The organism is Mycobacterium gordonae, assembly GCF_017086405.1.
GTDB classification, from domain to species: Bacteria; Actinomycetota; Actinomycetes; order Mycobacteriales; family Mycobacteriaceae; genus Mycobacterium; species Mycobacterium gordonae_D.
In genome coordinates this window covers 4,376,635-4,432,898 of record NZ_CP070973.1, presented here as the reverse complement: position 1 = coordinate 4,432,898, position 56,264 = coordinate 4,376,635, and the positions used below count along the sequence as shown (strand labels likewise).

The 56,264-nt window shown below is 66.4% G+C and carries 56 protein-coding genes, 1 tRNA gene and 2 pseudogenes (2 of these 59 only partly in view); 29 read left to right on the top strand and 30 right to left on the bottom strand.

Going from position 1 to position 56,264, the window contains the following annotated elements:
* Positions 1–470, top strand: partial view of a hypothetical protein gene (locus JX552_RS18990; RefSeq protein ID WP_205873502.1) — the 3' portion only. It extends 91 nt beyond the left edge of the window; 470 of the gene's 561 nt are visible here — the last part of the coding sequence; its start codon lies beyond the left edge, outside the window; its stop codon occupies positions 468–470.
* A gap of 56 nt (positions 471–526) precedes the next feature.
* Here JX552_RS18990 and JX552_RS18985 read toward each other — a convergent pair whose 3' ends face one another.
* Entirely contained in the window at positions 527–2,497 is a 1,971-nt protein-coding gene (locus tag JX552_RS18985; RefSeq protein WP_205873501.1) for a serine/threonine-protein kinase PknD, read from the bottom strand.
* Between the two features lie 210 nt (positions 2,498–2,707).
* On the opposite strand from JX552_RS18985, the gene JX552_RS18980 reads away from it, so the two are divergent.
* The gene (locus tag JX552_RS18980) at positions 2,708–3,478 is read left to right on the top strand and encodes a hypothetical protein (protein ID WP_205873500.1); all 771 of its coding nucleotides are present in this window, start codon (positions 2,708–2,710) and stop codon (positions 3,476–3,478) included.
* A gap of 181 nt (positions 3,479–3,659) precedes the next feature.
* Here the strand turns inward: JX552_RS18980 and JX552_RS18975 are convergent, their stop codons facing one another.
* Complete coding sequence (locus JX552_RS18975; protein WP_205873499.1) at positions 3,660–4,073, bottom strand: DUF6636 domain-containing protein; 414 nt, start codon at positions 4,071–4,073, stop codon at positions 3,660–3,662.
* Between the two features lie 254 nt (positions 4,074–4,327).
* On the opposite strand from JX552_RS18975, the gene JX552_RS18970 reads away from it, so the two are divergent.
* From JX552_RS18970 to JX552_RS18960, 3 genes are all read left to right on the top strand, one after another.
* A complete protein-coding gene (locus JX552_RS18970; protein ID WP_205878545.1) occupies positions 4,328–5,011 on the top strand; it encodes an Rv3717 family N-acetylmuramoyl-L-alanine amidase in 684 nt (227 codons plus the stop codon).
* Between the two features lie 109 nt (positions 5,012–5,120).
* Entirely contained in the window at positions 5,121–5,867 is a 747-nt protein-coding gene (locus JX552_RS18965) for a serine hydrolase (RefSeq protein WP_241010620.1), read from the top strand.
* Positions 5,868–5,916: 49 nt separating this feature from the next.
* Positions 5,917–7,476: a serine/threonine-protein kinase gene (locus tag JX552_RS18960; protein ID WP_205873498.1), complete on the top strand. Its 1,560-nt coding sequence runs from the start codon at positions 5,917–5,919 to the stop codon at positions 7,474–7,476.
* A 9-nt stretch (positions 7,477–7,485) separates the two neighbouring features.
* Here JX552_RS18960 and JX552_RS18955 read toward each other — a convergent pair whose 3' ends face one another.
* Positions 7,486–7,806, bottom strand: coding sequence for a DUF202 domain-containing protein (locus tag JX552_RS18955; protein ID WP_205873497.1), 321 nt, complete (start codon positions 7,804–7,806; stop codon positions 7,486–7,488).
* Positions 7,803–8,186 carry a YidH family protein gene (locus JX552_RS18950; RefSeq protein WP_205873496.1) on the bottom strand — a complete coding sequence of 128 codons (384 nt, stop codon included), beginning with the start codon at positions 8,184–8,186 and terminating at the stop codon, positions 7,803–7,805. The genes JX552_RS18955 and JX552_RS18950 overlap by 4 nt, the downstream gene beginning before the upstream one ends.
* A gap of 15 nt (positions 8,187–8,201) precedes the next feature.
* Here JX552_RS18950 and JX552_RS18945 point away from each other — a divergent pair, with 15 nt between their 5' ends.
* Both JX552_RS18945 and JX552_RS18940 read left to right on the top strand, forming a co-directional pair.
* Positions 8,202–8,900: a haloacid dehalogenase type II gene (locus JX552_RS18945; protein WP_241010619.1), complete on the top strand. Its 699-nt coding sequence runs from the start codon at positions 8,202–8,204 to the stop codon at positions 8,898–8,900.
* A 5-nt stretch (positions 8,901–8,905) separates the two neighbouring features.
* Complete coding sequence (locus tag JX552_RS18940) at positions 8,906–9,637, top strand: potassium channel family protein (protein WP_205873495.1); 732 nt, start codon at positions 8,906–8,908, stop codon at positions 9,635–9,637.
* On the opposite strand, the gene JX552_RS18935 is transcribed toward JX552_RS18940, so the two are convergent.
* The 3 genes from JX552_RS18935 to JX552_RS18925 form a co-directional block, all read right to left on the bottom strand.
* Positions 9,634–10,917, bottom strand: coding sequence for an MFS transporter (locus JX552_RS18935; protein ID WP_205878542.1), 1,284 nt, complete (start codon positions 10,915–10,917; stop codon positions 9,634–9,636). The genes JX552_RS18940 and JX552_RS18935 overlap by 4 nt on opposite strands.
* A gap of 358 nt (positions 10,918–11,275) precedes the next feature.
* Positions 11,276–12,625 carry a flavin monoamine oxidase family protein gene (locus JX552_RS18930; protein ID WP_205873494.1) on the bottom strand — a complete coding sequence of 450 codons (1,350 nt, stop codon included), beginning with the start codon at positions 12,623–12,625 and terminating at the stop codon, positions 11,276–11,278.
* A 46-nt stretch (positions 12,626–12,671) separates the two neighbouring features.
* A complete protein-coding gene (locus tag JX552_RS18925) occupies positions 12,672–13,235 on the bottom strand; it encodes a TetR/AcrR family transcriptional regulator (RefSeq protein ID WP_241010618.1) in 564 nt (187 codons plus the stop codon).
* A 138-nt stretch (positions 13,236–13,373) separates the two neighbouring features.
* Between JX552_RS18925 and JX552_RS18920 the strand changes: the two genes are divergently transcribed.
* Entirely contained in the window at positions 13,374–14,003 is a 630-nt protein-coding gene (locus tag JX552_RS18920) for a class I SAM-dependent methyltransferase (RefSeq protein ID WP_205873492.1), read from the top strand.
* Here the strand turns inward: JX552_RS18920 and JX552_RS18915 are convergent.
* From JX552_RS18915 to JX552_RS18905, 3 genes and pseudogenes are all read right to left on the bottom strand, one after another.
* Positions 13,970–14,224 carry a hypothetical protein gene (locus JX552_RS18915; protein WP_205878774.1) on the bottom strand — a complete coding sequence of 85 codons (255 nt, stop codon included), beginning with the start codon at positions 14,222–14,224 and terminating at the stop codon, positions 13,970–13,972. The genes JX552_RS18920 and JX552_RS18915 overlap by 34 nt on opposite strands.
* A pseudogene (locus JX552_RS18910) lies at positions 14,166–14,432 on the bottom strand (cytochrome P450); the annotation flags it as partial. The pseudogene JX552_RS18910 and the gene JX552_RS18915, both read right to left, overlap by 59 nt.
* Positions 14,433–14,479: 47 nt before the next feature.
* Positions 14,480–14,836 carry an MmpS family transport accessory protein gene (locus JX552_RS18905; RefSeq protein ID WP_205873491.1) on the bottom strand — a complete coding sequence of 119 codons (357 nt, stop codon included), beginning with the start codon at positions 14,834–14,836 and terminating at the stop codon, positions 14,480–14,482.
* A 529-nt stretch (positions 14,837–15,365) separates the two neighbouring features.
* On the opposite strand from JX552_RS18905, the gene JX552_RS18900 reads away from it, so the two are divergent.
* Both JX552_RS18900 and JX552_RS18895 read left to right on the top strand, forming a co-directional pair.
* Positions 15,366–16,451 (top strand): NAD(P)H-dependent amine dehydrogenase family protein, encoded by a 1,086-nt coding sequence (locus JX552_RS18900; protein ID WP_205873490.1) that lies wholly within the window; start codon positions 15,366–15,368, stop codon positions 16,449–16,451.
* A gap of 95 nt (positions 16,452–16,546) precedes the next feature.
* Positions 16,547–18,400 (top strand): Hsp70 family protein, encoded by a 1,854-nt coding sequence (locus JX552_RS18895; protein WP_205873489.1) that lies wholly within the window; start codon positions 16,547–16,549, stop codon positions 18,398–18,400.
* A 7-nt stretch (positions 18,401–18,407) separates the two neighbouring features.
* On the opposite strand, the gene JX552_RS32490 is transcribed toward JX552_RS18895, so the two are convergent.
* From JX552_RS32490 to JX552_RS18880, 3 genes are all read right to left on the bottom strand, one after another.
* Positions 18,408–19,010: a hypothetical protein gene (locus tag JX552_RS32490; protein WP_241010617.1), complete on the bottom strand. Its 603-nt coding sequence runs from the start codon at positions 19,008–19,010 to the stop codon at positions 18,408–18,410.
* A gap of 82 nt (positions 19,011–19,092) precedes the next feature.
* The gene (locus JX552_RS18885; protein ID WP_241010616.1) at positions 19,093–20,151 is read right to left on the bottom strand and encodes a class I SAM-dependent methyltransferase; all 1,059 of its coding nucleotides are present in this window, start codon (positions 20,149–20,151) and stop codon (positions 19,093–19,095) included.
* Between the two features lie 55 nt (positions 20,152–20,206).
* Positions 20,207–21,160, bottom strand: a complete 954-nt coding sequence (locus JX552_RS18880; protein WP_205873487.1) for an SDR family oxidoreductase — start codon at positions 21,158–21,160, stop codon at positions 20,207–20,209.
* A gap of 81 nt (positions 21,161–21,241) precedes the next feature.
* Here JX552_RS18880 and JX552_RS18875 point away from each other — a divergent pair, with 81 nt between their 5' ends.
* On the top strand, positions 21,242–21,961 hold the full coding sequence (locus tag JX552_RS18875) for an SHOCT domain-containing protein (RefSeq protein WP_205873486.1): 720 nt from the start codon (positions 21,242–21,244) through the stop codon (positions 21,959–21,961).
* Between the two features lie 121 nt (positions 21,962–22,082).
* Here the strand turns inward: JX552_RS18875 and JX552_RS18870 are convergent, their stop codons facing one another.
* Complete coding sequence (locus tag JX552_RS18870; protein ID WP_205873485.1) at positions 22,083–22,706, bottom strand: MBL fold metallo-hydrolase; 624 nt, start codon at positions 22,704–22,706, stop codon at positions 22,083–22,085.
* On the bottom strand, positions 22,706–23,791 hold the full coding sequence (locus JX552_RS18865) for an S-(hydroxymethyl)mycothiol dehydrogenase (protein WP_205873484.1): 1,086 nt from the start codon (positions 23,789–23,791) through the stop codon (positions 22,706–22,708). Before JX552_RS18865 ends, JX552_RS18870 begins: the two co-directional genes overlap by 1 nt.
* A 32-nt stretch (positions 23,792–23,823) precedes the next feature.
* Between JX552_RS18865 and JX552_RS18860 the strand changes: the two genes are divergently transcribed.
* The 3 genes from JX552_RS18860 (at position 23,824) to JX552_RS18850 (ending at position 26,385) form a co-directional block, all read left to right on the top strand.
* A complete protein-coding gene (locus JX552_RS18860; RefSeq protein WP_205873483.1) occupies positions 23,824–24,906 on the top strand; it encodes a class I SAM-dependent methyltransferase in 1,083 nt (360 codons plus the stop codon).
* Positions 24,907–25,743 carry a serine hydrolase domain-containing protein gene (locus tag JX552_RS18855; RefSeq protein ID WP_205873482.1) on the top strand — a complete coding sequence of 279 codons (837 nt, stop codon included), beginning with the start codon at positions 24,907–24,909 and terminating at the stop codon, positions 25,741–25,743.
* Positions 25,744–25,872: 129 nt separating this feature from the next.
* Positions 25,873–26,385 (top strand): DUF3145 domain-containing protein, encoded by a 513-nt coding sequence (locus JX552_RS18850; RefSeq protein WP_205873481.1) that lies wholly within the window; start codon positions 25,873–25,875, stop codon positions 26,383–26,385.
* A 70-nt stretch (positions 26,386–26,455) separates the two neighbouring features.
* On the opposite strand, the gene JX552_RS18845 is transcribed toward JX552_RS18850, so the two are convergent.
* Genes JX552_RS18845 through JX552_RS18835 form a run of 3 tightly spaced genes read right to left on the bottom strand, consistent with a single transcriptional unit; the run spans position 26,456 to position 29,524 of the window.
* Positions 26,456–26,968, bottom strand: coding sequence for an Rv2253 family sensor-like surface protein (locus JX552_RS18845; protein WP_205878541.1), 513 nt, complete (start codon positions 26,966–26,968; stop codon positions 26,456–26,458).
* Positions 26,969–26,999: 31 nt separating this feature from the next.
* The gene (locus JX552_RS18840; protein WP_205878540.1) at positions 27,000–27,926 is read right to left on the bottom strand and encodes a diacylglycerol kinase; all 927 of its coding nucleotides are present in this window, start codon (positions 27,924–27,926) and stop codon (positions 27,000–27,002) included.
* A gap of 17 nt (positions 27,927–27,943) precedes the next feature.
* Entirely contained in the window at positions 27,944–29,524 is a 1,581-nt protein-coding gene (locus JX552_RS18835) for an FAD-binding oxidoreductase (RefSeq protein ID WP_205878539.1), read from the bottom strand.
* A 47-nt stretch (positions 29,525–29,571) separates the two neighbouring features.
* On the opposite strand from JX552_RS18835, the gene JX552_RS18830 reads away from it, so the two are divergent.
* Positions 29,572–30,144: a TetR/AcrR family transcriptional regulator gene (locus JX552_RS18830; RefSeq protein WP_205873480.1), complete on the top strand. Its 573-nt coding sequence runs from the start codon at positions 29,572–29,574 to the stop codon at positions 30,142–30,144.
* On the top strand, positions 30,144–31,679 hold the full coding sequence (locus JX552_RS18825) for a glycerol-3-phosphate dehydrogenase/oxidase (protein ID WP_205873479.1): 1,536 nt from the start codon (positions 30,144–30,146) through the stop codon (positions 31,677–31,679). Before JX552_RS18830 ends, JX552_RS18825 begins: the two co-directional genes overlap by 1 nt.
* Before the next feature lie 80 nt (positions 31,680–31,759).
* Here the strand turns inward: JX552_RS18825 and JX552_RS18820 are convergent, their stop codons facing one another.
* The 7 genes from JX552_RS18820 to aceE all read right to left on the bottom strand — a co-directional run bounded on the left by JX552_RS18820 (position 31,760) and on the right by aceE (position 41,414).
* The gene (locus JX552_RS18820; protein ID WP_205873478.1) at positions 31,760–33,181 is read right to left on the bottom strand and encodes an acyl-CoA carboxylase subunit beta; all 1,422 of its coding nucleotides are present in this window, start codon (positions 33,179–33,181) and stop codon (positions 31,760–31,762) included.
* Between the two features lie 58 nt (positions 33,182–33,239).
* A complete protein-coding gene (kasB, locus tag JX552_RS18815) occupies positions 33,240–34,493 on the bottom strand; it encodes a 3-oxoacyl-ACP synthase KasB (protein WP_205873477.1) in 1,254 nt (417 codons plus the stop codon).
* Positions 34,494–34,530: 37 nt separating this feature from the next.
* Positions 34,531–35,781 carry a 3-oxoacyl-ACP synthase KasA gene (gene kasA / locus JX552_RS18810; protein WP_205873476.1) on the bottom strand — a complete coding sequence of 417 codons (1,251 nt, stop codon included), beginning with the start codon at positions 35,779–35,781 and terminating at the stop codon, positions 34,531–34,533.
* The gene (gene acpM / locus JX552_RS18805; protein ID WP_065136001.1) at positions 35,778–36,125 is read right to left on the bottom strand and encodes a meromycolate extension acyl carrier protein AcpM; all 348 of its coding nucleotides are present in this window, start codon (positions 36,123–36,125) and stop codon (positions 35,778–35,780) included. Before acpM ends, kasA begins: the two co-directional genes overlap by 4 nt.
* A gap of 75 nt (positions 36,126–36,200) precedes the next feature.
* On the bottom strand, positions 36,201–37,109 hold the full coding sequence (locus JX552_RS18800; protein WP_205873475.1) for an ACP S-malonyltransferase: 909 nt from the start codon (positions 37,107–37,109) through the stop codon (positions 36,201–36,203).
* Between the two features lie 140 nt (positions 37,110–37,249).
* Complete coding sequence (locus tag JX552_RS18795; RefSeq protein ID WP_205873474.1) at positions 37,250–38,566, bottom strand: PucR family transcriptional regulator; 1,317 nt, start codon at positions 38,564–38,566, stop codon at positions 37,250–37,252.
* A 58-nt stretch (positions 38,567–38,624) separates the two neighbouring features.
* Complete coding sequence (aceE, locus tag JX552_RS18790; protein WP_205873473.1) at positions 38,625–41,414, bottom strand: pyruvate dehydrogenase (acetyl-transferring), homodimeric type; 2,790 nt, start codon at positions 41,412–41,414, stop codon at positions 38,625–38,627.
* Positions 41,415–41,574: 160 nt separating this feature from the next.
* On the opposite strand from aceE, the gene JX552_RS18785 reads away from it, so the two are divergent.
* From JX552_RS18785 to JX552_RS18770, 4 genes are all read left to right on the top strand, one after another.
* Positions 41,575–42,159, top strand: coding sequence for a hypothetical protein (locus tag JX552_RS18785; protein ID WP_205873472.1), 585 nt, complete (start codon positions 41,575–41,577; stop codon positions 42,157–42,159).
* An 84-nt stretch (positions 42,160–42,243) separates the two neighbouring features.
* Positions 42,244–42,654, top strand: a complete 411-nt coding sequence (locus tag JX552_RS18780) for a DUF3052 domain-containing protein (RefSeq protein ID WP_205873471.1) — start codon at positions 42,244–42,246, stop codon at positions 42,652–42,654.
* Entirely contained in the window at positions 42,654–43,115 is a 462-nt protein-coding gene (locus JX552_RS18775; protein WP_205873470.1) for a peroxiredoxin, read from the top strand. The genes JX552_RS18780 and JX552_RS18775 overlap by 1 nt, the downstream gene beginning before the upstream one ends.
* 46 nt (positions 43,116–43,161) lie before the next feature.
* Positions 43,162–43,236 (top strand) — tRNA-Val (locus tag JX552_RS18770).
* A 3-nt stretch (positions 43,237–43,239) separates the two neighbouring features.
* Here JX552_RS18770 and JX552_RS18765 read toward each other — a convergent pair.
* Both JX552_RS18765 and JX552_RS18760 read right to left on the bottom strand, forming a co-directional pair.
* Entirely contained in the window at positions 43,240–44,376 is a 1,137-nt protein-coding gene (locus JX552_RS18765) for a site-specific integrase (protein ID WP_205873469.1), read from the bottom strand.
* Positions 44,377–44,383: 7 nt separating this feature from the next.
* Complete coding sequence (locus tag JX552_RS18760; RefSeq protein WP_205873468.1) at positions 44,384–44,929, bottom strand: helix-turn-helix domain-containing protein; 546 nt, start codon at positions 44,927–44,929, stop codon at positions 44,384–44,386.
* A 139-nt stretch (positions 44,930–45,068) separates the two neighbouring features.
* Between JX552_RS18760 and JX552_RS18755 the strand changes: the two genes are divergently transcribed.
* The 9 genes from JX552_RS18755 to JX552_RS18715 all read left to right on the top strand — a co-directional run bounded on the left by JX552_RS18755 (position 45,069) and on the right by JX552_RS18715 (position 52,381).
* A complete protein-coding gene (locus JX552_RS18755) occupies positions 45,069–45,317 on the top strand; it encodes a DNA-binding protein (RefSeq protein ID WP_205873467.1) in 249 nt (82 codons plus the stop codon).
* On the top strand, positions 45,314–45,736 hold the full coding sequence (locus JX552_RS18750; protein ID WP_205878773.1) for a hypothetical protein: 423 nt from the start codon (positions 45,314–45,316) through the stop codon (positions 45,734–45,736). Before JX552_RS18755 ends, JX552_RS18750 begins: the two co-directional genes overlap by 4 nt.
* 185 nt (positions 45,737–45,921) lie before the next feature.
* A complete protein-coding gene (locus JX552_RS18745; RefSeq protein WP_205873466.1) occupies positions 45,922–47,013 on the top strand; it encodes an AAA family ATPase in 1,092 nt (363 codons plus the stop codon).
* A 216-nt stretch (positions 47,014–47,229) separates the two neighbouring features.
* A complete protein-coding gene (locus JX552_RS18740; RefSeq protein WP_205873465.1) occupies positions 47,230–47,517 on the top strand; it encodes a hypothetical protein in 288 nt (95 codons plus the stop codon).
* 405 nt (positions 47,518–47,922) lie between these two features.
* A complete protein-coding gene (locus JX552_RS18735; RefSeq protein WP_205873464.1) occupies positions 47,923–48,189 on the top strand; it encodes a hypothetical protein in 267 nt (88 codons plus the stop codon).
* A complete protein-coding gene (locus tag JX552_RS18730) occupies positions 48,176–48,334 on the top strand; it encodes a hypothetical protein (protein ID WP_205873463.1) in 159 nt (52 codons plus the stop codon). Before JX552_RS18735 ends, JX552_RS18730 begins: the two co-directional genes overlap by 14 nt.
* A 147-nt stretch (positions 48,335–48,481) precedes the next feature.
* Positions 48,482–50,251 carry an HK97 family phage prohead protease gene (locus JX552_RS18725; protein WP_205873462.1) on the top strand — a complete coding sequence of 590 codons (1,770 nt, stop codon included), beginning with the start codon at positions 48,482–48,484 and terminating at the stop codon, positions 50,249–50,251.
* 91 nt (positions 50,252–50,342) lie between these two features.
* Positions 50,343–50,747, top strand: a complete 405-nt coding sequence (locus JX552_RS18720) for a hypothetical protein (protein WP_205873461.1) — start codon at positions 50,343–50,345, stop codon at positions 50,745–50,747.
* A 293-nt stretch (positions 50,748–51,040) separates the two neighbouring features.
* Positions 51,041–52,381, top strand: a complete 1,341-nt coding sequence (locus tag JX552_RS18715) for a hypothetical protein (RefSeq protein ID WP_205873460.1) — start codon at positions 51,041–51,043, stop codon at positions 52,379–52,381.
* 33 nt (positions 52,382–52,414) lie between these two features.
* Here JX552_RS18715 and JX552_RS18710 read toward each other — a convergent pair whose 3' ends face one another.
* The 3 genes and pseudogenes from JX552_RS18710 to JX552_RS18700 all read right to left on the bottom strand — a co-directional run.
* Positions 52,415–52,618, bottom strand: a complete 204-nt coding sequence (locus JX552_RS18710; protein ID WP_205873459.1) for a hypothetical protein — start codon at positions 52,616–52,618, stop codon at positions 52,415–52,417.
* A 285-nt stretch (positions 52,619–52,903) separates the two neighbouring features.
* Positions 52,904–55,691: pseudogene (locus JX552_RS18705) on the bottom strand (helix-turn-helix transcriptional regulator).
* Positions 55,692–55,823: 132 nt separating this feature from the next.
* Positions 55,824–56,264 carry the 3' portion of a nitroreductase gene (locus tag JX552_RS18700; protein WP_205878538.1) on the bottom strand. 225 nt of this gene lie beyond the right edge of the window, so only the last 441 of its 666 coding nucleotides appear in the window; its start codon lies off the right edge, out of view; it ends in the stop codon at positions 55,824–55,826.

The window sequence follows — 56,264 nt, the reverse complement described above, 5'->3', positions numbered from 1 at the left end:
ACGGGGCGAGTGCCGCTGTTCGCGACCCGCAGGACCGTGCCCGCGTATCGGCCACGGGATGGGCGAAGTGGGCCCCGGTCAATGCCGCGGCCATCGGCGCGCACCTGCTCGGTGGCGGCGCCATCCTCTACAACAACCGCAAGCGAGCCAAGTACCAGAGTGGGGTCACCTCCAACACCGCGGCCAAGCTCGCCCTCACCGGTGCCGCGCTGGGAGCTACCGCCTACAGCGGTGCGCTCGGCGCGAAGGCCGCTGAGGGACAGGGCCATCCCGTTGCCGGGGCCACCGAGCCAACCTCGTCGACCCCGGATGACGTCGCCTCAGCGCAGAAGCAGTTGCGGTACATGCAGTGGGTGCTTCCCGTCCTCACTGGGACGATCATTCTCTTAAGCGCCCAGCAGGGTGAGCAGCAGCGTCCCAGCCAGATCGTGTCCGGACTCGGCAACAAGCTCGCCCGCAAAGCCAGCTGAGTTCGGCGGCTGTTCCTCGAACCGTATCGGCGGCCAGGTTCGGCGGCTGAGCCAATCTACTTGTGCCGCAGCGCGACGATCTTGTCGTTACGCCCGCCGACGTAGACGGTGCCGCTGTTGTCGACGGCCAACCCCCAGGGGTAGTCGAGGCCGGTGAAGGGCAACTCTTCCTGTGTCGAGGAGCCCGCCGCGAGCTTCAGCGTCCGATTGTGGCCGGTGTCGTTGAGGTAGACGTTGCCCTGGGAGTCGAGGGTGAGACCGCCGGGTTGCTTGAGGCCCGTAAACGGCAGTGTTGCTTGCTTTTTGGTGTCCACCGGCAGGACCAGGACGCGGTTGTTGCCGCCGTCGGCCACATAGACGGTTCCGTTGCCCGTCACCACCAGACCCGTCGGATTGTTCAGACCGTTGAACGGCACTTCGGTGATCGTGTTGGAATTGGCGGCGAGAGCCACCACGTGGTTCTTGCCGGTGTCGGCAACGTAGACGGTCCGGCTGCTGTCGACGGTCAGCCCCGTCGGATTCTCCAGATCGGTGAACGGCAGCACCTCTTGGGTCTGGGCCCCCGGACGCAAGACCAGGACCCGCTTGTTGCCGGCGTCGTTGACATACACGGTGCCGGTGTTGTCCGCGGTCACACCGGTCGGCAGGTTCAGGCCGTCGAACGGCAGCGTGTGGGGTTCGGTGGTGCCGGCGAACAGCGCCAAGATCCGATTGTGTTCGGTATCAGCGATGTACACGGTTCCACCGATATCCACCGACAGGCCCTGCGGGTCACGCAGTCCGGTGAACGGCAGCGTCACCTGTTCGTACTCGCTCTTCGACCCCGAGGTGCCGAGCAAGACGACTGCTACCACGGTGACGATCACGGCGACGACAGCGCCCGCGGCGACGGCCTTGCTGCGCCACCACGGACGGCGAGGTGGCGGTGGCGGCGTCGGGGCCGGCCGCGGGGAGTCGGGCTTGGGAATCGAGATCGCAGCCGGCACCGGTCGCGCCATCGTCGGGTGGATGTTCTGCGGGGGCGGCGGAGGTGACGGCGACCGCGGCGGAGGTGACGGCGACCGCGGCGGAGGTGACGGCGACCGGGGCACAGGCGGCGGATTGCGCGGCGGAGGAGGCGGTTGCGGGGGTTGTCGCCAGCTGGTGTCGGGGCGGGTCAGCGGATTGGTGTACGCGGCCGTAGCCGGCTGCATCCTGATGGTCGGCGTCACTGTGGTCGCGGTGAGCGCGTTGTGGGCGTCGCGCGCGAGCTCCAGGGCGGTGTCGTACCGGTCGCCGGGGTTCTTGGCCATACCGCGTGCGATGACCATGTCGAGGCTGGCAGGAATGTCGGGATTGGTGTTCGACGGTCGTGGCGGGGGCGCACTGCGGTGGCCGGTGATCTGCTCCTGCAACGTGTCGCCCGGAAACGGCGACTGTGCCGTCAGGCACTCATAGAGCACACAGGCCAGGGAGTAGATGTCCGAGCGGGAGTCCACGGTCGCCGTGGTGAACCGTTCGGGGGCCATGTAGTGGTAGGTCCCGATGAAGTTGCCGGTCGCCGTCAGGGACAGGTCGTCTGCGGCACGCGCGATGCCGAAGTCGATCAGGTAGGCGAAGTCGTCGTGGTCCAGCAAGACGTTGGAGGGCTTGACGTCGCGATGCAGCAGCCGCTCCCGGTGCGCGGCGTGCAGGCCTTTGGCGACCTGGTCGATGATGCTCACCGCCCGGGCCGGCGGCAGCGGTCCCTGGTTCAGGACCGCCTGCAAGTCGTGACCCTCGATCAACCGCATGTCCACATACAGTCGCCCGTTGATCTCGCCGTAGGTGTGGATGGGGATCAGGTGTGGGCTGTTGAGTCGCGCGGTGGCGTGCGCTTCGCGCCGGAAGCGCTGCTGGAACACCTCGTCGGTGGAAACGGCGGACGGCAAGATTTTGAGGGCGACGACTCGATCGGTGTCGGCGTCATAGGCGCGCCATACTTCGCCCATCCCGCCCCGGCCCATCAACTCGATGAGCCGGTACTTGCCGAACGAGGTCTCCTGCAACAACGCCTCCCACGATTGTCACCGCTGGCCCGACTGTAACGCGGGCGACGGTGACCAGTCACAGCATTTCACCGGACCCGGTGTCGCGCCAGGTTAGCTGCACGTTTGCCGTCCGTTAACCATCTTGGCAGCCCGGCGGGAAACACGCTCGGGTGATCTTGGGTTCGGTAGCGGTCCCGATCGCGTTGACTGATCGGCGTGAAGCCGTGGATGCCCGTGGTCATTGCCGTGGCGGTGCTAGCGGCGGGGTGTTCGGCGCACCGGTCCGCCCCGCACCCGATGATGCCGGCCTCACCCGGCCCGACGACAGTGCAGCAGCTGTGCGACTCTCAGACCTGGCCACGCCCGCTGCCGAATGTGGTCGGACGGCTGCTCTACCAGGCCAAGGACGGCGCGTTGGGGTGTTGGGACAACGTCCGGGGCGTCGCGCCGGACGGGCACGACCCGCTGCACAGCCCCGCCCAGCCCGCGGAGAAGACCTACCGAGTCGTCGCCGTGTCGCCGGCCGCCGCCACACCGACCGGGCGCCACGACCCGGTGACCGTGGACCTCGCCGACCTCGACCCGAGGGAGCCCGCCGCTTTCCATCCCTGCGAGTGGGTGAGTGAGACGGAGGCCCGCGGAATGATGGGTGGGCAAGTGACCCTAGAGCCCTACGGAGACCAGGCGGGATCGGTCGACGTGGCGTGCATCTACGACAGGCCCGGCGATATGGGCGACGGTGTGGAAGTGGACCTGCAGTCAACCGGCGCCTTCCTGGTCGATGCGGCGTCGCAGTTCGCGCTGGACTCCCGGCACGGGACGGTGGTCGACGGTGTCGCCAGCAAGGCCGCCTGTGTCGACGACCCCACGACCTCGCCGCCGTCCACCACGTTGGTGGTGTTGCTGGGCGGCGACCGGCTGCTGCGGGTGATTCAGGGCAACGGGTCGTGCGACACGTTGAAGCGTTTCGCGCAGTTGGCGATTGGGCGAATCGGATAAGGACGTGCCGCGGCGTTCCTACTCGGGTGCTACTCGAGAGCGATTCGCATGCCGGGTCACCAATCTCTTGAAGAGGATTACGCCAAAGCCTGTGCGGAGTGGTCGGCGGGCGGGGACGAAATCTGGGATAAAGCCTCTGCGGACGGGCTTGGCAATGCCTGCATCTCGACGTATGACGCCGCTATCCGAGCTTGAATGAGTCCCGCGAAACCTCGAAGAAATGCCCGCTGCTGCTGTCGGTGCACTTCACTCCGGACTGCTCGCTCGTGCAGCTGAGGGTGCCGGCCGAGGCGGTCTGGCCGTAGTCCAGTGTCGGCTCGCCCGGCACACCCAGGGTGTCCCCGTGACAGTGAATTTCGGCCGGTTTGCCGGGTGCCAGAACGAAGCGGTTGCCCCAGGCGATGTGCTGGCCGCACTCCGGCGGCGGTGGCGGCGTGTAGGTGTACTCGTTGATATCGCACGCGGCGCCGGTGTTGCTGATCGTGCAGACGATGTTTCCCGACGGGGTGCGAAAGTTCCGCGGGTCGGCGTGCGCGGTGGCTGCAAGCGCGACGGCGGCTACGGCCGCGATCGGTGCGAGCGTGACGATTCGCATTGTCTGGTCATAGCACGATCGGTGAGGCAATTGCTCGGCTTGGTGAACGCAGCTGATCGCCCCCCCACGATCGAGATTGCCGTGGCGGTCGTGATCGAGCTCCCCGCGCAACCCTGGTGGCAACCTCGGCGCGCCAAGGGCGCGCAGGTGAAGGGCGCTGAGCCCACCACGGTTGTTACCATCGCGCGGTGAGCCGATTTTCCAGGCGCGACGTGCTGAAATGCGCCGCCGCAGCACCCGTCCTGTTGGCCGCGATGGTCGCCGTGCCGCCCGCGTCAGCCGCCGGCATCGCCGGCATGAGCGTCTTCCTCGACCCGGGTCACAACGCCGTTGCCGACCCGTCGATCAACCAGCAGGTGCCCAACGGCCGGGGCGGCACGAAGCCGTGCAACACCTCGGGCACCGCGGCCGGCGACGGCTATCCCGAGCACGCGTTCACCTGGGACGTCACCAATATGGTCGCGGCCAACCTGAACAACCTCGGCGTCACCACCCAGTTGTCCAGGCCAGACGACGGCTCCGTGGGCCCCTGCATCGACGACCGCGCGGCCCGCGCCAACGCCATGCATCCGGACGCGATCGTCAGCATCCATGCCGACGGCGGACCCCCCTCCGGGCGCGGGTTCCACGTCAACTACTCCAGCCCGCCGCTCAACGACGCCCAATCCAACGGCGCGATGCAGCTGGCCAACGCGATGCGCTCGGCCCTCATCTCCGCCGGCTTCCAGCCGTCGAACTATGTCGGCTCCGACGGTCTCTATGGTCGTGCCGACCTCGCCGGCCTCAACCTGGCCCAGTACCCCGCCGTGCTTGTCGAGCTGGGCAACATGAAAAACGCCGAGGATTCCGCCCAGATCGAAAGTGCCGATGGCCGAGCGAAATACGCCTCCGCCGTAACTCAGGGGATCGTCGCTTATCTGCAAGCCAAGGCGGGCTAGGCTCCGCTCCACGATCGCGGTCCTCGCAACACTGGTTGTGGCGGCCGCGATCGTGACATCAACCGCCGTCTACACCTACCGGCACGCCCCCGCTTCACAAAGGCAACCGATGACATCCCCCAGCAGTGCCCCGGCCGCGCAGCACCCCGACCTGGCCGCCGAATTCGCTCAACTCGCCAGCCGCCTCAACGCCAGGATGGGATTGGCTGTCACCGCCGTCGGCAGCGACGAACCGCCGGCGATGTATGGCGACTGGCAGCAGGGTCCGGCTTGGTCGACCATCAAGGTGCCGCTGGCGATCGCCGCCTACCGACAACAGCACAACGTCACCGCCCAGCTGAAAGCCACCATCACCGAGTCCGATAACGCAGCGGCTGAAGCGCTTTGGCAGCAGCTCGGCGACCCGGTCACTGCCGCGGGCAAGGTGCAAGACATCCTGCGGGAGACCGGGGACCCGACGATCGTCGAATCGCGAAAGCTACGACCGGAATTCACCGCGTTCGGCCAGACCATCTGGTCACTCGCCGATCAGGTGCGCTTCATCGCCCAAGCATTCTGCGACAAGCGGTACGACCCGATCTTCGTCCTGATGGGTCAGATTGTGCCGCAACAGAGTTGGGGAATGGGAGCGCTGCCCGCCGCGCAATTCAAAGGTGGCTGGGGGCCGTCGCCCGCGGACAAGTATCTGGTGCGCCAGTTCGGCGTGGTCAACTCGGGCCGGCTCGCCGTCGCCATCGCGGCCGAGCCCACGTCCGGATCCTTCGACGACGGCACCCGTGCCCTCGACGAAGCCGCCACCTGGCTGCGCGCCCACCTCGCTCGGCTGCCCACCGGTGGTTGCCCGGGCAACCCTTAAGACATCCTGGCAACGTGCCGCATAATCCCTACGGAGGAGGGCGTTAGCGGTGGATCAGCGTGTCGGCACGACATTCGGCAAGTACACGATCACCGGTGTGGTGGGCAAAGGCGGCATGGGCGAGGTCTACGAGGCCTACGACAACCAGATCGGCCGAACCGTCGCCCTCAAGATCATCAAGACCCAATTCGCCAATGACCGTAAGTTCCGTACCCGCTTCGAGCGCGAATCGCATGCCGCGGCCACGCTGCAGGAACCGCACGTTATCCCGATTCACGGTTTCGGCGAGATCGACGGCTCACTGTTCATCGACATGCGGCTGGTCCGCGGTAAGGACCTGGAAAGCCTGCTGGCCAACGGACCGCTGGAACCGGCGCGGGCCGTCGCCATCGTCGCCCAGATCGCCGCCGCGCTGGATGCCGCGCACGCCGAGGGACTCGTGCACCGCGACATCAAGCCGCAGAACATCCTGGTCACCCCGGCTGACTTCGCCTATCTGGTCGACTTCGGAATCGCCGAAACCATGGGCGAGCACACCCGCCTCACGGCGGCCAACATGCGAGTCGGCTCGTGGGCCTACATGGCGCCGGAACGATTCTCCGACCGGGACATCACCCCGTCCGCCGACATCTACTCCCTGGCGTGCGTGTTGTACGAAGCGCTGACCGGCCAGCTTCCGTTCCCGGCGCAAACCCAGGGCGGCTTCGTCGCGGCCCACCTGTCCTCACCGCCACCGCGACCCAGCCTGACCAACCCGCGGGTTCCGGCAGCCCTGGACGACGTCATCGCGCGAGGCATGGCCAAGGAGCCGGACGACCGGTACGGCAGCGCCGGAGCGTTCGGGCGGGCGGCCGAACGGGCGCTGCGCAGTGGTGTCCGCACCGCCGTCGATCCGACCGATGAGTCGCCGACCCGTGCGGCGTCCTGGACGCCACCGCCCCCGCCGCGGCCGCCGACGCAGCCGGCGCCGCAGCCGCCGACGGTCCAGCAGGTCTACCCGCAGACCTTTCCGTCCGGGCCGCAGCCCGTGGTCCCCAGCGAGGCCCCGGCCAAACTCCGAGGGCGCCGGCTGGCCCCGGTCGTGATCGGTGTCAGTGCTGTGCTCGTGCTGGGCGGAATCGGCGTGGCCGTCGGACTGCTGGCGAAGAGGGAGGACACGCCGGCCGGTGCGACGGCAACTGTGCCGCCGACCATCCCGCCGTACTCGGGCGAGACGTCGCCGAACTCGCCGGAGCCGATTCCGTCGCGCCCGACCAACGCGGCACCACCGCTGGTCACCGGCCCCGACCAGAGCGCCAGCCACCAGAGCTGCGACCAGGGCTTCCAGATGAACGTGACCGGGTACGGCTCGCACGGCGGGCGCGGCTCCCCGCAGACCTCCTGCTACTTCGCCAACGCCGTGCTGCATTCGTACTGGAACACCTACAACAACGCCACCAACGGCGCGCGCACGGTGTCGTCGCCGGGAGCCGTCGACTGCTTCACGGTGGCGGGCGCGGAGTGCGATCCGAAGATCCCCGCCAACTTCTTGATGCAGTGCGCCGGCGACGGCGCCAACCCGTGGATCAGATGTACCGGCGGCAAAGACGCCGTCGTGTATCTCTGGTAGCGAAAAGCGTTATAGCAGTTGGGCGATCGCGGTCGTTGCGATGAGCGCGAACGTCGCGAGACCGACCACGTACACCTGGCGGCGGGCGGTGATTTGGGGCGGCAGTGGACGCATGGCCAACGTGTGCTGTCGCCGCAGCGCGATCACGTAGGTAGCCAGTGCCGCTGCGCACGCCACGCCGGCAGGCAGCAGCGCACCCACACGTTGACCGGCACCGTGCACGTCTTTCAACGCCAACAGCACCCCGTTGGCCACGAACGCAATCGATGTCCTCGTCCAGGCCAGCGTCGTTCGTTCGGCGGCGCCGCCGATGGGCTCGGGCCCGCTCACCCCGTGATCGCCTTGAAGATCACCAATCCGAGCGCGATCACACCGAGCACGATCAGTCCTACGGCCAGAAAACCGGGCGAGGGATGGCGGGGCAGCGGCTGCCCGCGCCGCATGGCGCGATCGGCGTGGACCCAGCGGCGCAGCCCGACGCCGCTGGTGCCGATTGCCAGCGCTGCGAGGCCGATCCCGAGCAGTCGTCGTGCGCCGGGCACTGCTAACTCGGGAACAAGCTGTACCAGGGCGACCGCAGCAGCTAGCAAACCCAACGCGGTGCGCTGCCAGGCCAGGAACGTCCGCTCGTTCGCAAGGGTGAAACGGTAGTCGGGCTCTTGCTCTTCGATGACGTCTTCGGGGGGAGCATCGGTAGCCACGGTGCACATCGTAGATTCGGTCGCGTGCTCAAGGCGCTGTTATTCGATGTCCAGGGAACCGCGACCGACTTTCACTCCACGGTGTGTGACGAGGCGCGCCGGATCAGCGTCGGCCGCGACGCCCGGGTGGATTGGTCGGAGGTCGTCCGACGTTGGCGGGCAGGCTACTTCGCGGCCCTGGAAGCCCGGCCAAGCCAGGGGTCATGGCTTTCGGTGCACTCCGTCTACCGGGACGTGCTCGACGCCGTTCTGACCGAAGCCGGCTTCACCGACCTGACGGCTGCGGAGCGCGACGACCTCGCGCTGGCCTGGCAGCGGCTGCGTCCGTGGCCGGATGTGGTGCCGGGGCTGACCCGGCTGCGCCGCACATATGTCCTGGCGACCCTGTCGAACGCCGACGTCAGCACCGTGATCACCATGTCCAAGCGCGCCCACCTGCCCTGGGACGCCATCTTCACCGCGGAGATGGCCGGGGTCTTCAAGCCCCACCAGGCCGCCTACCGGATGGCCGCCACCTACCTCGGCCTACCTGCCGGCGAGATCATGATGGTGGCCAGCCACAAGTACGACCTGCGCGCCGCCGCCCAACTTGGTTTCCAGACCGCCTTCGTCGCCCGGCCGCTCGAATTCGGCGCCGATGGCGTGGCCGATGTCGCTTATTCCGACGAGTTCGATGTCAACGCTTGCGATTTCGTCGATCTGGCCGACCAGCTCGTAGGGTGATGCACATGCAGTCGATCTCCAAGGAACAGTTGTGGAGGCAGCGCACCGAGTGGCCGCTCGCCCTGGTCGCCGTCGCCTTCCTGATCATGTATTCGGTGCAGATCCTGGCCCGGCCGCACGGGACGGAAGCGCGCATCCTCTGGTTGCTCTGCTGGATCGCCTGGGCCCTTTTCGTCGGGGACTACTTCGCTCGGTTGGCCCTGGCGGACAACCGCCGGGAATGGTTCTTGCTGCACATCCTCGACCTGGTGATCGTGATGCTGCCGTTCCTGCGACCGCTGCGGATGGTGCGGCTGATCGTGCTGCTCGGTGTGCTGCAAAAGGCCGTCGGCCATGCCGTGCGCGGCCAGATCCTGATCTACACCGTGTCCGGGGTTTTGCTGTTGGTCTACACCGGCGCGCTGGCGGTGCTGGATGCCGAACGCCAGCAGGTCGGCACCACCATCAACAGCTTCGGTAAGGCCGTCTGGTGGGCCATCACCACGGTGACCACCGTCGGTTACGGCAATCTCTATCCGCTCACCGTCACCGGGCGCGTCGTTGCGGTCCTGCTGATGATGGGCGGCATCACGCTGATCGGTGTGGTGACCGGGTCACTCGCCTCGTGGATCGTGCAGCGGGTTTCCGAGAACGACACGGCCAATCAGGTGGCGACGGCCGCTCAGATCGACGAGCTTCGTAGCGAGATTCGGCAGCTGGCCGAACAACTACGGGCGCGGGAGGCTTCGGAATCCTAGGTTGCGCGAGACGGTGATATCGCCGTAGTGATCGCGCTCTCCAGCGACGTCCCCCGGGTTTCCGGCAGCCGGTACGTGCACCACAAGCTCATCACCACCAGCCCGGCCAGCATCAGCCCGATCGACCCGCTGCCGTAGCGATCATGCAGTGGTTCGGCGATCAGCGGCGGAACGGCGCCGCCCAAGATGCCGGATACACTAATCGCCAGCCCGGCGCCGGTGTAGCGGTGCGATGTCGTGAACAGCTCCGGCACAAACGATGTCATCGGCGCGTAAGCGAAGGCAGCGATCCCATACGTGCCGGCGATGGCCACCGCGAACAGCGCCGCTCTGTCGGCGTCGATCAACGGCAGGACGGCGAATGACCACGGCAACGCCAGCGCCCACCCGGACAGGATGACGGGTCGACGCCCGACCCGGTCAGACAGAGCGGCCGACACCGGCACCATCGCTATCCACACCAGCCCCCCGAGCAAACCGGCGAACAGAATCGCGTTGCGGGACAGCCCCAAGCTGCTGTGCGCATACCCGGTCAAATAGGTGCCGGCCATGAACACGAACGCATACAGCGCCAAAAAACTGCCTGCGGCCAGTGCCACGCTACGGCGTTGTTGGCGCAGGACTTCGGCGAGCGGAGCCCGCGGCGGCACGGTTCGGCCGGTCTTGGCGGCTTGGCCGGCGAAGACCGGCGTCTCCTCGATGCTGACCCGCACGTACAGCGCGAAGGCGACCAGTAAACCGCTGAGCAGGAACGGAATTCGCCACCCCCAGGTCAGAAACGCCGGACTCGTCTCGCCGACGGTGGCATTGACGACCAAGAAGGTGACGCCGGTCAACACCATCGCGATCCCGGCGCCGATGGCCGTGAATATGCCGTATCGACCGCGCTTGTCCACCGGTGCGTATTCGGCAGCGAGCAATGCTGATCCGGCCCACTCGCCGCCGACGGCGAACCCCTGCAGCAGGCGCAGCGTCAGCACGATCAACGGCGCCGCCACACCGATCGTCACCGCACCGGGCGTCAGACCCACTGCCACGGTGGACAACCCCATGATCAGCAGCGTGGCAACCAGCGTCGCCTTACGCCCGATGCGGTCACCGAAGTGGCCGAAGACCACTCCGCCCAACGGCCGGGACAAAAACGCGGCGGCGAAGGTTCCCATCGAGGCGATCGTGGCCAGTACGGGGCTGAGGTTCGGGAAGAATACCGTCGGAAACGTCAACGCGGCGGCGGTGCCGTAGATGTAGAAATCGTAGAACTCGACGGTGGTACCCACCATGCACGCGAACGCAATACGCTTGGCGGTCACGATCGGCCAGGGGCCGAGATGGTGGTCGGCTCACGGAGAGCACCCTGCGGCTGACCGGGCACGGTGCTCGGGTTGGGTTCGGGAACGGGGCAATCGGACACCGCGACGGTGCAGCGGCTGAGCTCGGGGAGAGGCAGGCGGGCGGTGCTGGTCAGACCGCCCGGCAGCACTGCCGCCGAACGCGGCATCGTACGGCGCTCGACCCCCATGACAGCCTCCTCGAAACCCGGGCTAGCGTGCGAGTCTAGGCTTTTCGTGGTCCCCTACAAAGCGACACCGGGCGAACGCGCGGCGTCTGTAGCCCAGAACGTGTCCGTCGGTTCGGTGATCAGGGCGCAGACATGATCTCGGCGACGACGCGGTGCGCTGAGTGCACCGCCCCTTCCATATGGCCTTCCCAAACGGGGGAGGTCTCCGCACCGGCCCAATGGACTCTACCGCTGGGCGCGTGCGGTTCGGGTCCGGCCGCCGACAGCACCCCGGGGCCCGGCGCCGGAACGCATCCGGTCAGGAAAGCCTCAGCGCGCCAGTCTTGTTCGATGTAGGCCAACGGTTTCGTTGCCGCGGGCCCGAAGAGCCGTGCCAGGTCGGTAGCGACGTGGGCACTGCGCTCCTCGACCGCACTCGGGTCCAGTAGCTCGGCCGCGGGAAGTGAATCGCTGGCGAAGCTACCAAGGAATCCGACCAGAATCCCCGGTCCGTCCGAATCGGATGTGGCGTCGAAGGTCAAACGCGCTAAGCCCTCGTCGGCGTAGGTCTGCCCGCTCAGCCCGGCGTGCCGCCAGAATGGCGTGGGGTAGGCGATGTGGTATTTGATGCCGCTACCCATGCGGAACCGGCGGTGCAGCTGTTGACGGCCAACGCTCAGCAAAGGCCCGAAGTCGATTCTTCCGCAACTGGCCGGATCGACGGCTACGACGACGTGCTCGGCCCGCACCGCTTGATCGCCGCGCAGCCGGAGCACGACATGGTCACGGTCGGGCTGCACCGCCCGCACAACTGAACTCAGCTGAATCTGTTGCCTGCCAAGGCGATCGGCCAACCTTTCGCAGATGCCTACGGCTCCACCGGCTACCCGGGCGTCCTGCCCCGCGCCGCGCACCCCGGTGAGTTGGTGCAGGCCGCCGGCAGCTCGGACATGCGTCGCGAACGCCAGCAGTGAAACCTCGTCCACGCTGCTGCCGGTGGTGGCTCCGACGGCGATCTCGATCAAGGTGCGGGCGCCGTGGGTTCGCACATGCCGATCCAGCCAGGAACCGACGGTCAGCCGGTCGAGCAGCGGGGCGCGCCGCGGCAGCAGCTTGGCCATGATGTCCAGACGTGCCATCGCGACAGCAGCGTCGGCGAGCGCCAACGCAGGCACCGGCGGCATTGCGCCCCGCGCCGAGTGCACCCGTCGACCAAGCCAAGACAAGTGCCGACCTCGGTTAAACGTTGGCACGGTGGTCAACCCGAGTTCGGTGATGAGCTGCAGAATCCGAGGCTGGCGTGGGCCGACCCACGCACCACCGCCGTCGACGACCACCCCGGCGACGTGCTGACGGAGTAGCCGACCGCCGATCCGGTCGGCAGCCTCGAGAACCATCACGTCGCGGCCCGCTGCCGCCAGTCGGGTGGCGGCGCAGAGCCCAGCCACGCCCGCGCCAATGATTGCGACGTCGGGTTCCCGCGATTTCATATATACGTATGTATACCACGTTCGGCATGCCAATCGGCGAATTCCGTTATCGGACTCGACCGGCTGAAACGCGGCGCAGGCCGGCGACCATGGCCGGCGCATCTATGACCCGGTCCGGATCAACCAGCCACTGAACGAGAATTCCGTCGTAGAGCGCGACAATGGCACTGGCCAAAGCGGTGTCATCCCGCCAGGCCGGCGGTAGGACATCGAGTATCCCCGCGCGCAGTTGCTCATAGATTTCTGCGAGTCGTGCCCGCACCACCGGTGAGCGCTCCACGCGAGGCAGCGCCTCGAAGAACGCCAGCACAACCGCCCTGTTACCAGGGAGCGACTCAACGAAATTCGACAACTCGGATTCCAGGCCCGCCGACTCCGCGCCGCGTCGTTGCCGCGCCAGGGGCCTTAGCCAGCGTTCGGTGGCCTCGATCAACGCCTCGTCCAGTAGTGCGTCCTTGCTACCGAAGTGATATCCGATCGAGGCCAGGTTCGCTCCGGAAAGTTCCGTGATGTCCCGCGCGGTCGTGGCGGCGTATCCCTTCCGGCGAATGCAGGTGACCGCGGCCTCCAGCAAGCGTTGACGGGTGGAAGAACCTGGCGGGGCGGTCACGGTGACTGCTAGACCTCCGTATCGCGGCGTTGCCGTTTGCTTGGGCGGCCACATCGCATACCCGGGTACATGCAAGCATGGCCGAAAGGGCGACAGCAACAACGCCATTGTCCGGCGCCGCCGGATACTCTTACGTCAATGATTGCCGCCCAATCATTGGCCGAGATGTTGCGCCGCCGCCTGTCCGAAGCGCAGCATGTCATGCAGCCCGCCGTGCGGTTGCGCGAGCAGGCTGAAGCCCTCGCCGATTACGTCGGGCCGGGAGAGAGCGTGCTCGACGTCGGTTGCGGAACCGGGCATCTGTCGGCCTACTTGCGTGCGATGTACGGGGCGGTCCCCACCGGTGTCGACGTCAAAGACTTCCGGCAGACCGACATTACCTTCGCCGAATTCGACGGCACGTCAATCCCGTTTCCGGACAAATCGTTTGACCACGTGATCCTCAGCGAAGTGTTGCATCACAGCCACGACCCGGTCCGGCTGGCCGCGGAATGCGACCGTGTCGCGCGCCGGCGCGTCATCGTGTTCGAAGACATGCCCGGGGGGTTGGTCGGCAAGCTCGCCCTGCACGCGCACGTGCAGGCGTTCGCCTACTACCGCCGTTACCCGTTTCGCCCGGCACGCCTGGACGAGTACCGTCAGGCGCTGGCTTGGCTGACCACGAAAGCGACTGCTGTGCAAAGGATTTCCCAGCCGCCGGAGTGGCTGACGGTCTACCCGCGTGTCCTGTTCGTTTACGACCTAGACGCGGGTGCCGCTACCACGTAACCGGCAGCACCCTGATTCTTGGAATAGCTGCGACAGCAGATGTCGGGCTCGGCGGTCGCCACGATCTCGGACATCTCGCGGCGCAATTCGTCGAGCACCGCCCGGATCTCGCGGCGGGCCAAATTGGCGCTCAGACAGCGGTGCGCGCCGCCGCCGAACCTGACGTAGGAACTCACCGAAATCGGTGGGCAGTTCGGGGGCGCCGAAGCCGAGAATCGCATTGATTCAAAGGAATATCTTCTGATGGTCGTCCGTTGGTGTGCGCGATCCCGCACCGACGCTTCGATGCGGGCCACCAGTCGGCGTGAACGCCCGGCTGACAATGGAGCGCAGCCGCTGGTGGCGCGGGTCGTCCATCACGATCATCGAACCGAAGTGCTCGGCCAACTCCGGCGTCTGATCGTTGATGGTGATGTTGGGGCTGGAGCTGACCTCCATACCATTTGAGGAGGCGCCACTGGCGAGCCTAGGCGCCGTCAGTGTGAGCACATGGTTTTCCCGGGCGTCCCGGTCGAATGGGCGTCGTTGACCACGTTGCCGTCCACCACGATCTTGCAGGCGATGGTGCCCTGCCCCTGCGCACTCAGCACGTAGACCTGACCACCGAAACCCTGGAAGTCCGTCGACCACGGCAGCGGCACGTTTACCGCTCGCTGCTGACCGTACTGGGTCTGGTACGAGATGTATTCGGCCATCCCGGTGCCACTGACCTCGTAGTGAACCTGTGGGAATGCGCCCGGGGGTTTGAAAGGGTCCGCGTGCGCCACACCATAGGTGGCCCCGAAGGCGGTGCCGGTGGCAATCAGGATCGAAGCTGCGCGACGACTGGTCATGGTTGTTCATCGTGTCATCACCCGCGGCGCCACACCAGGGGTTTGCACGCTTTGGCGGCGCGCTGAGCGCCGTATTGCCGGCGCATCCGTTGCCACCGGGGCCGCGGAGATTACCGGCACCGCGGCCGCAGTGAGCACGCCCCCGGGTGACCATGCGACGCGCCAAAGCCCGAAGGTGGCGAAGCTGAGCAGGGTGGTCGCGGTGAAACCGCAGTATCGCCACATCCGTGCGGACAGGCCCCAGAACCTTTGTGTACGAGCGGATTCGGCGACTTCAGCGTCCTGGTAGGAGTCTGGATGCGGTACTCGGATGCGTAATCAGCCCAGCATCGCCAGAGCGGCGCGCCAGTTACGGGCGGATGCGCGAACGAGCGCCTTCGTGCACGAGATCGGCGAGCAGGCTGATCACGTCGAACGTACTGACGAAACGCCACGCGATCGATTCCGCGACCGCTCGCACGGTCCGATGCTAGGTGTCGCCGCACCGCCCGCCTAGGGTGAAGCGGATAGTCGAAAGATGGGGCGATTGATGACGCAGAGTGGCGTTAAGCGGGTGGTGGTGTGGGGCACCGGCTTCGTGGGGCGGATGGTGATCCCGGAGATCGTCAAGCATCCGCTGTTCGAGTTGGTGGGTGTCGGCGTCAGCAATCCGGAGAAGGTCGGCCGCGACGTCGGGGACATCTGCGGACTCGGCGAACCGGTCGGTGTCACCGCCACCGACGATGTGGAGGCGTTGATCGCGCTCAAACCCGACGCGTTGGTGCACTATGGCCCCACGGCCATGCACGCCAAGGACAACATCTCGCTGATCACCCGCTTCCTGCGGGCCGGCATCGATGTGTGCTCGACGGCGATGACGCCGTGGATCTGGCCGACCATGCCGCAGAACCCGCCGAACTGGATTGCCCCGATCACCCAGGCGTGCGAGCTGGGGGAGTCCTCCTGCTTCACCACCGGCATCGACCCCGGTTTCGCCAATGACCTGTTCCCGATGACTCTGATGGGTCTGTGCTCGGAGGTTAAGCGGGTGCGCGCCTCCGAGTTGCTGGACTACACCAACTACGAGGGCGACTACGAGCGGGAGATGGGCATCGGCCGTGAACCGGAGTTCAGCCCGATGCTGGAAAACCGCGACGTGCTGATCTTCGCGTGGGGCGCCACGGTCCCGATGATCGCCCATGCCGCCGGCATCATGCTCGACGAGATGACCACGACCTGGGACAAGTGGGTGACTCCCACCGACCGGAAGTCCGCCAAGGGCGTCGTCAAGGCGGGCAACGTCGCCGCCGTCCGGTTCACGATCAACGGGCTCTACAAAGGTGAGACGCGCATCCAGCTGGAGCATGTCAACCGCATCGGGCTCGACGCCGCCCCGGATTGGCCGACGGGCCACGACAACGACGTGTACCGGGTGGACATCGAAGGCACGCCCAGCATCTTCCAGGAAACCGCGTTCCGCTTCACCGACGGCTCGGGTCGGGACGCCGCGGCCGCCGGATGCCTGGCGACCGGTTTGCGGGCACTCAACGCCGTCCCAGCGGTCAACGACTTGTCCCCGGGCTGGGTGACCGCGCTGGACCTGCCACTGATCCCGGGCGCGGGTACGATCCGCTGACCAGCACTCATACAGTTCCGCTGATAGCCGATACTGAAAGTGCCTATAGGTTTGTAGAGGAAGATGACGCCGGGGGGACACGGGGATGAGGCCAGATGGCAGACGGAGCTAGGCCAGCGCTGGGCCTGTCGATCGGTGCCACGAATCTAGCCGCCGTCACGCCCGACCACTCCATCACCCGCAAACCCGTCCTCACCCTCTACCGGCAGCGCCCGCCCGAGGTAGGGGTTCCCTCGGAGAATCCCAAGCTGGACGAACCCGGGCTGGTGATCACCGACTTCGTCGACCGGGTAGGCGACCGGGTCGGGATCGTGGCGGCAGACGGTTCGGTGCACCGCAGCGAGGCGCTGGTCGCCGACGGATTGCGCGCGCTGGCCTACGCGGCCACCGGCGGGCGCGCGCTGCCCGACAATGTCGCGGTCACGTATCCGGCGCACTGGGCGCCGGCGGCGGTCGACGCTTTGGGCGGGGCGGTGAGCCGGGTGTCGGAGTGGTCGCACCAGGCCACACCGGCCACTTTGATCCCGGACGCGGCGGCTGCCGTGTTCGCGGTGCGCGCCAACCCCGGCATACCGGCCCGGGGGACCGTCGCGGTGTGCGATTTCGGTGGTAGCGGAACCAGCATCACCCTGGTCGACGCCAGCGCCGACTACCAGCCGCTAGGCCCGACCATCCGGCATCACGACTTCTCCGGTGACCTGGTGGACCAGTCGCTGCTGAGCTACGTCATGTCCGAGATGCCCGCCACTGGTTCGTTCGATCCGTCCGCCACCGCGGCCATCGGGTCGCTGACCCGGTTGCGGGCCGCCTGCCGGGGGGCCAAGGAGCGGCTCTCGGCCACGACGGCTACCACCCTTTCCGAGGGGGTGCCCGGAGTCCGCAGTGAAATCCGGCTGACCCGCAACGAACTCGAAGAGACGATCCGCGGCGCCTTGGAAGGGGTGGCCGGCGTGCTCGAAGAATCATTGCACCGCAACGCATCCGGTTTGGTCGCGATCGTCACGGTCGGTGGCGGCGCGAACATCCCGGCGGTGACCACGTCGCTGTCCGGGCGGTTCGGGGTGCCGGTGATCACCACGCCACGCCCGCAACTGACCGCGGCTATCGGGGGCGCGCTGCGCGCCGCACGAGGCCCCGGTGACACCAGCGCGACGACGCTGACCCCGGCCGCGCCGCCGGCGGTGGCTGCGCCTGCGGCGGCGCCCGAGCCGTCCGCGCAGGAATTCCAGGATGTGCCCGCAGCAGCTGCTCCGGTGTCGGCGATGCAGCCCGCGCTGGCCTGGTCGGAAGCCCAGGACGAATCACGTCTGATGCCGGCGGTTTCGTCGAGCTCCGGTTCCGGCTACACGGCCGCCCGGCCGCAGATGAAGTTCGAGCGCGAAGAAAGGCCGGAAGCCGAACAGAAGGCCTCGCCGATTCCCTGGTACCGCCTACCGGCGGTGATAATCGTCAGCACGGTCGTCGCGGTGCTGCTGGTAGGCACCGCGGTGGCTATCGGGTTGACGTCGCACGACAAGGGCGGCAAGTCGCCGGGAGTCAACACCACCCCGCGCAGTTCGGCGCCGCCGCCTGCCACCAGCGAGAGTCCCAGTGCAGAGCCACCGCCGGCCTCGACGCCCGAACCCGCGCCGACGACGCGGGCGCCGGCCCCGCCGCCCGCGACGACGCAAGCCCCGCTGCAGACCACCGAAGCGCCGCCGCCAGCGACCACTGCGCCTCCGGCGACGACTCAGCCGCCGGTGACCACGCAACCGCCGGTGACCACCCAGCCACCGGTAACAACGCCGCCGGTTCCCCAGATACCTCAGCTGCCGGGGCCGGCGAATCCGAATCCACCTACGCCGCCGCCTATTCCGCAGCTGCCGCAGATTCCGGGACTACCGCAGATTCCGGGGATTGCCTATGCGCCGACAGTTCCAGCGCTTCCGGGCAGACTGCAGGCGGGCTGAATCCGGTCTACGTACCAGCCTTCTCGCGGTCCTCGCGGTCTTGCTTGGTCGCCTCCAAGATCTGCTTGTTGAAGTCCTTGTCCTTGTCCAGGTTGTCTTTGACGCGTTGCTCGGCTTCCTGGTTCAGCTCCTCGACCGACTTGTTCTCGTCTTCCGTCGTTTCGTCGGCGTGGGCGGCACGCTCGCTCTCGGCGGTGTTCTTGGCCCGGGATTCGCCGTCGCCGTCATCCTTCTTGCCGGCCTCATCTTGGGCGGGCGGCTGATCTTTCTCGTCCCTGCCTTTGGAACCCTCGGACTTGGCTTTGGCCGCCGGCGAGTCCTCGTCCTCGGCGTACTTGGGGTTGCCGTCGTCGTCGAGCCAGTCGTTTACCGCAGTGCCGGTGATGGTCTTGCCGGAACCGGGCAGCACCAGAGTGGGCCTGTCCTCGTAGGCCGTCATCATCTCCTTGGCCTGCTCTTTGTCTTCCTCGTCCGGCTCGGGCTTTTCTGTGCTGCCCCCGGCGCCCCCGGTGTTCTGTTCGTCTTTGTCGTCGGCCTCGGCAGTACTCACGGCACCGTCATCGGTCTTGCTGGTCTCCTGACCAGCCGATTCGTCGTCGTGCGCGGTCATACCTGTGGCCCCCTTATGGAGTTGCTCTATGTCCCGACCCAAAGTGAGGGTTACCACATCGGTGGCGCGCCGAAACTCCCCGTTACAGCGAATCCCGCTTGGCCAACACCAGCGACGCGAGCGGAATACGCATCGGTTCGGGCGTCTGGGCCAGCCGCTCGGCGACACCAAACTCTAGCCGCTGGACGAAGTCCGCTCCGCGTGGATCGTTGATCCCGCCGCTCAGGCCCGCCCGCAGGGTCGGGAACAGGGCTGCCCGGGCGAATGCTGCCCACTGCGCGCCGAAAGCCTCGGCGTCGGAATCACTTTGGAACCTCGCCCAGAAGCGGTCCTCGGCGTTGAACATGTCGAGGTGCTCGATCGTCAGGCCCTCGAACCACCCGCGCGGAGCGAACGGGGCGCGGAAGTCCTTCTCGGTGCGGGCCACCACGGGAATTACCATGCGCCGCAACTCTTCCCTGCGCACCAGGCCCTGCTCGGCAAGTTCTTCCAGCGTCGCCATCAGCGCCTCGTTCAGTGGGCGATAGCCGAATTCGCCGTCTTCATCCAGGGCCATGGTGAGCACCACCAACCTGCCGCCGGGACACAGTTCGCGGCCGCGGAACGCGACGAAGTCGTTCCAGTCCAGCGCCGACTGATGCTCGTAAGCCCGCCGCGCCTCGGTGCTGCGACTGAACGCGACCTGCACATGGTCGGCGATTTCCGGCGCACCCGCGGGAATTCGGCTCAGCCACTGGATCGCCCACGACGACCACCCGAGGTTGACGGTGCCGGTCGGCAGAATCTGCTGGTAGAAGGATCGACCGATCGCCGAGGTGAAGCTGGCCGAGTCGATGTTCAGATAGCTGTCCGGATCCTCGGACAACGTGTGGAACAGGGCCGTGAAGTCGTTCTCGGGGACATCGGTGTGCGCCACCAGGATCGCGTGGTCGTGGCGGGTTCGCGCACGCAACACCTCGACCGCGGTGGCCATAGGCTTCAGTGAATTGTGACCGGTGGCCGCGCCGTAGTCGGCAACGACGACCGGCTGCGGGGGTTTGGGCAGCGGCACCTGTTGCGCCGCCTGCTCGAACAGCGCGACGGCCGGTAGCAGTCCAGCCGCCTGCAGCCGCGACGACTGGCCGTACGTCGCTGACTCCATCGGCTCCGGCCGGACAACGACGCTTGATTCCGGGAGGCGGAGCTTGGGTTGCGGCTCAGTTCGGCGCGGGGTAGTTGACACCGGTAAGCCTCTCCGAAACTTCCCAAAGCCGTTTGCAGTCAGCGTCATCGGCGGCTCGCTTAGGTATCTTGGCCTCGGTGACTCCGCCTCCGGCGGCCTCGGCGAACCCGCGCGGGCCGTAGAAGGCACCGCCTTCGGCGCCAGGTGTGACTGCTGCGTACAGGGCCGGCAGGATGCCTTCGTCGATCTCCTGCCACAGGAACGGGGCGTACTTCCAGGACGTCGTATAGAGACGCTGCATCAGCGCCGGCTTGTCCCGGCCGTGTGACGGTCCGCTGATCTGCAGATTGGTCTTGGTGAGCCCGGGGTGCGCCGCGTTGGACATTATGTTCCAGCCGCCCTGGCGGCTGCGCCGGTCCAGTTCGCGGGCGAACATCAGTGTCGCCAGTTTCGACTGCCCGTAGGCGGCCATCGAAGCGTAGGACTTCTCGAACTGTAGGTCGTCGAAGTGGATATGGCCGCGGCGCGCGGCGATGCTGCTCAGCGATACCACACGCGGAGCCTGCGCCGCGTGCAGCAGCGGCAACACCTGGGCGGTGAGGGCGAAATGGCCCAGATGGTTACTGCCGAACTGCAATTCGAAGCCGTCGGCCGTGGTGTCGCGCTCTGGCGGCGTCATGACGCCGGCGTTGTTGATCAGGATGTCGATGGGGCGGCCGTCGGCAGTGAGCTGTGCACCCAACGCTTTGACGGAGGCCAGCGACGAAAGGTCCAGCGGCTTGATGGTCAGGCTGGCGTCGGGCACCGATTTGCGGATCTCCGCGATCGCGGCCTCGCCTTTGCTCTGGTTGCGGATGGCCATCACGACGTCGGCGCCGCCCACCGCCAGACGTTTGGCCAGCCCGAAGCCCAGGCCGCTGTTGGATCCGGTGACAACCGCGAGCTTGCCGGACAGATCGGGCACCGTGGCGACAAGATCGTTGGTCATGTGAGAACTCCTTGTCCGGTTGCTTCGTCCGCGGTCGCAAACAGTCTCCCTTGTCGCCGTCGCGCGTGACACACTGCCTGGATGAATAGCAGACGGGTCGCCAAGATCTCACTGATCCTGGCGATTGTGACGCTGGTGGTGGCGGTGGCCGGCTTCATCACCACGTTGGTGCTCAATGTGTTCTTCCTCGACGACTACGACGCCTACGGCGAGGTGCCCGTTCCGGGCAGTGGCAGCGTGCACCTACCGGCCGGACAGGCCACCGTCAGCCTGCACACCCTGGTCATCGGTGGGACCGACGGCGGCGGGCTGCCCGTGCCGCCCATGCGCATCTCGATCACTCCGCCCGACGGTGTGGCGCAGCCGGAGGTCACCGAAAGCATCGGCAGCACAACGACAGTCAACAACGATGCGCATATCCGGGTGTGGAACGTCCAGGTGCCGGCGGAGGGCACCTACAACGTCGTGACCGACGGCCAGGTAAACGGATACATCAACCCGCGACTGGCTTTCGGGCATCAGAGTTCGTACGGCTACCTGGTCTGGGTCTTCGTAGCGCTGTTCGTCGTCGGGTTGGTGGATCTGACGCTGTCGATCGTGTGGCTGGGGCGGGCGCGCCGCCGTCCGGTGCCTTCTGCCGGCGGCGCGGTTAGTTTCGCGGCGCCCGCGGTGGCCTACGAGCCGACCGGTGCGGCTGTGCGCGTCGAGCGGCTGAAAAACCTTGCCGCGCTGCGGGATTCAGGCGCTTTGACGGAAGAGGAGTTTCAAGAGGAGAAGCGGCGGATCCTCTACGAGCAGTAGCTCGCGTTTTGTTGGGGCGCGAGTGTGCGCTGCGGTACGCCGACACGCCGGTGCGGCTGGCTTTGAGTGCCCGCTCGCGGCGGGCGCGCTCGCTGGGGGTGCGGCTATCGGGGGCGAGGGCTCAGTGCCCGCGGGCGACCCACTCCTCGTAGTGCACGATCTCGTCGCCGATCGTCGTACTGTCCCCGTGGCCGGTATGCACGACGGTATCTCCGGGCAGCTTGCCAAGCCGCTCGGAGATCGACTGCAGAATCGTCGGGAAATCCGAGTACGACCGGCCGGTAGCCCCCGGGCCGCCGGAGAACAACGTGTCACCGCTGAACACCACGCCGAGGTCGTGGACGTACCAGCACACCGATCCCGGCGAGTGCCCCGGCGTGTGGATGGCCCGCACCTCGGTACCGGCCACCTTCAGTGTCTGGCCTTCGGCAACTGAGCGAAACTCGCTGTCCGGATGGGTCATTCGCCACAACACCTCGTCTGCGGGGTGCAACAGCACCGGCGCGTCGAGCGCCTCGCTGAGCTCGGGCGCCACGGTGACGTGGTCGTTGTGCCCGTGTGTGCACACCACCGCCACCACATGACGCCCGTCGACGGCCTCGATGATCGGTGCCGCCTCGTGGGCCGCGTCGAACACCACGACGTTGGAGTTGTCGCCGATCAGCCAGATGTTGTTGTCGACTTCCCAACTGCCGCCATCGAGTTCGAAGGTGCCGTGAGTGACCAGCCGGTCGATGACCACCATTACAGGATCACCACCGAACGCAATACCGTGCCATCGTGCATCTTGTGAAACGCCTCCTCGATGCCGTCTAACCCGATTCGCTCGGAGACAAACTTCTCCAACGGCAGCCGGCCCTGCCGATACAGGTCGATCAGGGTGGGAAAGTCGCGCTCGGGCAGGCAGTCGCCGTACCAGGACGACTTCAGTGAGCCGCCACGGGAGAAGAAGTCCACCAGTGGCATGTCCAGGCGCATGTCGGGTGTCGGCACGCCGACCAGCACCACAGTCCCGGCAAGGTCGCGGGCGTAGAAGGCTTGCTTCCAGGTCTCCGGCCGGCCGACGGCGTCGACCACCACGTCGACACCGAAGCCATCGGTGAGGTCCTGAATGGTTTCCACGACATCAAATTCGCGGGCGTTGACGGTGTGGGTCGCGCCGAACTTGCGGGCCCACTCCAACTTGGTGTTGTCGGTGTCCACCGCGATGATCTTGCGGGCCCCGACTAGCGCGGCGCCGGCGATGGCGGCGTCACCCACGCCACCGCAGCCGATCACGGCGACGGTGTCGTCGCGTGTCACCCCACCGGTGTTGATCGCCGCGCCCAGCCCCGCCATCACCCCGCAGCCGAGCAGGCCCGCGACGGCCGGATCGGCGGCCGGGTCGACCTTGGTGCACTGCCCGGCCGCCACCAGTGTCTTGTCGGCGAACGCCCCGATGCCCAGTGCGGGTGTGAGTTCGGTGCCGTCGGTGAGCGTCATCTTCTGCTCGGCGTTGAAGGTGTCGAAGCACAGGTGCGGCCGGCCTCTTCGGCATGCGCGGCACTGCCCGCACACCGCGCGCCAGTTCAGGATCACGAAGTCACCGGGTTCGACGTGGGTGACGCCGGGTCCGACCGCTTCCACCGTGCCGGCGGCCTCGTGCCCGAGCAGGAACGGGTACTCGTCGTTGATACCGCCCTCGCGGTAGGTCAGGTCGGTGTGGCACACGCCGCAGGCGGTGATGTCGACGACGGCCTCACCCGGTCCGGGGTTGGGGATGACGATGTCGACCAACTCGACGGGTTGTCCTTTTCTCCGCGAAATGACGCCGCGCACTGTCTGACTCATGGCGTCCAAACTACGGTGTAGCGTCGCTTCGCATGACGGCACCCGAGACCGGCACCGAAACCGTCCCCGAAACAGTCCAAGCCTTCACCGACCGCATGGTGTCGGCGATCGACAACGCCAGCCTGACGCTGCTCCTGAGTCTGGGGCATCAGACCGGGCTGCTGGAGACGATGGCCAGCCTGGCGCCATCCACAAGTGCGGAGATCGCCCAAGCCGCGCGGCTCGACGAACGATATGTGCGAGAGTGGCTGGGAGGCATGACAACCGGCCGCGTGGTCGACTACGACCCCGAGACCGGGACCTATTCGTTGCCCGCCCAGCGCGCCGCGGTGCTGACCAGCGCCGCCGGGCCGAACAACCTTGCGTTGGTCGCACAGTTCGTGCCGCTGCTCAGTGAGGTCGAGCAGAAGATCCTCGGCTGCTTCCGGGTGGGCGGCGGCCTGCCCTACAGCGAATATCCCCGCTTCCACACATTGATGGCCCAGCAGAGCGGGGTGGTGTTCGACGCCGGGCTCGTCGATGTGGTGCTGCCGCTGGTGGACGGCCTGCCGGAACGTCTCCGATCCGGAGCCGATGTCGCCGACTTCGGTTGCGGCAGTGGGCATGCCGTGAATGTGATGGCTCAAGCGTTTCCGGCCAGCCGGTTCACCGGCATCGACTTCTCCGAAGAGGCGATTGCTGCCGGCCGTGACGAGGCCGCCCGGCTCGGTCTGCAGAACGTCACCTTCGAAAGTCACGACCTGCCGACGCTGGACAAAGAGGCGACTTACGACGTCATCGTGGTATTCGACGCCATTCACGACCAGGCGCAGCCGGCCCGCGTGCTCGAGAACATCCACCGCGCCCTGCGCCCCGGCGGGGTGTTTCTGATGGCGGACATCAAGGCATCAAGCCGGCTCGAGGAGAACGTCGACGTGCCGATGAGCACCTACTTGTACACGGTGTCGTTGATGCATTGCATGACGGTGTCGCTGGCTCACGACGGCGCGGGGCTCGGGGCGGCGTGGGGCACGCAGTTGGCCACCGCGATGCTCGCCGACGCCGGCTTCGACGACGTGGTGGTCGCCGAAGTCGAGTCCGACCCGATCAACAACTACTACATCGCTCGCAAGTAGATGAGCGCTCTCGACGTCTTGGAGGACTGGCCGGTCCCGAACGCCGCGGGCGCGGTCGTGGGCCCGAGCGGCGTGCTGACCACGCACGGCGACACCGCGCGTGTCTTCGCGCTGGCGTCGGTCACCAAACCGATCGTGGCCCGGGCCGCGCAGATAGCCGTCGAGGAAGGCGTCGTCGATCTCGATACCGAGGCCGGACCGCCCGGGTCGACCATCCGGCACCTGCTTGCGCATGCGTCGGGACTGGCCATGCTTTCCGGCGAGGTGCTGGCCCGGCCGGGGACCCGCCGGATCTACTCGAACTACGGGTTCGCCGTGCTGGCCCAGGTGATCGAGCGCGAGTCGGGCATCAAGTTCGGTCGCTACCTCACCGAGGCGGTGTGCGAACCGCTGGGCATGACGGCCACCCGCCTCGACGGGGGCGCTGATACCGCCGGTTTCGGCGCCACCTCCACGGTTGACGACCTGGCCCGGTTCGCGGGGGACCTGCTGCGTCCGGCCACGGTCTCGGCGCAGATGCACGCCGACGCGACCACGGTGCAGTTCCCGGGCCTCGGCGGAGTGCTGCCCGGGTACGGCTCGCAGCGGCCCAACGACTGGGGGCTGGGGTTTGAGCTGCGCGATTCGAAGTCGCCGCACTGGACGGGTGCTCGCAACTCGGTGCGCACGTACGGCCATTTCGGGCAGTCAGGCGGCTTCGTCTGGGTGGACCCCGAGGCGGACCTGGCGCTGGTGGTGCTCACCGACCGCGACTTCGGTCAGTGGGCGCTGCAGCCCTGGCCTGCCCTTTCGGATGCGGTTTTAGGCGCTCATGCCCGAAAGGAAAATGCACACTAGCGCAACATGGGCATCACAGGGCACAATAGACACGCAAGACACAAGAAAATATATCGCGCAGTAGCTGCTTGATCGGGTTCACCAGGTCGTTGGGGAAGACGTCCCTCGTGGAACCGAAGGAGCAAGAAGATGCGTGCGTCGAATCAGTTCGCCGACGTGACGGCTGGTGTGGTTTACGTCCACGCCTCGCCGGCGGCGGTGTGCCCGCATGTCGAGTGGGCGTTGTCGTCGACCTTGCAAGCCAAGGCGAATTTGGTGTGGACGCCACAGCCGGCCATGCCCGGGCAGTTGCGTGCCGTCACGAACTGGGTGGGACCGGTCGGGACGGGTGCCCGTTTGGCGAACGCCTTGCGTTCCTGGTCGGTGCTGCGTTTCGAAGTCACCGAGGATCCCAGCCCCGGCGTCGACGGTCACCGATTCAGCCACACTCCGCAGTTGGGGCTGTGGAGCGGGGCGATGAGCGCCAACGGCGACATCATGGTTGGCGAGATGCGGTTGCGGACGCTGATGGCTCAGGGCGCCGACACCCTTGCCGCCGAGATGGATTCGGTGCTCGGCACCGCGTGGGATGAGGCGCTCGAGGCGTATCGCGACGGCGGCGACGCCGGCGAGGTCACCTGGCTGAGCAGGGGCGTGGGCTGAGTTTCGCGAGCAGACACAAAAGCACCCCGGAACATGTGTTCCGAGGTGCTTTTGTGTCTGCTCGGCGGGGTCAGGTGACCGAACCAGAAATCGGCTTGGCCGATACCGGCATATCGACGTTGCCCTGGCACGCGCCGCTGGCGATGTCGGTGTGGAAGACGCCGGTGAGGATGCCGTACTGCCCTGGCGTGTAGACCGTTATCGATTTCGCCGGATCGTATTCGACTGTGCCGTCCGGCAGCAGGCAGTCCCATTTCCAGGTCATCTCGCGCACCCACTGAGACCCGTTCCAGGTGAATTCGATTGTGCGCGGCATCGATTCGTTCTTCGGTGGGGCAGGGTTGTCCACCGTGGCCACGCAGACGCCCGCCGCACAGTTCGAGGTGAACGAGACAGTGGATCGGTGGGCGAATTCGGGCTGACCGGCCGCCGCGCTGGTACCGGATTTCGCGTTGGCGCCGAGCACGACAAGGTATTCGCCGTTCCACGAAGCGACTTCACCCGCGTGGGCCGACGGGGCCAGCCAGAGCGACGCACCTAAACCTGCTGCAGCGACCAGCGCTGTCTTGCCACAACCCGACATGCTGAACATGTCGCGCCGCGTGACCGGAGCGTTACACCCTGGCCGCCGGAAGGGCCGGACGCAGCACCTGCAGCGCAGCCGGCACCGCGGAGATTTCGGCGGGCAGCGGACAGGCGTAGTCGCCGTCGGCGTACACGTTGATGCCGGGGCACTCGATTTCGACGGTCTTGGCCCGTGCGGTGGTGACCTCGTCGAGTTCCACGTGCGCGCCCTTCAGTGCGGTGGGGAAGAAGCGGATCAGCTTCGTTCGAGACTCGGACCTCACCATGGTGAGGTCGAGCAGGCCGTCCGACCGGTCGGCGTTGGGGCAGATCAGCATTCCACCCCCGTAACTGCGGGTGTTGCCGAAAGCCGTCATTGTGAGCTCGGTTTCGATCACCTGCTGCCCGTCGAGCACCAACCGGAACGGCAGCAACCGCAGTCGCGACATTTCGGCGAGTATGGCGATGTAGTAGCGCATCCGCCCGTGCGGCCAGGTCATCCGGTTGGCCCGGTCGGTCACCAGGGAGTCGAATCCCGTTGCCGCTACGGTGCCGAACCACTTGTTGACACCATGCTGATCGCGGATCCGCCCTAGGTCGATCGTTTCCGTCCAGCCGTCCACCACGATATCTGCCGCGGCTTCGGGATCCTTTGTGGGAATACCGAATTCACGGGCGTGGTCGTTGCCCGTGCCGGCCGGGATGATGCCCATCGGCACATCGGTTTGCGCCAGCACCTGCAGGGCATTGGAGATGACGCCGTCGCCGCCGGTGACGACGACCGCGTCGGTGCCCTTCTCCAATGCCGCGGCCACCAGAAACCGGGCGTCTTCGGCACCGTCGCCGATGATCTCGACGACTTCGATCCCGCGCTTGTGAAAGCGCGCGATCGCGCGTTGCGCCGCCTCGATCGCGGCGCCGTGCCCGGACAGGGGATTGGTCAGCGCGGTGACCTTGCCGATTTCGTGCCGGCTCAGGACGGGGGACTGCTGCGTCACGGAATCAGTTTGCCGGGGTTGAGAATTCCGGCTGGATCCAGGGTGGCCTTCGCGGCGCGCAACACCTGCACGCCGAGATCGCCCACCTCGTCGGGCATCCACGCTCGGTGGTCGGCGCCGACGGCGTGGTGGTGGGTGATGGTGCCGCCGGTGGCCATGATCGCGTCGCACGCGGCCTTTTTGGCGGCCCACCACTGCTCGATCGGGTTGCCGCGCTGCCCGGCGACCACGGTGAAGTACAGCGAGGCGCCGGTCGGGTAGACGTGCGACACGTGGCACATGACCAGTGCCGGGGTGCCCGACTCGGCCAGCGAAGAGGTAAGTGCCTGGGTGACGGCCGCCTTGAGCGCGGGGATGTTGGACCAGTCGGTCGCGGTCTCCAGCGTTTCGCACAGCGCGCCGGCGGCCAGCATGGAGTCGCGTAGATACGGCGCGCTGAACCGGCCGTGCTCCCACGTCTTGGCCGGGGCCTCGCCCAGCGATGTGCCGCCGCTGGCCTCCAGCAGCGCGCGGGTCTCGGCGTGTCGACTCTCGGTGTGCTCTGTGGTGCCCTCGAACAGGGTCAGGCCCAAACAGCCTCCGCTGCTTTGGTTGTCGCCGATCGTCTCATGCGTCGCCAGGTTCACTCCGGTCTCTGCCTCATCGGAAAGCCGCACGACGGTGGGGCCGGTGCCGGTCTGGGTGATGGCACGCAGGGCGGCGACTCCGGTCGCGAAATCCGGGAAGGACCACGCCTCGTAACGGGTGGTCTCGGGGACCGGGTGCACCCGCAGCCGCACCTTGGTGATGACGCCCAGGGTGCCTTCCGAACCGATCGCCAGCTGACGCAGATCCGGTCCGGCCGCCGAGGCCGCTACCCGGCCCAGGTCCCAGATGCCGACCGGGGTGACCATGCGCAGTCCCATGATCATCTCGTTGAACCGTCCGTAGCCGGCGGAGTCCTGGCCCGACGAGCGGGTCGCCGCGAAGCCGCCGATGGTGGCGTACTCCCAGCTCTGCGGGAAATGGCCGAGGGAAAAGCCGTGTTCGCCCAGCAATCGCTCGGCATCCGGGCCGGTGACGCCGCCGCCCAGCTCGGCGATGCCGGAGACCGTGTCCATGGAGTGCAACTCGTTGAAACGGCGCAGATCCAGCGAGATCACGGCGGAGAACTGCCCGCGGGTGGGGTCCAGCCCACCGGTGACGTTGGTGCCGCCGCCGAACGGGACCACCGCGATGCCGTGATCGGAGCAGTAGCGCAGGATCTCCAAGACCGTGTCGTCGTCGGCGGGCAGCAGGACCGCGTCGGGTGCATCCTGGACGTCGCGGTCTTTGCGGCGCAGCAGGTCGAGGGTGGACTTGCCACCGGCGTGCAGGAGCCGGTCGCGGTCGGTGGTGCGGAAGAATTCGCTGCCGACGATCTTGGCGAGCGCGTCCTGATCGGCCTGTGACAGGGCGCATTCGCGCAGCTTCACCTCGTCGGGCTGCAGCTCGGCCGCATCGGAATCATCAAGGCCCACAACCTGCTTGAGCAGAGTGCGGACTCCATCGGAGAGTGGCTTGGCCGCGGCGGGGTCCCCCCACGCGTTCCATTTCATCGGCGGAAGGAGTTCCTCAAGGTGCGTCATGCGTTACAGTATTACACATGGTGTCAATGAGTAATGACCCAAATTTGGATACCGGGGATCGGATATTAGCTGCCGCTGCCAGCTGTGTGGTCGATTTCGGTGCCGACCGGGTGACTCTGGCCGAAATCGCCCGCCGTGCCGGAGTGAGCCGTCCGACGGTCTACCGCCGATGGCCGGACACCCAGTCGATCATGTCGACACTGTTGACCGACCACATCACCGATGTGATGCGGCAGGTCCCCTTCGAGGGCAACGACCGGGAGGCGCTGGTGCAACAGGTGGTGGCGGTGGCCGACCGGTTGCGCCGCGACGAGCTGATCAAGTCGGTGATGCACTCCGAGCTGGCCCGGGTGTACATCACCGAGCGTCTCGGCGTCAGCCAGCAGTTCCTGATCGAAGGCCTGGCCCAGCGGCTGGCTGAGGCGCAGCGCGCCGGCAGCGTTCGGCCCGGTGACCCTCGTCAGTTCGCGACCATGATCCTGCTGATCGCCCAGTCCACCATCCAATCTGCCGACATCGTCAAACCGATCCTCGACGACGAGGCCCTGGCCACCCAACTCGCCTACACACTGAACGGATACCTGTCCTGATGGAGAACCTGACCGCTCTCAACGCCGCCCGTCGCACCGCAGACCTGACCGCCCTGGCCGACGGCTCCGAACTGGATGTCGTCGTGATTGGCGGGGGTATCACCGGAGTCGGCATCGCCCTCGACGCCGCGTCCCGGGGGCTGCGCACGGCTCTGGTCGAGAAGCAGGACCTGGCGTTCGGCACCAGCCGGTGGAGCTCGAAACTGGTGCACGGCGGGCTGCGCTACCTGGCCAGCGGCAACATCGGCATCGCTAGGCGCAGCGCCATCGAGCGCGGAATTCTGATGTCGCGCAACGCCCCTCACCTGGTTCATGCGATGCCGCAACTGGTTCCGCTGCTGCCCGCGATGAACCACGTCAACCGTGCCATGGTGCGGGTGGGCTTCCTGGCCGGCGACGCGTTGCGGATCATGGCGGGGACGTCGTCGTCGACGTTGCCCCGGTCGCGCCGGATCTCGGCGAGCCGGGTCGTGGAGATGGCGCCGACGGTCCAGCGTGACGGCCTGGCGGGGGGGCTGCTCAACTACGACGGACAGCTGATCGACGACGCGAGGCTGGTGACGGCGGTGGCGCGCACCGCTGCCCAGCACGGCGCCCGCATCCTCACCTACGTCGCCGCCTCACAGGCCACCGCGACCTCGGTGCGGCTGACCGACCAGCGGACCGGGGAGTCGTTCGAGGTGAAGGCCGGCGCGGTGATCAACGCGGCCGGGGTATGGGGCGGTGACATCGACCCGGCGTTGAAGCTGCGTCCAAGCCGCGGAACGCATCTGGTGTTCGACGCCGCGGCGTTCGGCAATCCCACTGCGGCGCTGACCATTCCCATTCCCGGGGAGCTAAACAGGTTCGTGTTCGCCATGCCCGAGCAGCTCGGGCGGATCTACCTCGGGCTGACTGACGAGGACGCGCCCGGCCCCATTCCGGATGTGCCGGAGCCCTCTTCGGCGGAGATCGCCTTCCTGCTCGACACGGTCAACACCGCGTTGGGGACCACCGTCTCGTCGTCCGACGTGATCGGTTCGTATGCCGGTCTGCGGCCGCTGATCGACACTGGTCAAGGACGCACCGCCGATGTCTCGCGCGATCACGCCATCTTCGAATCGCCGACCGGGGTGATCAGCGTGGTGGGGGGCAAGCTCACCGAATACCGCTACATGGCAGAGGATGTGCTCAACCGGGCGGTCAAGGTGCGGGCGCTGCGCGCCGGTGACTGCCGCACCCGCAATTTGCCGCTGATCGGGGCCGCGGCCAATCCGGGCCCGGCCGCGGGCCCGGGTAACGTGCCCGCCTCCATGGTGGCGCGGTACGGCGCCGAGGCGGCCAACGTGCTCGCGGTGGCCACCTGCGAGCGGCCCGCTGACCCGGTCGCCGACGGTATCGACGTGACGAGAGCCGAGTTCGAGTACGCCGTCACCCATGAGGGTGCCCTGGAGGTCGGTGACATCCTCGACCGGCGCACCCGCATCGGGCTGGTGCCGCGCGACCGCGAGAAGGTGACAACGGTGGCTGAGGAGTTCCTGGCGGGTGGGGGGTGACCAGCCTCTGGTGACCAGACGCAAAAGCACCCGTTTCCGGCCGGAAACGGGTGCTTTTGCGTCTGATCGCAGAAAGAACGTTACAGCGGGATGTTCTTGTGGCGACCGCGGCGTGCGGGTGCTTGAGCCAGCGCCTCGGAGAGCTTGCTGCGGGTGTGCGACGGGTCGATCTTCTCGTCCACCACACCGATGTCGATGGCGCTGTCCACGCCACCGGCGATGCGCTCGTGCTCGGCGGCCAACTCGTCGTGCAACGCCTCGCGCTCGTGGTCGGGCGCTGCGGCGAGCTTGCGCTTGTGCAGAATGCCAACCGCGGCCTTGGCGCCCATCACCGCGACCTCGGCGTCCGGCCACGCGAACACCTTCGTCGCGTTCAGCGAACGGGAGTTCATCGCAATGTAGGCCCCGCCGTAGATCTTTCGCGTCACCAGAGTGACCCGCGGAACCGTGGCCTCGCCGAAGGCGTGCAGCAGCTTGGCGCCGCGTCGCACCACGCCGCCCCACTCCTGGTCGACACCGGGCAGATACCCCGGCACGTCGACGATGACCACCAGCGGTATACCGAACGCGTCGCACAGGCGCACGAAACGCGCTGCCTTCTCCGCACTTTCGGAGTTCAGGCAACCACCCAGCCGCAGCGGGTTGTTGGCCAGCACGCCGACCGTACGGCCTGACAGGCGGCCGAGTCCGACCACCATCGACGGCGCCCACTTGGCCTGGAACTCGTCAAACGGGGTGTCCGAGTCCAGCACCGCGTGGACGATCGGGTGCACGTCGTAGGCCCGTCGCGACGACTCCGGCAGCAGTGCCCTGATGTCGGTGTCGCCGGCCTCGGCCTTGGTCCGGTCGAAATGGCCTTGCTGACAGAACAATCCAACCAACCGGCGACCACGCTCATAGGCGTCCAGCTCGTCGTCGGCGACGATGTGGCACACCCCGGACTTCTTGTGGTGGGTTTCGGGCCCACCCAGGGAAGCCATGTCGACGTCCTCGCCGGTGACGCTGCGGACCACGTCGGGCCCGGTGACGAAGACCCGGCTTTCCGGCGCCATCACGATGACGTCGGTCAAGGCCGGACCGTAGGCGGCGCCGCCAGCCGCGAAGCCGACGACTACCGAGATCTGCGGGATGTAGCCGGACGCGCGAATCATGGCCTCGAAGGTGAGCCCGACGGCGTGCAGCGCCTTGACGCCTTCGGCCAGCCGGGCACCACCCGAGTGCCAGATCCCCACGATCGGGCACTGCTCCTCGATGGCGGTGTCGTAGGCGTTGACGATGTGCGCGCAACCCTCGACGCCCATCGCGCCACCCATCACGGTGCCGTCGGTGCAGAACGCAACGGTGCGTACACCGTTGACGGTGCCGGCCGCGGCAAGCACACCCGAGCGGTCCCGCTCATGCAACAACTCGATGCTGCCGTCGTCGAGGAAGTTGCTCAGACGCAACAGCGGGTCGCGGGGGTCGAGCGACTCGCCAACCGCCTCAGGGGCCATGATTGTCATCGCAGATCTCCTAGTTCGCCAAAGTGCTTCTGGTTTATCCCGTGATCCTTGGAGCTTCCTAGTAGCGCCCAAAAGCGATCGCCACGTTGTGACCGCCGAAGCCGAACGAGTTGTTGATCGCGTACTCGTAATTGCCGGATCGAGGCTTGCCGGCCACCACGTCCAGGTCGATCTCGGGGTCGAGGTTGACCAGGTTCAGTGTCGGGGGAATGACCTGGTCGCGCAATGCGAGCACGGTCAGGATCGACTCCACCGCACCGACCGCTCCCACCGAGTGGCCGAGAGCGCCCTTCGGTGCGAATACCGCCGGGTGGTTGCTGCCCAGGGCGTTGTTGATCGCCCGGCCTTCGGCCACGTCGCCGACCTGAGTGCCGGTGGCGTGAGCGTTGACGTGGCTGATGTCGCTGGGTTGCAGACCCGCGAGCTGGATTGCCCGCGAGATCGCGTGCCCGGCCCGGATTCCGTTGGGGTCCGGCGCCACCATGTGGAAGCCGTCCGAGGTGATGCTGGCGCCCATGATGCGGGCCAGGATGTTGGCGCCGCGGGCCTTCGCGTGCTCCTCGGTCTCGATCACCATCAACGCGGCGGCTTCACCGAACACGAAGCCGTCGCGGTCCTTGTCGAACGGGCGGCAAGCACCTTGCGGGTCGTCGTTGTTGGTGGACATCACGATTCGCATGTTGGCGAACCCGGCGATCGGCACCGCCTCGATCTTGGTCTCCACGCCACCGCAGATCGCGATGTCGGCCTCACCGAGCGCAACCTGCTGCCAGGCGCGTGCGATGCCTTCGGCCCCGGACGCACACGCCGAGATCGGCGTCATGACCCCGGCCTTGGCGTGGCGTTCCAGACCCACCGCCGCGGCCGCGCCGTTGGGCATGTACTTCTGCACGGTCAGCGGCGAGATCGCGCGGAAGCCGCGCACCCGCATCTCGTCGTACCCGAAGACGAGCTCCTCGGCCGAACCCAGGCCGGTGCCGATGGAGACCATCAGCCGGTTGGTGTCGACCTCCGGCGAGCCGGCGTTCTCCCACACCCGCCGGCCCAGGATGGTGGACATCCGCTGCAGGTAACCCGTGCGGCGCAGCTCGATTCGGGTCAGTTGGCTGTCGAACTCCTCCAGCAGGTGCCCGCCGATTTTGACCGGCAGGTCGAACTCCTCGACAAAATCGTCCTCGAGCGTCCGAATCCCACTTTGCCCGTCGAGCAGACACTTCCACGTGTTCTCGGCGTCGGTTGCCAGTGCGGTCGTCATGGCAATGCCGGTAACGACAATATTCGGGAAGGCTTTCCCGGTAACCAGCTCTGTCATGGCTTGTGCCACGTTCCTTCCGTGCTTAGCGCGCCACTCAGTAGCGCCCGAACGCGAGCGCGACATTGTGGCCGCCGAACCCGAACGAGTTGTTGATCGCGTAGCGGTACTCGCCGTAGCGGGGCTCGCCTGCGACCACGTCAAGATCGATTTCCGGATCCGGGGTCTCATAGTTCAATGTCGGTGGTATGACTCCGTCCCGAAGGGTCAGTACCGTAAGCGCCGATTCGAGCGCGCCTACGGCGCCGATCGAATGCCCGAGCGCCGATTTCGGCGCGTAGACAGCGGCGTTTTCGCATCCGGCGACCCGGATGGCATTGGCCTCGGCAGAGTCACCGATCGGTGTCGCGGTGCCGTGGGCGTTGACATGGTCGATGTCGCTGGGGGACAAGCCCGCCATCTCCATCGCCCGTCGCATTGCGCCGCCGGCACGGGTGCCGTCGGCGGCCGGTGCGACCATGTGGAAGGCGTCCGAAGTGATGCCGGCGCCCATCAGGCGGGCCAGTGGCTTGGCGCCACGTGCCTTGGCATGCTCCTCGGTCTCGATGATCATCATCGCTCCGGCCTCGCCGAAGACGAACCCGTCCCGGTCCTTGTCGAACGGCCGCGACGCCCGCTCGGGCTCGTCGTTGCGCGTGGACATGGCCCGCATCATCGAGAACGCCGCGATGGGCAGCGCTTCGATCGGTCCTTCGACGCCGCCGCATACTGCGAAGTCAGCGTCGCCCATGACGATCTGACGCCACGCGTGCGCAATGGCTTCCGAGCCCGACGAACAGGCCGACACCGGCGTGATCACGCCGGCGCGGGCACCGAGTTGCAGGCCGACCACCGCGGCGGCGCCGTTGGGCATGATCATCTGAACAGCGAGCGGTGACACCTTGCGGGGGCCGCCCTCGTTCATCAGGTCATAGCTCTCGACGATCCGCTCGGCGCCACCCAGACCGGTGCCTACCACGACGCTGAAACGATCGGGATCCACCTCAGGGCTGCCGGCGGACTCCCACAACTGGCCGCTCAACCACTTGGCGAGCCGCTGGACATACGACATACGTCGCATGTCCAGTCGGCCCATGTGGTTGTCGACCGGTTCCTTGAGGTGACCGCCGATCTTGGCCGGCAAGTCCCATTTGGTGACGAAGTCGTCTTCGAGGACGTGGATGCCGCTTTCGCCGGCCAGCAAGCCCTTCCACGTGCTCTCGATGTCCGGCGCGAGGCATGTCGTCGCCGCGACGGCGGTTACCACAACGCTGGGGTAACCACCATTAGCAGTGGAAGGCTTGGTCACTTGCTGTCTGCTTCCAGCCTCGCCTTGACGTTGGCAACGGCCTCGGGGTTGTCCGTCTCCAGCTTGGCGCGCAGCGCCTCGGCAGCCTCGGGGTTCTCTTCCTCGAGCTTCTGGATGTAGGCGACGACGTCACCGACGGTGCGCAGACCAGCGAGGTCCTCGTCCGGGATCTTCACGCCGTACTTGTCCTCGGTCTGAACGGCGATCTCCACCATCGACAGCGAGTCGATGTCCAGGTCGTCGACGAACGACTTCTCCGGGGTGACCTCTGACGGCTCGATACCGGTGACCTCTTCGATGATCTCGGCGATACCGGCGATGATTTCTTCCTGACTGACGGCCACAGTTAGTTCCCTTCGTAATGTGTTGTGTGTAAACCGATTTGACGTGCTTGCTGGGCTCTGGAGTAGAGCAGGCGGTTAGAGATTCGCCAACTCGTCCAGATCTGCGGGTGACTTGACGGCTCGCGTCGGAACCCCCCGAAGTTCGCGTTTGGCGATACCGGTGAGGGTGCCCGCGGGCGGGAACTCCACGATCGCCGACACATTCTGCTCACGGATGAATGCGGTGCACAGATCCCAGCGCACCGGCCGGGTCAGCTGAGAAACCAGGGTCTGCATCGCCGCGGCGGCAGAGGTGACCGGCTTCCCGTCGTAATTGGACAGCAGGGTAGCGGTGGGCTCGGCGGTCGCGATGCCGGCCGCCGCGGCGGCATAGCCGTCCAGGGCTGGCGCCATGAATTCGGTGTGGAACGCTCCGGCCACACCCAGCGCGCGAACCCGGGCCTTGGCCGGCGGGTCCTCGGCAAGCTTCTCTAGCGCCGTCAGGCGGCCGGCGGCCACGATTTGACCGGCGGCGTTGCGGTTGGCGGGCACCAGGTCGAGCTGCTCGAGGCGGGTCAGTACCTCGGACTCGTCGCCGCCGAGCACCGCTGACATACCGGTGGGTTCCGCGGCGCACGCCTTGGCCATCTCCGCGCCGCGGGTGGCGGCCAGCATCACGGCGTCGTCGGCGGCCAGCACCCCGGCGATCGCGTACGCCGCGATCTCACCGACGGAGTGGCCGGCCACGATGAAGTCCTGACCCGACAGCAGTCCACGCCGGGTGAGCTCCTGGTGAGCCAGCAGCGTGGCCGCGACGATCAGGGGCTGGGCAATCGCGGTGTCGGTGATCTCCTCGGTCGAGGCCGTGGTGCCCAGCCGCGCCAAGTCCAGGCCACTGGCCGTCGACCATGCCGAAATCTGGTCTGCTGCGCCTGGCAGTTCCAGCCACGGCGACAACATTCCCTCAGTCTGGGAACCCTGTCCGGGTGCAAGCAACGCGATCACGTGTCTAAGAGAACACTGTGAAGACGGGTTTGCGGGGTGTAACAGATTATGAACCTCGTCTTAGGTTTTTGTATACCTCCTACAAAATAGCTCCGTAAGCTACATGTTTGAGATACGCCCGCTACCTGTCATCTAAATCACTATCGCCCAGAAACCGCGCCGGAACCCCCTCTGACCGGCGACGGAAGCTGCGGGACCGGAACGTTGGCGGCGCCGGAAGTCTGTGTCGGGTAGTTGAGCTGACCCACCGTAGCCGCCACCCGCAGCACGTATGCGTCCCGCGGTTGGGTCGGATCACGCCCGGTGAAGTCGGTGATCCGCTTGAGTCGATAACGCACGGTGTTTGGATGAACGAACAACTTCCTGGCACAAGCCTCAATAGCACCGCCAGAATCTAAGAAAGCGTCCAGGGTCTCCACCAGGGTCGGCCCGGCGTCGGCCAGCGGCCGCATCACGTCGGTGTGCAGTGCCACGATCGCCGAGGCATCGCCCATCAGGGCGCGTTCCGGCAGCAGCTCCCGGGCCAGTACCGGGCGCGGGGCCCCGCGCCAGCCGGCGACCGCGTTCATCCCCGAGATGGCCTCACTGGCGCTGTGATAGGCGGCGGTGAGCATCGGGGCGGTCGGACCGATCACCACGGGTTCGTTGGCGAACGCGACCAGCAGGTCCTTGAGGAATTTGTCGGTGAGCGACAGCTGGCCGGAGACGATGGCGACCAGCCAGGTGCCATGCACGTCGGTGAGGGCCGCCCGACCATGCCGGGTGGCGATGTCGCGGAGATCCTGGCTGGCGCGTTCGCTGCCGTTCTCGCCGTCAGCGCGTCCCGGTGCCGGGGTTCCCACGATGACCGTGGCCGGCGCGGTGGTGTCCCAGTTCAGCGCGGCCGCCCGGGAGAGCAGCTCGGGGCCGGTGTCACCGCGGACCACGGCGTCGACGACGCTGGCCTCCATCCGGCTGTCCCATGCGCCGCGCGCCTCGGCGGCGTCCGCGTAGGCGGTGGCGGCGGTGAACGCCAGATCGCGGCTGTACTTCAGGATCCCCACCGTCAACGCCGTCAACTGTTCCTCGTTGCGGGCCAGCAGCGGCACCACTTCCTCGAAGAACTCCATGGTGACCCGCACCATGTCCACGGTGTGACGCAGTGCGATGCGCCGGGTCAGGTCCTGGGGCACCAGTTCGAAGGCCTGCGCGGTATAGCTGACATCGCTGTGGGGGTCCTGCATCCACTCGACGAAGTTGACCACGGCCGTCTGCACCACCAGGGCCACGCTGGCACGCTGGGAGGCTTCCAGGTCACCGAAGAAGGGCAGCCGCTCCTGCATGGCCGACACCGCTTCGGTCGCCAGCCGGCCCGAGTACTGCTTGAGCCTGCGCAACAGCGAGTCGGGCACGGTGTCCAGCAGCTCCAGTGGCGACCTGGGACGCCCGAGTTGCTGCGCCAAGTTGTTGTCGCCCACTCCTAAAAGCTACGCCCTATTTCTGGAAGAATCCGCTAAAGGACGCCGGGGGGACGAATTAGGCGACGCCCGGGTCGGAGGTCTGCTCGGGGGCGGCCTGCACGTCGTCGATCTTGTACTGCCGGGCAGCGGTAACGGCTACCGACGGGTCGATCTCGCCGTCGCGGGCCAGCGCCTCGAGCACCGCGACCACTGTCGATTCGGCGTCGGTGTTGAAATAGCGCCGGGCGGCGGGCCGGGTGTCGGAGAAGCCGAACCCGTCGGTACCCAACGTCACGTAGGTGCCCGGCACCCAGGGCCGAATCTGTTCGGGGACCGCACGCATCCAGTCCGACACCGCCACCACCGGGCCGCGGGTGTCCTTCAGCGCCTTCGTCACGTAGGCCTCGCCCGCCGGCTTGTCGGGATGGCGCAGCCGCTGCTTTTCGATCTCCACGCCGTCGCGGTTCAGCTCGCCCCAGCTGGTCACCGACCACACGTCGGCGGCCACGTCCCACTCCTCGGCCAGCATGTCGGCCGCCTTGAGCGCTGAGGGCATCGAGACCCCCGACACCAGGATCTGGGCTGTGCTCGACCGCTTCTCCTTTGCCGCGCGGTAGCGGTAGATGCCACGCAACAGGCCTTCGGGGTCGAAGTTCTCCGGCTCGGGCGGCTGAGGGTAGGGCTCGTTGTAGAGGGTGATGTAGAAGTACACGTTCTCCGGGTCTTTGCCGAACATCCTGGCCAGGCCGCTTTCCACGATGTAGGCGATCTCGTAGGCGAACGCCGGGTCGTAGGACACCACCGCCGGATTCGTCGCCGCCAACAGCAACGAATGCCCGTCCGCGTGCTGCAGGCCCTCTCCGACCAGCGTGGTGCGTCCCGCGGTGGCGCCCAGCACGAACCCGCGGGCCATCTGGTCGGCCGCCGCCCACAAGCTGTCGCCGGTGCGCTGGAACCCGAACATCGAATAGAAGATGTAGAGCGGAATCATCGGTTCGTCGTGGGTGGCGTAGGACGTGCCGACCGCGGTGAACGACCCCACCGAGCCGGCCTCGTTGATGCCCTCATGCAGGATCTGACCGACTTCGCTCTCCTTGTACGCCAGCATCAATTCGGCGTCCACAGCGGTGTAGAGCTGGCCGTTGCGGTTGTAGATCTTCAGCGACGGGAACCACGAGTCCATGCCGAAGGTGCGGGCCTCGTCCGGGATGATGGGGACGATGCGGTGGCCGATCTCCTTGTCCCGCAACAGTTCCTTAAAGGTGCGCACCAGCGCCATGGTGGTGGCGACCTCCTGGTTGCCCGACCCCTTCTTCAGCGCCTTGTACACGTCGCGGCTGGGCAGCTTGAGCGCCTTGCTCTTGGTCCGGCGTTCGGGGACGAAGCCCCCCAGGGTGCGGCGCCGGTCCAGCAGGTAGCGGATCTCCGGGGCGTCGGGGCCAGGGTGGTAGTACGGCGGCAGGTAGGGGTCCTCCTCGAGCTGGGCATCGGTGATCGGGATGCGCATCGCGTCGCGGAAGTGCTTGAGGTCTTCGGCCGCAAGCTTTTTCATCTGATGGGTGGCATTGCGGCCCTGGAAGTGAGCGCCCAGCGAGTAGCCCTTGATGGTCTTGGCCAGGATGACCGTCGGCTGGCCCTTGTGCGCGACTGCGGCGTGGTAGGCCGCGTAGACCTTGCGGTAGTCGTGACCGCCACGCTTGAGATTCCAGATCTCGGAGTCGCTCATCTTCTGCACCAGCGCCTTGGTCCGCGGGTCGCGGCCGAAGAAGTGGTCGCGCACGTAGGCGCCGTCGTTGGCCTTGTAGGTCTGGAAGTCACCGTCCGGCGTCGTGTTCATCAGATTCACCAGCGCGCCGTCGCGGTCGCCGTGTAGCAGGGCGTCCCATTCGCGGCCCCACACCACCTTGATGACGTTCCAGCCGGCCCCGCGGAAGAACGACTCCAGCTCCTGGATGATCTTGCCGTTGCCGCGCACCGGGCCGTCGAGGCGCTGCAGGTTGCAGTTGATCACGAAGGTCAGGTTGTCCAGCGCTTCATTGGCGGCCACCTGGATCAGCCCCCGGCTTTCCGGCTCGTCCATCTCGCCGTCGCCCAGGAAAGCCCACACGTGCTGGTCAGTGGTGTCCTTGATGCCGCGGTCGTGCAGGTAGTGGTTGAACCGGGCCTGGTAGATCGCGTTCATCGGGCCCAGCCCCATCGACACCGTGGGGAATTCCCAGAAGTCGCGCATCAGGCGCGGGTGCGGGTAGGACGGCAGCCCGCCGCCGGCATGGCTGTGTTCCTGCCGGAAGCCGTCCATGCGGTCGCTGCTCAGCCGGCCTTCGAGGAAGGCGCGTGCGTAGATACCGGGGGAGGCGTGCCCCTGGATGAACACCTGGTCACCACCGCCGGGATGGGACTTGCCGCGGAAGAAGTGGTTGAAGCCCACCTCGTAGAGCGCCGCCGAGGACGCATACGTGGAGATATGGCCGCCGACGCCCACCCCGGGCCGCTGCGCGCGGTGCACCATGATGGCCGCGTTCCACCTGATCCAGGTGCGGAAGCGCCGTTCGACGTCCTCGTCGCCGGGGAACCACGGTTCCAGCTCGGTGGGGATGGTGTTGACGTAGTCGGTCGAGGTCAGCGCGGGGATGGCGACCCGTTGCTCGCTGGCGCGCTCCAGCATCCGCAGCATTAGATAGCGCGCCCGCGCAGGGCCCGAGCGCGACAGCAGGTCGTCGAACGACTCCAGCCATTCCGAGGTTTCTTCGGGGTCGATGTCGGGCAGATACGAGGCGACGCCTTCCCGGATCACCCGGACGCGATCGGGTTCGCTTGTGCTGCTTGAGGTCTTGGCCAGATCGTTGCGGGCGAACTCGGTGGTCAACTTCCGCTCCTGTAGTCGGCATGGATGATGCTCGAGGGATCGTCCCTCTATCGTGCCGCACCGACGTCCCGGGCGGGTACCCGTGTGCCGGTCGGGGGTGCCACACCGAAGTCGGTGCTAGTGGGGCAGATGGGACCGCGACGCGGTAACGTCAGACCCCGTGCTCATCGGATGGCGCGCCGTACCTCGCGGGCGCGTGGGGGCCTTCCCCAGGCGAGGCGCTCTTGCTCTAGGGTCCATCGCTGTGGTGGCAATCGGCATCGTCGGCTGTACGAAGGTCACCGAAGGGACCGGAGCGCCCGACACCAACGTCGCTCCCGCGTACCGGTCCTCGGTGTCGGCGTCGGTGTCGGCGTCGTCGGTGACGTCCAGCGTCCGGGAATCCCAGCGCATCGCCTCGGTCACCACCCGGGCGATCCGGACCTCGTGTGACACGCTCGCCACCACCAGCAAGGAAGCGATCGACAAGGTGAATGCCTTCGTCGCGGCGTTCAACGGCGGCAAGAACACCGGCCCCGCCGAAGGTCCCGCCATCGACGCGCTCAACGCCAGCGCCTCGGCGGTGGAGAACAGCTACAGCGACGCCCTGCCGGGCCAGCTGCGCGATGCGATGAACACCTACAACGACGCTGCCCGGCAGGTGGCCAACGCGATCGGCACCCACGCGTCGACCGGTGAGTTCAACAGGCGGGTCGACCGGCTAAACGACGCCAAGACCAAGGCGTTGAAATTGTGCGTGGGTTAGCCGTATGAAGCTACTAGTGCCTGTGCGACGATTACGTTCGTCGCTCTCGGTTGTCTTGCTCTCGGTTGTTTAGGAGGTTCCACGGTGGTCGCGGCGGATCACGCTCGCAAATTGGGCATCCAACGGGACCAAGTCGTCCAAGAATGGGGCTGGGACGAAGACACCGACGACGACATCCGCGCTGATGTCGAGGATGCCTGCGGCAGCGAATTGCTCGATGAAGACACCGACGAGGTCGTCGACGTCGTCCTGCTGTGGTACCGCGACGGTGACGGCGACCTGGTCGACCTGCTGATGGACGCGATCAGTCCACTGGCGGAGGACGGCGTGATCTGGGTGCTGACGCCCAAGACCGGCCGGCCCGGGCACGTGTTGCCCGCCGACATCGCCGAGGCGGCCCCTACCGCGGGCCTGATGCCGACGTCGTCGGTGAACCTGGGTAACTGGGCGGCCAGCCGGTTGGTGCAGCCGAAGTCGCGGACCGGTAAGCGCTGATGCTCGACGTCGGAGCCACCGCCCCCGACTTCACGCTGCGCGACCAGAACCAGCAGCCCGTCACGCTCAGCAGTTATCGGGGCGCCAAGAACGTGCTGCTGGTGTTCTTCCCGCTGGCGTTCACCGGGATCTGCCAGGGCGAACTGGACCAACTGCGGGACAACCTGCCGGAATTCGAGAACGACGACAGCGCGGTGCTGACCATCTCGGTGGGGCCGGCGCCCAGCCACAAGATCTGGGCGGTGCAGAGCGGGTTCCTGTTTCCGGTGCTGTCGGACTTCTGGCCCCACGGCGAAGTCAGCCAGGCTTACGGGGTGTTCAACGAGGTGGCCGGAATCTCCAACCGGGGCACGTTCGTGGTCGACAAGGCGGGCATCATCCGGTTCGCCGAGATGAAGCAGCCCGGCGAGGCCCGCGATCGGGCGGTGTGGACGCAGGCGCTGGCCGCGTTGCGGGTTTAGTTTTGGGTCGTTGGGGTTTCGGCGTGTAGCCTGCGCCGGGGCATAAGGGCGCGTAGCTCAGTGGTAGAGCTCTGGTTTTACACACCAGCGGTCGGCGGTTCGATACCGTCCGCGCCCACCAGTGTTATTGCAGTTCAGGGGCGTTCACGGCCTGTAGGTGACGGCCGCCGATAGCCCCCGTGCCCACACCGTGCCCACAAGTTACAGATATTTCCGCATCAATCGCGTGGCCTAGAGCGTCCACGTCGGAGTCATACAGGTGGCCATAGCGGTCCAGCGTCAACCCCGCCGAGGCGTGGCCGAGCATGTTCTGCAACGCCTTGACGTTGGCCCCAGACCGGATCGCCAAGCTGGCCGCGGTGTGGCGAAGTTCGTGGAGTTTGAAGTCGGCCGGGAGTCCGGCGTCACTCAGTGCTCTGGCCCACCACCGCCGGCGGACATTGCTGGCCCGCATCCACCCTCCGGCCGAGTCCGGGAATACCAGGTCATCATCGGCGCCGGGGGAGAGCATCCGGGCCACTGTGGCGGGTAGGGCCACCGTGCGGTCCTTGCCGTTCTTCGGTGTGCCGACGACGGCCCGGCCGCCCACGAACGTGACCGAGCGGGTGATCCTCATGCGCAACCCCGCGATGTCCACGTCACGCCACCGCAGTTCGGCCGCTTCGCCGAACCTGAGCCCGGTGGTTCCGAGAACGTAGACCAGTGCCATGCGTTCACCCGATGCGAGCGCCAGCCGGTGCAGTTCGGCAACGCTGAGGAATCGTTGCTCGGTCATGCGAACGGTCGGAAGGGCCACGCCCTCAGCGGGATTCGTGGCGATGATGTTGTCGGCCACCGCCATTGCGAGCACCTGGCGTAGCAACCCGACCGCCTTGTGCACCGATGACGGGGCCGCGCCGCCGTTCACCTGTTCGGCCACCAGGGCGCGAACCATCGGACGGGTGATGTCCCCGATGGCAACGTCACGAAACCGAACCAGCGCCACCGCCAGCGTGATCTCGTAGCGGGCGCGGGTCGACGGCTTCAAGTTGTGCTTGGCGTCGAGCCACCCGCGCGCCAGCTCCCCGAACTTGACCCGGCCGTCTGATGGTGCCACGTATGCGCCGCGGCGCTTGTCGACCTCGATCTGCTGGGCGAACGCCTCGGCGTCACGCTTGGTCTTGAACCCGCGCTTATCGGTCTGGCCGCGGTCGGGTGTGCGGTATCGAACACGGTAAAGCGTTGTCCCGCTTTTGGTTTGGTACTTGCTTATCGTCGCCATGACCCGGTTACTTCGTTCGCTCGGCATGAGTGAGGAACCCTGCCTCGACAGCCTTGGCGACCCAGCGGCGCACAGTCGCAGTCGACAGCCCAAGTGCCTCGGCGATCCGCAGGGTCGGTTTGCCCTCCTGTAGGCGCACCCATCTGTAGAGGCGTGCGAGGTCGTGAAGGTCGGCGTCAGTGAGTCCGTTCTCCGCAACCCGGTTCCAGAAATCCTCCGGCGGTCCTGGAATGCCGATCCGGTTGCCTTCGCTGCGCCAAACCACCTTATTCGCGACGTACCGGATGAACGGCTCGACGGAGATCTTGGCGAGTTCGCCGCGTTGGATCGGTGGTCCACCATCGACCTGCTCGGCGGTCAGCTTCGTGACAACCAGCTTTCCGGTGCCGTCCGCCTCCACCGTGGCAACCAAGTCGTATGGGAGGTGATCGGAGTCGGCGGGGCCGGCCTTCACCTCCGCCACAGCGTATCCGAGCAGTGTCGGGGCCACCTCGTCAGCGGGTGGCGGCAGCCGGTCCCCTACTGCGTTTCCGTTCACGGTGATTATCTGCACAGCGCACAGGTTCCCACGCAGTGACCGAGTTTCGCAAGACACGCGCAAGCGATTCTTGCAACACGCGCTCGTTCAACGTACGTTCCACTGAGCGGGTAATTCATCACTCGCTCACCCCGAAGGAAAGGCGCACCGAACGATGTCAGGATCATCCGAGATCACGAAGCTTAAGGCTGAGCCGCTCCCCTCACTGGCCACGCCCCAGCAGGTTGCCGAGGCGTTGCACACCACGGCGGCCCGGCTGGCCCAAGACCGTTACCGCGGGACAGGGCCGCGATTCATCAAGCACGGCAGACGAGTCCTCTACCGCTGGACCGACGTCCACGCATACCTCGACGCGAACACCGTCACGCGCACCGACGACCCCCGAGGAGTCGTGTCGGCATGAGCGCCGAAAGAGAAACCCCCGGCCGGGAAACCGGGGGGACTCCTCAGAACAGCAAAGGCAAGGCTGAGTCTAGCGACGAGACCGACCAGTCGGCGAAATCGCAGTTTCGACGGCAAGGCTGCCAATACACGCCGGCATCGCAGGATCTCCGCTCACAACTTCGACGCCGCCGCGATGCCGCGCGACGCGTCGCGCCACTCGACTGCAGATGCTTTGACCCGTGGCCGTGCCGCTGCTCCGAACCGCCGCTGTCCGACCGCAGGATCGATGGCGGCCGCGACGCCGCCCTTCACATCCTCGCAACGGGCAGGGTACCTCTACTTGAAATCGAAGTGCTGCAAGCACTTTGGCGACGGGGGGGCACCGATCGCGAACTCGCCCAACTTCTGCACCGCCTCACCAATGGCGCGGTCGCATGACCCGCACTGACCCCGGGCTCGTCGCTGCGCGCCGCCTGGCCGCCATACCCGAACCGCAATGGCCGACCGATGACCAGGGCGGCCCGCTAGAGCCACCCGATGACGGACTAACCACGATCGATAAGCCCGACAGGTACGTCGATGGTGCACGCTTCGTCCTCGATCAGCCACCGGCCATCCCCGCCGTGTGGGGCGAAGGCACACAAGTCCTTTGGGCCGAAGGCGAAGCACTCATGATTGCGGGCGGACAAGGCCTCGGCAAAACCACACTGGCGGGCCAGCTCGTCAGAGCACTCCTCGGCTGCGGAGACGGGCGGGTCCTCGGCCTACCCGTCGCGTACCAGGGAGAGCCCGTCCTCTACCTCGCCATGGACCGACCCCAACAAATCGCACGATCTCTCGGCCGACAATTCAGCGAGGACGACCGCCGCGAACTCGGCGGCCTCGTCGTGCGCCCCGGCCCGCCACCGGCTGACATCGCTGCGCAACCCGCCCTGCTCACCGGAATGGCCGGCGAACTCGGCGCCAGAGTCGTGGTCATCGACAGCCTGAAAGACGCGGCAATAGGGCTATCCGACGACCAAGTCGGCGCGGCCTACAACCGCGCACGGCAGGTGCTCCTCAACACCGGCGTCCAACTGCTTGAGCTGCACCACGTCGTCAAACGCGGCTCAAACCCAGGCGGCCCCATCACGTCGGTAACAGACATCTACGGCAGCACATGGCTCACCACAGGAGCCGGCTCAGTGGTCCTGCTCTACGGCGAACCCGGCGACCCCATCATCGGATTCCGCCACGTCAAACAGCCAGCCGAGGAGCTCGGGCCATACCGCCTGCTGCACGACCAGGAGCATGGCTCACTGTCCATCGAGCACGGCGTCGACCTCGTCGAGCTCGTCAAGGCAAGCGGTGTCAACGGCCTCACCGCCAAGGGCGCCGCACAAGCCACCACCGAGAAGACCAACCCCGGCCGCGCCGAAATCGAGAAGGCCCGTCGCAAGCTCGACAAACTCGTCGCCACGCACGTGCTCGTCAGCCTTGAAGGCAACCGCGGCGGCGGCGAGGTCCGCGCCCCCACCGCCTACTTCTTGGCCGACCTTGCTACGCACGACCAATCACGCAGGCCAGGAAAACTGCAGGTCAGCAGCAATCACGCACTTTTCGACACTCCGAGTGATCACGACGATCGCAAACCAATCACGACAGAAGGCATCACCGCAGGTCAGGACTATCACGCAAGCAATCACGCCCATCACGCGCTAGGCAATCACGATTGACCCCGCCCTTTATAGGGCGGGTCAAGTGACACGAACGATGTCGAAGAGGAAGGAATGGGAATGACCGCGACGTGCAGTGTCGAGGGCTGCCGCAAGCCGACCTACTGCCGCTCGCTGTGTTGCGGCTGCTACAAGCGCGCGCTCAAAGCCCGACCACCCGGTACAGCTCGGCCACGCCCGCCCGCCGCTGAATCTAACCCAGCCACACCGGCACGGATGTCGTTGACCGAGTTCCTGGCAGCGCTGGCCGCTGCGGCGCCACACCTCCCAGGTGCGTCGTGCCGCAGCCACATAGAGCTGTTCGACCGCGCGACCGGCGACACCCGAACGGCCGACACACGCCAGGCCCGCACCGCCGCCCTCAACCTCTGCCACGGCTGCCCGGCCATACACGCCTGCCGTGCATGGCTCGACACCCTGCCCGCGGACCACAGGCCAATCGGCGTTGTGGCCGGCCGGGTGGTCGACCCCGTCGCCATTCCAGCAAACAAGGCCACCGCATGACCGCCGCCACAGCAAACATTGAACCGCACCCAGCAAACACACCGGCTTGGAACACGGCAAACACCGGCCGGTATAGGGGTCAAAATCGCCCCAACCAGCGCAAACGGCCGACCCGCGCCGGTACGTCGGCCTCTCCCCCCGAACTTTTTCGCGAAACTGCAGCTCAGGCGCCTAATTCAACCCCCCCACCAGCATTTTCGTGCGAAAAAATGCGAAGCTACCGCGCCGAGGGGCTTGTTTGTGCTGGTCAGAGGCTCGGACCCCCTTACCGTGCAGCAAAGTCGCCCCTTTCGCAGCAAATTCGCCCCTCGGCGCAGCAAATATCAGGCAACGCCCAGCAAACATTGGCCATGCGCCAGCAAACACCGAAGAAAGGTCCGGTTTCCGATGACAGATCCAGGTTTGATGGCGGCGACGCGCGAGGCGGCCAAGCTGGTCGCGGCGTTGCAGGCCGGGGACAGTGATGGCAGCACCGGCGTCCTGCATCGCGCGAAAACCGCCGGTACGGCGCTTGATCTGGCGATCGCGTTGGCGGTTCGGTGCGCGCAGATCGCCACCGAGCTGTACGGCGACCGTGTGCAGGTTGAGCTGGACGGCTGGGCGCTTGATGCGATGTGGTTCGAGGAGCGTGAGGCGATGAAGCGGGAAGTGGACCGCGATGACGACGCCTGAACCGGTCAACGAGCAGCCGCGCCGAACGGTGAACGTGCCGATACGCCGAGGGGACGGCGTTTTCACGCCCGACGAGTACGCCGAGGTCGACGTTGACGCGGCCGACCACTGGGACGCTCGGATTTGGCGGGACCACCCGTTATGATGAGGGCGGAGCGTCGCCACCGCGGCGGCCAGGTCGTCCCAGAGGGAACCCCGCCAGCCGCGCCGCGAACAATCCGACGGACATCGCTAGCAGTGCAGCCGTGTCCGTTGTTGAGACCTCCATTTCCGTTGTCCGAAAGGGCATTTCATGCACCGTAAAACCGTGCCCATCGAGGGCATCAAAACAGCCGGCCTCGAGGAAGGCACCTTCGAGGGCTTCGCCTCGACCTTCGGCAACATCGACTACCAGGGCGACCGGGTGATGCCCGGCGCGTTCGCCAAGTCCATTGCCAGCGGCCGGACTGTACCGCTGCTGTGGATGCACCGCACCGAAGATCCCCGCGCCTTTGTCGGCGAGGTCGTCGAGGCCTCAGAGACGGCCGAGGGGCTGAAGATCCTCGGCCGATTTGACCTCGACACCGATGAAGGCGCGGCCGCGTACCGGCAGGTGAAGGCGCGCCGGATCGGTGCGCTGTCCATCGGCTACCAGATCAAGACGGCGACGAAGGGCAGCGACGGCGCGAACGAGCTCCGCGACCTTGACCTCGTCGAGGTCTCCGTCGTTACCCGCGGCGCTAACGACCGCGCGCTTATCACCGCCGCGAAGTCGGGCGACACCCGTGAATCTCTGCGCGAGACAGTCGCTCGCGCCCAACTCCACGCGAAGGACAACACCGTGAGCTTCTACGAACCCACCGATCCGACCAACGAATTTGACCGCGCCCTGATGAAAGTCGGCGCACGCGAAAGCGTGAAGGCCGCGCAGGGCAACCGCTGGAGCACCGAACGTGATGAGCACCTGACCAAGGCCCGCGAAATCTGCGAGCTGGCCAAAGAACTCGACCGGGACCTCACCACCGAGGAAGCCGACCAGGTCAAGAAGCACCTCGACGGCGCCGAGGCAGCCACCAAGGCTATGGCGGAGGCCTCGAAGTCCGCGGCGTTGCTGGCCCAACTCGACGCCATGGCCAGGGACACGGAGGAATCTGGTGGCGGGTCAGCAAGCGGCGGCGACCAGCATCTGGCGATGACCGGCCGACACGCGAAGACCCTCGCGCAGAGCGTCGTCAAGGCCATGCCGCACAACGGCACGAAGGCGCTCGCCTCCGGCGTGCAGACCACAAGCACGCTGCTGCTGCCCAACGTCGTCGAAACTGGCCGCCCCGCAGCCTCGTTGCTCGACATACTCCCAGTGCGGATCGTCCCGCCGAGCTACTCGTTTCTACGCCAGAGCGCCCGCACTAACAACGCCGCACCTGTGGCCGCCGGTGGCCTGAAACCGACCTCGGTCGTCAGCGTCACCAGCGTCGACAACCGGCTGCGCGTCGTGGCCCACCTGTCCGAGCAGATCCCGCGGTACCTGCTCAGCGACAACACCGACCTGGAGCGCTTCGTCGCCGACGAACTTCTCTGGGGTCTGCGGAAAGCAATCGAGGCCGAGGTCATCTCGGGGGACGGCACCGGAGAGCACTTCACCGGCATCCTGAACACCAGCGGCGTCGTCGTCCAAGCGTTCGCCACCAACGCACTCACCAGCGTCCGCAAGGCGTTGACGACTCTGGACGCCAACGGCTACGAAGCCGGTGCCATTGCCCTGTCCGCGGCCGATTGGGAGGCAATCGAACTACTCGAAGTGACTTCGGGCGCAACTGATGTCCGCGGTGTGCCGATCGACCCGGTGGCCCGCCGACTATGGGGCGTGCCCGTAGTGCTGAACCAGGGCCTCGGCTCCAAGACCGGCCTGGTCCTCGGCAAGGGCGCAGTGACCATCGATCACGACGGCGCGGTCGACGTGGCGTGGTCAGAGAACATCGCCGACGACTTCACAAAAAACTTCGTCCGCTGCCGCGTTGAGGGCCGGTTCGGTGTCTCGGTAAATCAGCCGGCCGCCGTGGTCAAGGTCGGCACCGCCGCATAGACCGGACGGCGCGTGGCGTCGGCGAGTGACGCCTTTCGGTTCGACAGCACCCGACGCCCGCCGTCACCCTCCACGCCTATCCTGTGCACCCATGACCGACTCAGCACAGTTCCGCGTAGTCGACGTCGAAGGCATTCGCCGCCGCCGCGTTGCCGGCACTAGCCCCTACGAGGACGCCGTCGCGCGGCTTCGTCCAGGTCCGGTCAAGGTGACGCTCCGTCACCAACCCAATGAGGCCAATCCGCACGCGGTCGCCGTCTACGTCCTTGAGCAACAGGTCGGTTGGATTGGCACCACGTGGACGGCCGATGCCCCCGAGTTGCTTTGGGTAAAGAAACTTGAGACTGCCGGCATTCGACCGCGTCTAGAAGGTGGCGTCACGATCGAAGACTTCGGCGAGCGCTTCGGCGGCCAGTACAGCGACATCGATTTCTACATGCCTGAAGACGATGAACTGCCACACGTGGCCGAGCAACTGATTGCGTCCAACGGGTAGGGGGTAACCATCGCTAGCTCCGACCACAGCCGCCGACCGAGGGTGATCACCGGTTCGCGGAGGTGTGCCGGAAGATCCTGGCGCAGCAAGCACGGGTGTACGGGCTCGGCGTGGACCTTGAGCCGTTGCCGGCGGCAACGCAGACCGTTGATTCGGTCGATGATGTTGGGCCGCAGGACGAACGCGCGAAGCTGCGCCGCGCGAACCTGACGCCCTGGCGACGACGAAGATAACCCGTCCAAACGGCTGATGGGAGCAGTAGGCGCGTCAGCGGCGCTCGGTAGGCTGGCCCGATGTCACCAAACGAAGTGGTCTACAACGAGAGACCACGTCCACGCGTGCTGCTCAGCCACGTCGAGGACGCGACCGTGACTGAGGGATTGATCCCGACAGTGGGCGTGATGACGAACGGTTTGCAGGGGTTCCGCGGTGAAAGTTGGGACGCCATCATTTCGATTGGTTCACCAAGCGGCTGGCAAGCGCATCATTATGTACTCCAAATCGGCGGTAAGCCGGCCTGGAATTGGGTGACTTTTCCATACGGCATCAGTACACGCGGCACGCTCGGTGAGGAAGTGCTCTTGACGGGTGAGGGGCCGGCAGAGTTCCGCAGTGACCTAAAACAAGTCGTCAAAACCATTAGCGCTCAGCCCCTTCCGCGCCAAGTCCTGGAAAGACCGCCGAACGAGCAGCAAATCGAGTATTTCATCCCGTTGATCACCGACGCGGACGGGCACGTTTACGCAGCGATTTTTCATGAGAGCCGTGGCCCGAAAGAAGTCATTTACTTGCCCGAGGGGGTCGAACTAACTCGACGATGGATCGCCCTTGCTCTCGAACGCTGGGCCACGAAGGAGCCGCTGGCGTTCCCAGCTGGCCCCGAATGGTCGCATCGCGAGGAGTGGATTACTGGAGCTGAGCGCGACGCGGCTCGCGAGGTTGAGAGCGCGCAGCGAGAACTTGACGAGACGACGGAGCGGCTCAGCCGCCAGGTGGCGAAGGTTGAGGCAGAGCTTCAGGAGCGTCGTCGTAATGCGGACGCTAACGAGCGCCTCATCCTGACCGCTTCAGACCATCAACTTGTCCAAGCGGTCGCGAATAGCTTGCGGCAGTTAGGCTTCGACGTCGAGGACCGAGACGCTCGCGGCGCTCGACAGAAAATGGAAGACCTCCGCATAAGGGACGGCGGCTGGACTGCCATCGGTGAAGTCAAGGGCTATACCGGCGGGGGGAGCACTACCGACCTGCTGAAGTTGTCGCGATTCACCCAGGCATATCAGCAGGAGGTCGGCCGGTTTCCGGACGCGCAGTGGTACATCGTGAACCAATTTCGTGAACGCGACCCGAGCACGCGCAGGCAGCTGCTTTGGGGGCAGGATGAGGACGTCGAGGCGTTCGCCGAGAACGATGGCCTAGTAATCGACACCAGGTCGTTGTTCCACATCGCGCGCGACCACGCAGAGGGTCGCATCGACGCCGACACAGCTAGGGCGCTGCTCATCCAGGCCCGCGGACGGTTCGAGTACCCGCCGCCGGCCGAGTCGTCCACCGAGTCGACAGAAGTGCTTGCGGATGAGTCTGCTGAGAACCAAGCCAGCTCGCCCCCGGAGAGTGCGGGCGGGCCGAACACCTAGATAGGGGCGCGCCTACGCGTATACGGCGCGGTTTCACGCGGTCCGACTGAGCCGCTCCAGGTCGTCGGCCAGCACGAACAGTGACCAGCGGACGGTGCCGTCACCGGCCTTGCACACTGGCCGGGCGACGTCGCGCCAGGTGATCGCGTTGTCGTCGTGAGTGATCATCGTTGTTGCCGCCCAATGAGTGCTGTGCTGATTCCCGGCCTCGTCACCGTGCCCACGCCGTGCCCACACTTTGCCCACAGTTACAGATAACTCGCGTGAACTACCGTGATGTGCTATGCCTGCTCACATACCGGGTAGGCGTATCTACCAGCACACAGAAACGCCTTTACACACCAGCGGTCGGCGGTTCGATACCGTCCGCGCCCACCAGTGGTTATGCAGGTCAGCGCCGCCACACGCATTTCCGAGCTCGCCCGGCGTGGCCGACCCGCACCTTCCCGCGGCCGCGCTGGACCGGCGCCCGCGCCTGAACGCACAGAGCCAGGAGGCGATCGTCGAGGCGTTTCGTCGACCCTAGCTGGCCCACGACACGGTCCGGAGCTGCCTACGCGACGTAATCCCCAGCTTGACGAACACCTTCCTGAGATGCCATTCGACGGTGTGCGTGCTGATGAACAACTGCGCGCCGATCTCCTGATTCGTCAGCCCCTCCGCGCCCAATCGTGCGATCTGCGCTTCCTGCGCCGTCAGCTCATCTCCGGAGCGGAGGGGTTGCTTGCGCACTTTCTCACCGATGGCGACAAGTTCCCGGCGAGTCCGCTCCGCGAAGGCGTTCGCGCCCATTCGGGTAAACATCGAATGGGCCTCGGTGAGGTGTCGACGTGCATCGAGCCGCCGGTTCACCCGGCGCAGCCACTCCCCGTAGCGCAGATGGGTGCGAGCCAACTGTACGACGATGCTGGTGCGCTCCAAGCGTTCGATGGCTTCGGCGAAGAGCCCCTCGGCGTTCTGATCGTCGGCTATCAGGGCTCGCGCGCTCGCCAAAACACCTAGACCCCAGTCGGTTTCGCTGGCGCCAGCGCGAGCTGCGAGCTGACTTACGGCCGCGGCGGCCGTCTCTCGTTCGCCAGTGTGTGCCGCGGCTTCGATCAGTTCGATCAAGCACCATCCGTAGAAGCCGAGGTCTTCGTATTCACACGCCTGGCGACCGGCGGCGAATGCCTCCGTAGCGGCCGAGCCCGTTGTAGAGCAGAACCGCGGCATACCCAGCCAAGCCGAGCAGCCGGCCTTCGCCCCTGGCGATTCCCTCAGCGGAGGCTGCCTCGATCAAACCAACCGCATCTGATATCCCCTGCCAGGCAGTCAGTAGCAATGCGTCGTATTTGAACGGCGTGTAGCCGGTCGATGCGGTGATCGAGGCCGCCTCGTCGATAAGCGTTGCTGCAGCGGCGAATTCGCCCGCCAATACGTGGGCCCTCGCCCGGTATGCGAGCGCCCGCGGAAGGATAGCCAGGGCACCGGCCTGACGCGCTTGCCCGACGATGTCGGTAGCCAATTGACGGTAGATCGCGTCGTCCCACAGTTCGGCCGCGAAGGACTCCTGCACGACTGGGAAGGCCAACGACATCCAGCGCAGCGCCTGGCTGTCGTTTTGCCCCGTTTGGGTGCAGATGAGCTCCATCGCTGTACGCAGCACGGCGCCGCCGTCGTTGACGCCGCTCATGATTCGGTTGGTCACGCCGCTCAACAGCAGGTTCATCGGTTGATGCAGTTTCGGTGCCCGGTCAACCGCAGCGCGCGCCGTCTCGGCGGCCTTCGCCAGCGCGTCGAGTCCACCGAGTCGCCCGGCATACATGGCTGCGGCGAGCGCCTCGAAATAGGTCTCCCGGGCCAGTTCGTCGTCGAAGGTTTCCAGACTTCGGGCGGCGTCGAGCAGTTGCGCTGCGGGCTCGGCAAGTCGGGGCGCACCGCCACCACCTCCGCGGCTGCGGGCAAAGTCCATCTGGGCACGCAATCGAGCCACTTGGGCGCGCTGAAGGTCGGACAGCGGGCCTAGTTCGGCGATCGCAAGGAGTTCGTATGCGGCCTCGGCGGCCGCCGCATCGCCTTTGGCCTGTGCGGCAGCGATGGCCCTGGAACCGCGCCGGCCCGCATCCGATGTCAGCGCGGTTGCGCGCTCCAAGAATGCCGCTGCCGCGGCTATGCCGCCCCTGCTCTGCGCTCGGGCCGCTGAGGTTTCCAGTTCCGTGGCAACCGCATCATCGGGTCCCGCCGCGCCGTTCGCGGCGTGCCAAGCCCGACGGTCGGGGTCGGATTGCGGATCCGTCGCGTCGGCCAATGCGCGATGTACAGCTCTACGGTCAGAAAGGTCCGCGGCGCGGTAAGCGGCTGAGCGCATCAACGGGTGGTGAAAGCGCATGCGCGGACCGAATTCGATCAGTCCTTCGCTTTCGGCCGGCGCTAACGCGTCGACCGTGATGCCCAAAGTGGCTGCCGCACGCAAGAACAACGCAGCGTCGCCGACTGGCTCGGCCGCCGCGACCAACAGCAACCGTTGAGTGTCGGCCGGAAGAGACTTGATCCGATGCACAAAGCTTTCCTCCAGCTGTCCCGCCGAGCGGTGCGCGGCCAGATTCCCGAAGCCGCCAGCAAGCTCTGCCGCAGAGAGGTTTCGCGGCATCTCGAGCAATGCCAACGGAATGCCCCTCGTCTCGGCGACGATGCGGTCACGCACCCGCTCGTCGATCCGCGCGGGCATGACCCTGTCCAGCAGATCGCGGGCCTCTCGGTCAGACAAGCCGCTGAGCGCGAGTTCCGGCAAGCCGGCCAATGGTGATGCGCCGCCATCGCGGACGGCAAAGACCAACGCCACGGGCTCGGCCAAGAGACGCCGCGCGACGAAGGCGAGTGTCTGCACCGACACCTGGTCGAGCCACTGTGCATCGTCGATGATGCACAGCAGGGGTTGGTCGTCGGCGGCGGCGGCCATCAGGCTCAGTACGGCCAATCCGACCAGGAAACGGTCGGGCGCCGGTCCGACACCGCGGCCAAAGGCTACGTTCAGCGCCTCGCGCTGCGGCTGGGGCAATTCATCGAATCGATCCATCAGCGGCGCGCACAGCTGCTGCAGGCCGGCGAATGCGAGCTCCATGTCCGACTCCACACCTGCCACCTGGACACAGCGGAACCTCGACGCGAGCGCTGACACGTACCTCAGCAAGGCGGTCTTGCCGACCCCCGCTTCGCCGCGAAGAACCAAAACTTGATGGCTTCCTGACTGGACCGTCGCGACCATGCCGCGCAGCGTCCCGCATTCGGCGGCGCGGCCGCTCAGACGTTGTTCCCGCCCCTGGCTCGACATAGTCACCATTGCGTCCGGTCCCAGTGGCCCCCACCCGGTTTGCTGTTGGCGAATGGCGGCTGGTCCGAACCTGATGCTAGCGAGCGCTCCGGCTGCGGTCGAGGGGTGCAGCCGGCAACCGTCGACGCAGCGCTAACCCTGAATGAACGTGACGGTCTCGTCGAGCGGCGCACGTCCGGTACGCGCGTAACCGATTGTCGGGTCCTCATACCCGATGGACATGCCACAGAAGAGGATGCGCCCGTCGGGGGGTGACACCACCTCGGCAACGGATTTGCGAGTTTGGGACCACGCCATCTGCGGGCAGCTGTGCAAGCCCTCGGCGCGCAGCAGCAGCATCACGGTTTGCAGGTACATACCGAGGTCTGCCCATTGGGGAAGGCCCATATCGCGATCGATGTAACAGAATAGGGCGGCGGGTGCGCCGAAACAGTCCCAGTTCGCGATCGCGGCGCGCTGACGAGCCTCCAAGTCCTCGCGTGCAATGCCGAGTGCACCGTAGCGTTGTTTGGCGAAGGCGGCCCGGCGATCACGATAGGGCGGCTTCAAATCCGTTGGGTACATTTCGAACTC

Bases quoted from the DNA above. Each gene is read 5' to 3' on its own strand.
- JX552_RS18980 (WP_205873500.1), top strand. From the start codon at position 2,708: ATGCCCGTGGTCATTGCCGTGGCGGTGCTAGCGGCGGGGTGTTCGGCG.
- JX552_RS18975 (WP_205873499.1), bottom strand. From the start codon at position 4,073: ATGCGAATCGTCACGCTCGCACCGATCGCGGCCGTAGCCGCCGTCGCG.
- JX552_RS18970 (WP_205878545.1), top strand. From the start codon at position 4,328: ATGGTCGCCGTGCCGCCCGCGTCAGCCGCCGGCATCGCCGGCATGAGC.
- JX552_RS18965 (WP_241010620.1), top strand. From the start codon at position 5,121: ATGACATCCCCCAGCAGTGCCCCGGCCGCGCAGCACCCCGACCTGGCC.
- JX552_RS18950 (WP_205873496.1), bottom strand. From the start codon at position 8,186: ATGTGCACCGTGGCTACCGATGCTCCCCCCGAAGACGTCATCGAAGAG.
- JX552_RS18940 (WP_205873495.1), top strand. From the start codon at position 8,906: ATGCAGTCGATCTCCAAGGAACAGTTGTGGAGGCAGCGCACCGAGTGG.
- JX552_RS18935 (WP_205878542.1), bottom strand. From the start codon at position 10,917: ATGGTGGGTACCACCGTCGAGTTCTACGATTTCTACATCTACGGCACC.
- JX552_RS18930 (WP_205873494.1), bottom strand. From the start codon at position 12,625: ATGAAATCGCGGGAACCCGACGTCGCAATCATTGGCGCGGGCGTGGCT.
- JX552_RS18920 (WP_205873492.1), top strand. From the start codon at position 13,374: ATGATTGCCGCCCAATCATTGGCCGAGATGTTGCGCCGCCGCCTGTCC.
- JX552_RS18915 (WP_205878774.1), bottom strand. From the start codon at position 14,224: ATGCGATTCTCGGCTTCGGCGCCCCCGAACTGCCCACCGATTTCGGTG.
- JX552_RS18905 (WP_205873491.1), bottom strand. From the start codon at position 14,836: ATGACCAGTCGTCGCGCAGCTTCGATCCTGATTGCCACCGGCACCGCC.
- JX552_RS18900 (WP_205873490.1), top strand. From the start codon at position 15,366: ATGACGCAGAGTGGCGTTAAGCGGGTGGTGGTGTGGGGCACCGGCTTC.
- JX552_RS18895 (WP_205873489.1), top strand. From the start codon at position 16,547: ATGGCAGACGGAGCTAGGCCAGCGCTGGGCCTGTCGATCGGTGCCACG.
- JX552_RS32490 (WP_241010617.1), bottom strand. From the start codon at position 19,010: ATGACCGCGCACGACGACGAATCGGCTGGTCAGGAGACCAGCAAGACC.
- JX552_RS18885 (WP_241010616.1), bottom strand. From the start codon at position 20,151: ATGGAGTCAGCGACGTACGGCCAGTCGTCGCGGCTGCAGGCGGCTGGA.
- JX552_RS18880 (WP_205873487.1), bottom strand. From the start codon at position 21,160: ATGACCAACGATCTTGTCGCCACGGTGCCCGATCTGTCCGGCAAGCTC.
- JX552_RS18875 (WP_205873486.1), top strand. From the start codon at position 21,242: ATGAATAGCAGACGGGTCGCCAAGATCTCACTGATCCTGGCGATTGTG.
- JX552_RS18870 (WP_205873485.1), bottom strand. From the start codon at position 22,706: ATGGTGGTCATCGACCGGCTGGTCACTCACGGCACCTTCGAACTCGAT.
- JX552_RS18865 (WP_205873484.1), bottom strand. From the start codon at position 23,791: ATGAGTCAGACAGTGCGCGGCGTCATTTCGCGGAGAAAAGGACAACCC.
- JX552_RS18860 (WP_205873483.1), top strand. From the start codon at position 23,824: ATGACGGCACCCGAGACCGGCACCGAAACCGTCCCCGAAACAGTCCAA.
- JX552_RS18855 (WP_205873482.1), top strand. From the start codon at position 24,907: ATGAGCGCTCTCGACGTCTTGGAGGACTGGCCGGTCCCGAACGCCGCG.
- JX552_RS18850 (WP_205873481.1), top strand. From the start codon at position 25,873: ATGCGTGCGTCGAATCAGTTCGCCGACGTGACGGCTGGTGTGGTTTAC.
- JX552_RS18845 (WP_205878541.1), bottom strand. From the start codon at position 26,968: ATGTCGGGTTGTGGCAAGACAGCGCTGGTCGCTGCAGCAGGTTTAGGT.
- JX552_RS18835 (WP_205878539.1), bottom strand. From the start codon at position 29,524: ATGAAATGGAACGCGTGGGGGGACCCCGCCGCGGCCAAGCCACTCTCC.
- JX552_RS18830 (WP_205873480.1), top strand. From the start codon at position 29,572: ATGGTGTCAATGAGTAATGACCCAAATTTGGATACCGGGGATCGGATA.
- JX552_RS18825 (WP_205873479.1), top strand. From the start codon at position 30,144: ATGGAGAACCTGACCGCTCTCAACGCCGCCCGTCGCACCGCAGACCTG.
- JX552_RS18820 (WP_205873478.1), bottom strand. From the start codon at position 33,181: ATGACAATCATGGCCCCTGAGGCGGTTGGCGAGTCGCTCGACCCCCGC.
- kasB (WP_205873477.1), bottom strand. From the start codon at position 34,493: ATGACAGAGCTGGTTACCGGGAAAGCCTTCCCGAATATTGTCGTTACC.
- JX552_RS18775 (WP_205873470.1), top strand. From the start codon at position 42,654: ATGCTCGACGTCGGAGCCACCGCCCCCGACTTCACGCTGCGCGACCAG.
- JX552_RS18765 (WP_205873469.1), bottom strand. From the start codon at position 44,376: ATGGCGACGATAAGCAAGTACCAAACCAAAAGCGGGACAACGCTTTAC.
- JX552_RS18755 (WP_205873467.1), top strand. From the start codon at position 45,069: ATGTCAGGATCATCCGAGATCACGAAGCTTAAGGCTGAGCCGCTCCCC.
- JX552_RS18750 (WP_205878773.1), top strand. From the start codon at position 45,314: ATGAGCGCCGAAAGAGAAACCCCCGGCCGGGAAACCGGGGGGACTCCT.
- JX552_RS18740 (WP_205873465.1), top strand. From the start codon at position 47,230: ATGTCGTTGACCGAGTTCCTGGCAGCGCTGGCCGCTGCGGCGCCACAC.
- JX552_RS18735 (WP_205873464.1), top strand. From the start codon at position 47,923: ATGGCGGCGACGCGCGAGGCGGCCAAGCTGGTCGCGGCGTTGCAGGCC.
- JX552_RS18730 (WP_205873463.1), top strand. From the start codon at position 48,176: ATGACGACGCCTGAACCGGTCAACGAGCAGCCGCGCCGAACGGTGAAC.
- JX552_RS18725 (WP_205873462.1), top strand. From the start codon at position 48,482: ATGCACCGTAAAACCGTGCCCATCGAGGGCATCAAAACAGCCGGCCTC.
- JX552_RS18720 (WP_205873461.1), top strand. From the start codon at position 50,343: ATGACCGACTCAGCACAGTTCCGCGTAGTCGACGTCGAAGGCATTCGC.
- JX552_RS18715 (WP_205873460.1), top strand. From the start codon at position 51,041: ATGTCACCAAACGAAGTGGTCTACAACGAGAGACCACGTCCACGCGTG.